This window comes from Bacillus sp. 165 (assembly GCF_017742235.1).
In the GTDB taxonomy this organism is placed as follows: Bacteria; Bacillota; Bacilli; order Bacillales; family Bacillaceae_G; genus JAGHKQ01.
The window spans coordinates 519,045-576,715 of sequence record NZ_JAGHKQ010000001.1; the positions used below are offsets into that span (position 1 = coordinate 519,045).

65 protein-coding genes and 1 other annotated feature (2 of these 66 cut by a window edge) are annotated in these 57,671 nt (G+C 37.5%); of the genes, 22 read left to right on the plus strand and 43 right to left on the minus strand.

Features of this window, described 5'->3' with window-relative positions:
- The 3 genes from cysK to J7Q84_RS02685 form a co-directional block, all read right to left on the minus strand.
- A protein-coding gene (cysK, locus tag J7Q84_RS02675) for a cysteine synthase A (protein WP_209092836.1) crosses the window boundary here: on the minus strand, positions 1-411 show its beginning. The gene continues 507 nt to the left of window position 1, outside the view; the window shows 411 of its 918 coding nt (coding positions 1-411); it begins with the start codon at positions 409-411; the stop codon falls past the left edge of the window.
- Positions 412-485: 74 nt separating this feature from the next.
- Positions 486-1,691: an MFS transporter gene (locus J7Q84_RS02680; protein ID WP_209092837.1), complete on the minus strand. Its 1,206-nt coding sequence runs from the start codon at positions 1,689-1,691 to the stop codon at positions 486-488.
- Positions 1,692-1,848: 157 nt separating this feature from the next.
- Complete coding sequence (locus tag J7Q84_RS02685) at positions 1,849-2,367, minus strand: DUF6886 family protein (RefSeq protein WP_209092838.1); 519 nt, start codon at positions 2,365-2,367, stop codon at positions 1,849-1,851.
- 194 nt (positions 2,368-2,561) lie between these two features.
- On the opposite strand from J7Q84_RS02685, the gene J7Q84_RS02690 reads away from it, so the two are divergent.
- A complete protein-coding gene (locus J7Q84_RS02690; RefSeq protein WP_209092839.1) occupies positions 2,562-3,668 on the plus strand; it encodes an AI-2E family transporter in 1,107 nt (368 codons plus the stop codon).
- 102 nt (positions 3,669-3,770) lie between these two features.
- Here the strand turns inward: J7Q84_RS02690 and J7Q84_RS02695 are convergent, their stop codons facing one another.
- The 3 genes from J7Q84_RS02695 to J7Q84_RS02705 form a co-directional block, all read right to left on the minus strand.
- Positions 3,771-4,574 (minus strand): DUF817 domain-containing protein, encoded by an 804-nt coding sequence (locus J7Q84_RS02695; RefSeq protein WP_209092840.1) that lies wholly within the window; start codon positions 4,572-4,574, stop codon positions 3,771-3,773.
- A 114-nt stretch (positions 4,575-4,688) separates the two neighbouring features.
- Positions 4,689-4,829 (minus strand): hypothetical protein, encoded by a 141-nt coding sequence (locus J7Q84_RS02700; RefSeq protein ID WP_209092841.1) that lies wholly within the window; start codon positions 4,827-4,829, stop codon positions 4,689-4,691.
- 98 nt (positions 4,830-4,927) lie between these two features.
- Positions 4,928-5,650 (minus strand): MOSC domain-containing protein, encoded by a 723-nt coding sequence (locus tag J7Q84_RS02705; RefSeq protein ID WP_209092842.1) that lies wholly within the window; start codon positions 5,648-5,650, stop codon positions 4,928-4,930.
- Positions 5,651-5,824: 174 nt separating this feature from the next.
- Between J7Q84_RS02705 and J7Q84_RS18500 the strand changes: the two genes are divergently transcribed.
- Positions 5,825-5,956: a hypothetical protein gene (locus J7Q84_RS18500; RefSeq protein ID WP_280635546.1), complete on the plus strand. Its 132-nt coding sequence runs from the start codon at positions 5,825-5,827 to the stop codon at positions 5,954-5,956.
- A 229-nt stretch (positions 5,957-6,185) separates the two neighbouring features.
- Positions 6,186-6,338: a hypothetical protein gene (locus J7Q84_RS02710; protein WP_209092843.1), complete on the plus strand. Its 153-nt coding sequence runs from the start codon at positions 6,186-6,188 to the stop codon at positions 6,336-6,338.
- 185 nt (positions 6,339-6,523) lie between these two features.
- Here the strand turns inward: J7Q84_RS02710 and J7Q84_RS02715 are convergent, their stop codons facing one another.
- The 4 genes from J7Q84_RS02715 to J7Q84_RS02730 all read right to left on the minus strand — a co-directional run bounded on the left by J7Q84_RS02715 (position 6,524) and on the right by J7Q84_RS02730 (position 9,208).
- Complete coding sequence (locus J7Q84_RS02715) at positions 6,524-6,664, minus strand: YrzI family small protein (RefSeq protein WP_209092844.1); 141 nt, start codon at positions 6,662-6,664, stop codon at positions 6,524-6,526.
- Positions 6,665-6,712: 48 nt separating this feature from the next.
- The gene (locus tag J7Q84_RS02720; RefSeq protein ID WP_209092845.1) at positions 6,713-6,853 is read right to left on the minus strand and encodes a YrzI family small protein; all 141 of its coding nucleotides are present in this window, start codon (positions 6,851-6,853) and stop codon (positions 6,713-6,715) included.
- 107 nt (positions 6,854-6,960) lie between these two features.
- Positions 6,961-7,101: a YrzI family small protein gene (locus J7Q84_RS02725; protein WP_209092846.1), complete on the minus strand. Its 141-nt coding sequence runs from the start codon at positions 7,099-7,101 to the stop codon at positions 6,961-6,963.
- A 604-nt stretch (positions 7,102-7,705) separates the two neighbouring features.
- Positions 7,706-9,208 (minus strand): L-lactate permease, encoded by a 1,503-nt coding sequence (locus J7Q84_RS02730; protein ID WP_209092847.1) that lies wholly within the window; start codon positions 9,206-9,208, stop codon positions 7,706-7,708.
- A 216-nt stretch (positions 9,209-9,424) separates the two neighbouring features.
- On the opposite strand from J7Q84_RS02730, the gene J7Q84_RS02735 reads away from it, so the two are divergent.
- Positions 9,425-10,006, plus strand: coding sequence for a hypothetical protein (locus tag J7Q84_RS02735; protein ID WP_209092848.1), 582 nt, complete (start codon positions 9,425-9,427; stop codon positions 10,004-10,006).
- Between the two features lie 809 nt (positions 10,007-10,815).
- Positions 10,816-12,276: a sodium/proline symporter PutP gene (putP, locus tag J7Q84_RS02740; protein ID WP_209092849.1), complete on the plus strand. Its 1,461-nt coding sequence runs from the start codon at positions 10,816-10,818 to the stop codon at positions 12,274-12,276.
- A gap of 327 nt (positions 12,277-12,603) precedes the next feature.
- On the opposite strand, the gene J7Q84_RS02745 is transcribed toward putP, so the two are convergent.
- Positions 12,604-13,791: an RtcB family protein gene (locus tag J7Q84_RS02745; protein ID WP_209092850.1), complete on the minus strand. Its 1,188-nt coding sequence runs from the start codon at positions 13,789-13,791 to the stop codon at positions 12,604-12,606.
- Positions 13,792-13,844: 53 nt separating this feature from the next.
- The gene (locus J7Q84_RS02750) at positions 13,845-14,327 is read right to left on the minus strand and encodes a PD-(D/E)XK nuclease family protein (protein ID WP_209092851.1); all 483 of its coding nucleotides are present in this window, start codon (positions 14,325-14,327) and stop codon (positions 13,845-13,847) included.
- Between the two features lie 258 nt (positions 14,328-14,585).
- Between J7Q84_RS02750 and J7Q84_RS02755 the strand changes: the two genes are divergently transcribed.
- Positions 14,586-14,981: an Ig-like domain-containing protein gene (locus J7Q84_RS02755; RefSeq protein WP_209092852.1), complete on the plus strand. Its 396-nt coding sequence runs from the start codon at positions 14,586-14,588 to the stop codon at positions 14,979-14,981.
- A 92-nt stretch (positions 14,982-15,073) separates the two neighbouring features.
- Here J7Q84_RS02755 and J7Q84_RS02760 read toward each other — a convergent pair whose 3' ends face one another.
- A complete protein-coding gene (locus J7Q84_RS02760; RefSeq protein ID WP_209092853.1) occupies positions 15,074-15,982 on the minus strand; it encodes a DMT family transporter in 909 nt (302 codons plus the stop codon).
- A 145-nt stretch (positions 15,983-16,127) separates the two neighbouring features.
- Between J7Q84_RS02760 and J7Q84_RS02765 the strand changes: the two genes are divergently transcribed.
- The 4 genes from J7Q84_RS02765 to J7Q84_RS02780 all read left to right on the plus strand — a co-directional run bounded on the left by J7Q84_RS02765 (position 16,128) and on the right by J7Q84_RS02780 (position 20,288).
- On the plus strand, positions 16,128-16,859 hold the full coding sequence (locus tag J7Q84_RS02765) for an alpha/beta hydrolase (RefSeq protein WP_209092854.1): 732 nt from the start codon (positions 16,128-16,130) through the stop codon (positions 16,857-16,859).
- Between the two features lie 97 nt (positions 16,860-16,956).
- On the plus strand, positions 16,957-17,472 hold the full coding sequence (locus J7Q84_RS02770) for a YjcG family protein (protein WP_209092855.1): 516 nt from the start codon (positions 16,957-16,959) through the stop codon (positions 17,470-17,472).
- A gap of 4 nt (positions 17,473-17,476) precedes the next feature.
- Positions 17,477-17,899 (plus strand): GNAT family N-acetyltransferase, encoded by a 423-nt coding sequence (locus tag J7Q84_RS02775; RefSeq protein ID WP_209092856.1) that lies wholly within the window; start codon positions 17,477-17,479, stop codon positions 17,897-17,899.
- 103 nt (positions 17,900-18,002) lie between these two features.
- Entirely contained in the window at positions 18,003-20,288 is a 2,286-nt protein-coding gene (locus J7Q84_RS02780) for an ATP-dependent helicase (RefSeq protein WP_209092857.1), read from the plus strand.
- Between the two features lie 36 nt (positions 20,289-20,324).
- On the opposite strand, the gene J7Q84_RS02785 is transcribed toward J7Q84_RS02780, so the two are convergent.
- Positions 20,325-20,486 carry a cytochrome C oxidase subunit III gene (locus J7Q84_RS02785; RefSeq protein WP_209092858.1) on the minus strand — a complete coding sequence of 54 codons (162 nt, stop codon included), beginning with the start codon at positions 20,484-20,486 and terminating at the stop codon, positions 20,325-20,327.
- A 73-nt stretch (positions 20,487-20,559) separates the two neighbouring features.
- Positions 20,560-20,916: a DUF1360 domain-containing protein gene (locus J7Q84_RS02790; protein WP_209092859.1), complete on the minus strand. Its 357-nt coding sequence runs from the start codon at positions 20,914-20,916 to the stop codon at positions 20,560-20,562.
- A gap of 171 nt (positions 20,917-21,087) precedes the next feature.
- Between J7Q84_RS02790 and J7Q84_RS02795 the strand changes: the two genes are divergently transcribed.
- Entirely contained in the window at positions 21,088-21,612 is a 525-nt protein-coding gene (locus tag J7Q84_RS02795; protein WP_209092860.1) for a CotY/CotZ family spore coat protein, read from the plus strand.
- A 63-nt stretch (positions 21,613-21,675) separates the two neighbouring features.
- Here the strand turns inward: J7Q84_RS02795 and J7Q84_RS02800 are convergent, their stop codons facing one another.
- From J7Q84_RS02800 to mgtE, 6 genes are all read right to left on the minus strand, one after another.
- On the minus strand, positions 21,676-22,242 hold the full coding sequence (locus tag J7Q84_RS02800; protein WP_209092861.1) for a CotO family spore coat protein: 567 nt from the start codon (positions 22,240-22,242) through the stop codon (positions 21,676-21,678).
- Between the two features lie 255 nt (positions 22,243-22,497).
- The gene (locus J7Q84_RS02805) at positions 22,498-22,950 is read right to left on the minus strand and encodes a spore coat protein (protein ID WP_209092862.1); all 453 of its coding nucleotides are present in this window, start codon (positions 22,948-22,950) and stop codon (positions 22,498-22,500) included.
- A 120-nt stretch (positions 22,951-23,070) separates the two neighbouring features.
- Positions 23,071-23,316 carry a hypothetical protein gene (locus J7Q84_RS02810; protein WP_209092863.1) on the minus strand — a complete coding sequence of 82 codons (246 nt, stop codon included), beginning with the start codon at positions 23,314-23,316 and terminating at the stop codon, positions 23,071-23,073.
- Positions 23,317-23,375: 59 nt separating this feature from the next.
- A complete protein-coding gene (locus tag J7Q84_RS02815) occupies positions 23,376-23,558 on the minus strand; it encodes a hypothetical protein (RefSeq protein ID WP_209092864.1) in 183 nt (60 codons plus the stop codon).
- Between the two features lie 165 nt (positions 23,559-23,723).
- Positions 23,724-24,500 carry an enoyl-ACP reductase FabI gene (gene fabI, locus J7Q84_RS02820; RefSeq protein WP_209092865.1) on the minus strand — a complete coding sequence of 259 codons (777 nt, stop codon included), beginning with the start codon at positions 24,498-24,500 and terminating at the stop codon, positions 23,724-23,726.
- A gap of 288 nt (positions 24,501-24,788) precedes the next feature.
- A complete protein-coding gene (gene mgtE / locus J7Q84_RS02825; protein ID WP_209092866.1) occupies positions 24,789-26,153 on the minus strand; it encodes a magnesium transporter in 1,365 nt (454 codons plus the stop codon).
- Between the two features lie 261 nt (positions 26,154-26,414).
- On the opposite strand from mgtE, the gene J7Q84_RS02830 reads away from it, so the two are divergent.
- A complete protein-coding gene (locus J7Q84_RS02830; protein WP_209092867.1) occupies positions 26,415-27,590 on the plus strand; it encodes an FtsW/RodA/SpoVE family cell cycle protein in 1,176 nt (391 codons plus the stop codon).
- 75 nt (positions 27,591-27,665) lie between these two features.
- Positions 27,666-28,409 carry a bis(5'-nucleosyl)-tetraphosphatase PrpE gene (prpE, locus tag J7Q84_RS02835; protein WP_209092868.1) on the plus strand — a complete coding sequence of 248 codons (744 nt, stop codon included), beginning with the start codon at positions 27,666-27,668 and terminating at the stop codon, positions 28,407-28,409.
- Positions 28,410-28,467: 58 nt separating this feature from the next.
- Here prpE and J7Q84_RS02840 read toward each other — a convergent pair whose 3' ends face one another.
- The 4 genes from J7Q84_RS02840 to J7Q84_RS02855 are packed head-to-tail and all read right to left on the minus strand — an operon-like array spanning position 28,468 to position 31,227.
- A complete protein-coding gene (locus J7Q84_RS02840) occupies positions 28,468-29,352 on the minus strand; it encodes an RluA family pseudouridine synthase (RefSeq protein WP_209092869.1) in 885 nt (294 codons plus the stop codon).
- 15 nt (positions 29,353-29,367) lie between these two features.
- On the minus strand, positions 29,368-30,165 hold the full coding sequence (locus J7Q84_RS02845) for an NAD kinase (protein WP_209092870.1): 798 nt from the start codon (positions 30,163-30,165) through the stop codon (positions 29,368-29,370).
- A 20-nt stretch (positions 30,166-30,185) separates the two neighbouring features.
- Positions 30,186-30,821, minus strand: a complete 636-nt coding sequence (yjbM, locus tag J7Q84_RS02850) for a GTP diphosphokinase (RefSeq protein WP_209092871.1) — start codon at positions 30,819-30,821, stop codon at positions 30,186-30,188.
- A gap of 34 nt (positions 30,822-30,855) precedes the next feature.
- Complete coding sequence (locus tag J7Q84_RS02855; protein WP_209092872.1) at positions 30,856-31,227, minus strand: UPF0738 family protein; 372 nt, start codon at positions 31,225-31,227, stop codon at positions 30,856-30,858.
- 151 nt (positions 31,228-31,378) lie between these two features.
- Here J7Q84_RS02855 and J7Q84_RS02860 point away from each other — a divergent pair, with 151 nt between their 5' ends.
- The 4 genes from J7Q84_RS02860 to J7Q84_RS02875 all read left to right on the plus strand — a co-directional run bounded on the left by J7Q84_RS02860 (position 31,379) and on the right by J7Q84_RS02875 (position 33,999).
- On the plus strand, positions 31,379-31,957 hold the full coding sequence (locus J7Q84_RS02860; protein ID WP_209092873.1) for a CYTH domain-containing protein: 579 nt from the start codon (positions 31,379-31,381) through the stop codon (positions 31,955-31,957).
- 126 nt (positions 31,958-32,083) lie between these two features.
- Entirely contained in the window at positions 32,084-32,482 is a 399-nt protein-coding gene (locus J7Q84_RS02865) for a globin domain-containing protein (protein ID WP_209092874.1), read from the plus strand.
- Position 32,483: 1 nt separating this feature from the next.
- Positions 32,484-33,344 (plus strand): ClpXP adapter SpxH family protein, encoded by an 861-nt coding sequence (locus J7Q84_RS02870; RefSeq protein WP_209092875.1) that lies wholly within the window; start codon positions 32,484-32,486, stop codon positions 33,342-33,344.
- A 475-nt stretch (positions 33,345-33,819) separates the two neighbouring features.
- Positions 33,820-33,999 carry a hypothetical protein gene (locus J7Q84_RS02875; RefSeq protein WP_209092876.1) on the plus strand — a complete coding sequence of 60 codons (180 nt, stop codon included), beginning with the start codon at positions 33,820-33,822 and terminating at the stop codon, positions 33,997-33,999.
- 37 nt (positions 34,000-34,036) lie between these two features.
- Here the strand turns inward: J7Q84_RS02875 and pepF are convergent, their stop codons facing one another.
- From pepF to mecA, 4 genes are all read right to left on the minus strand, one after another.
- Positions 34,037-35,857 carry an oligoendopeptidase F gene (gene pepF / locus J7Q84_RS02880; RefSeq protein ID WP_209092877.1) on the minus strand — a complete coding sequence of 607 codons (1,821 nt, stop codon included), beginning with the start codon at positions 35,855-35,857 and terminating at the stop codon, positions 34,037-34,039.
- 97 nt (positions 35,858-35,954) lie between these two features.
- Positions 35,955-37,109: a competence protein CoiA gene (locus tag J7Q84_RS02885; protein ID WP_209092878.1), complete on the minus strand. Its 1,155-nt coding sequence runs from the start codon at positions 37,107-37,109 to the stop codon at positions 35,955-35,957.
- A gap of 78 nt (positions 37,110-37,187) precedes the next feature.
- Positions 37,188-38,675 carry a cardiolipin synthase gene (gene cls, locus J7Q84_RS02890; protein WP_481747526.1) on the minus strand — a complete coding sequence of 496 codons (1,488 nt, stop codon included), beginning with the start codon at positions 38,673-38,675 and terminating at the stop codon, positions 37,188-37,190.
- Between the two features lie 364 nt (positions 38,676-39,039).
- On the minus strand, positions 39,040-39,711 hold the full coding sequence (gene mecA / locus J7Q84_RS02895; RefSeq protein ID WP_209092880.1) for an adaptor protein MecA: 672 nt from the start codon (positions 39,709-39,711) through the stop codon (positions 39,040-39,042).
- 416 nt (positions 39,712-40,127) lie between these two features.
- Between mecA and J7Q84_RS02900 the strand changes: the two genes are divergently transcribed.
- On the plus strand, positions 40,128-40,802 hold the full coding sequence (locus tag J7Q84_RS02900; protein WP_209092881.1) for a TerC family protein: 675 nt from the start codon (positions 40,128-40,130) through the stop codon (positions 40,800-40,802).
- A gap of 109 nt (positions 40,803-40,911) precedes the next feature.
- On the opposite strand, the gene spxA is transcribed toward J7Q84_RS02900, so the two are convergent.
- A complete protein-coding gene (spxA, locus tag J7Q84_RS02905) occupies positions 40,912-41,307 on the minus strand; it encodes a transcriptional regulator SpxA (protein ID WP_209093103.1) in 396 nt (131 codons plus the stop codon).
- Positions 41,308-41,666: 359 nt separating this feature from the next.
- Between spxA and J7Q84_RS02910 the strand changes: the two genes are divergently transcribed.
- On the plus strand, positions 41,667-41,870 hold the full coding sequence (locus J7Q84_RS02910; protein WP_209092882.1) for a hypothetical protein: 204 nt from the start codon (positions 41,667-41,669) through the stop codon (positions 41,868-41,870).
- A gap of 173 nt (positions 41,871-42,043) precedes the next feature.
- Here the strand turns inward: J7Q84_RS02910 and J7Q84_RS18665 are convergent, their stop codons facing one another.
- From J7Q84_RS18665 to J7Q84_RS02935, 5 genes are all read right to left on the minus strand, one after another.
- On the minus strand, positions 42,044-42,979 hold the full coding sequence (locus J7Q84_RS18665; RefSeq protein WP_209092883.1) for an ABC transporter ATP-binding protein: 936 nt from the start codon (positions 42,977-42,979) through the stop codon (positions 42,044-42,046).
- The gene (locus J7Q84_RS02920; RefSeq protein WP_209092884.1) at positions 42,972-44,015 is read right to left on the minus strand and encodes an ABC transporter ATP-binding protein; all 1,044 of its coding nucleotides are present in this window, start codon (positions 44,013-44,015) and stop codon (positions 42,972-42,974) included. The genes J7Q84_RS18665 and J7Q84_RS02920 overlap by 8 nt, the downstream gene beginning before the upstream one ends.
- Before the next feature lie 23 nt (positions 44,016-44,038).
- Positions 44,039-45,058 (minus strand): oligopeptide ABC transporter permease, encoded by a 1,020-nt coding sequence (gene opp3C, locus J7Q84_RS02925; RefSeq protein ID WP_209092885.1) that lies wholly within the window; start codon positions 45,056-45,058, stop codon positions 44,039-44,041.
- Complete coding sequence (opp3b, locus tag J7Q84_RS02930; protein ID WP_209092886.1) at positions 45,058-45,987, minus strand: oligopeptide ABC transporter permease; 930 nt, start codon at positions 45,985-45,987, stop codon at positions 45,058-45,060. Before opp3b ends, opp3C begins: the two co-directional genes overlap by 1 nt.
- A 150-nt stretch (positions 45,988-46,137) precedes the next feature.
- Positions 46,138-47,781 carry a peptide ABC transporter substrate-binding protein gene (locus J7Q84_RS02935; protein WP_209092887.1) on the minus strand — a complete coding sequence of 548 codons (1,644 nt, stop codon included), beginning with the start codon at positions 47,779-47,781 and terminating at the stop codon, positions 46,138-46,140.
- A 347-nt stretch (positions 47,782-48,128) separates the two neighbouring features.
- On the opposite strand from J7Q84_RS02935, the gene J7Q84_RS02940 reads away from it, so the two are divergent.
- Together J7Q84_RS02940 and trpS are read left to right on the plus strand one after the other, a co-directional pair.
- A complete protein-coding gene (locus J7Q84_RS02940) occupies positions 48,129-48,512 on the plus strand; it encodes a DUF3899 domain-containing protein (RefSeq protein ID WP_247739032.1) in 384 nt (127 codons plus the stop codon).
- 49 nt (positions 48,513-48,561) lie between these two features.
- Positions 48,562-48,772: a binding site (T-box leader), on the plus strand.
- A gap of 126 nt (positions 48,773-48,898) precedes the next feature.
- On the plus strand, positions 48,899-49,888 hold the full coding sequence (gene trpS / locus J7Q84_RS02945) for a tryptophan--tRNA ligase (protein WP_209092888.1): 990 nt from the start codon (positions 48,899-48,901) through the stop codon (positions 49,886-49,888).
- A 245-nt stretch (positions 49,889-50,133) separates the two neighbouring features.
- Here trpS and J7Q84_RS02950 read toward each other — a convergent pair whose 3' ends face one another.
- The 7 genes from J7Q84_RS02950 to J7Q84_RS02980 all read right to left on the minus strand — a co-directional run bounded on the left by J7Q84_RS02950 (position 50,134) and on the right by J7Q84_RS02980 (position 56,495).
- A complete protein-coding gene (locus J7Q84_RS02950) occupies positions 50,134-50,883 on the minus strand; it encodes a YjbA family protein (protein WP_209092889.1) in 750 nt (249 codons plus the stop codon).
- 290 nt (positions 50,884-51,173) lie between these two features.
- On the minus strand, positions 51,174-51,962 hold the full coding sequence (locus J7Q84_RS02955; protein ID WP_209092890.1) for a DUF2268 domain-containing putative Zn-dependent protease: 789 nt from the start codon (positions 51,960-51,962) through the stop codon (positions 51,174-51,176).
- A gap of 196 nt (positions 51,963-52,158) precedes the next feature.
- Positions 52,159-53,400: a beta-ketoacyl-ACP synthase II gene (fabF, locus tag J7Q84_RS02960; RefSeq protein WP_209092891.1), complete on the minus strand. Its 1,242-nt coding sequence runs from the start codon at positions 53,398-53,400 to the stop codon at positions 52,159-52,161.
- 31 nt (positions 53,401-53,431) lie between these two features.
- Complete coding sequence (locus tag J7Q84_RS02965; protein ID WP_209092892.1) at positions 53,432-54,364, minus strand: beta-ketoacyl-ACP synthase III; 933 nt, start codon at positions 54,362-54,364, stop codon at positions 53,432-53,434.
- 232 nt (positions 54,365-54,596) lie between these two features.
- Positions 54,597-54,788: a ComZ family protein gene (locus tag J7Q84_RS02970; protein ID WP_209092893.1), complete on the minus strand. Its 192-nt coding sequence runs from the start codon at positions 54,786-54,788 to the stop codon at positions 54,597-54,599.
- A gap of 71 nt (positions 54,789-54,859) precedes the next feature.
- On the minus strand, positions 54,860-55,735 hold the full coding sequence (locus tag J7Q84_RS02975) for an NAD-dependent epimerase/dehydratase family protein (RefSeq protein WP_209092894.1): 876 nt from the start codon (positions 55,733-55,735) through the stop codon (positions 54,860-54,862).
- A gap of 28 nt (positions 55,736-55,763) precedes the next feature.
- Positions 55,764-56,495, minus strand: a complete 732-nt coding sequence (locus tag J7Q84_RS02980; RefSeq protein WP_209092895.1) for an alpha/beta hydrolase — start codon at positions 56,493-56,495, stop codon at positions 55,764-55,766.
- 186 nt (positions 56,496-56,681) lie between these two features.
- Here J7Q84_RS02980 and J7Q84_RS02985 point away from each other — a divergent pair, with 186 nt between their 5' ends.
- Positions 56,682-56,864, plus strand: coding sequence for a YjzD family protein (locus J7Q84_RS02985; protein ID WP_209092896.1), 183 nt, complete (start codon positions 56,682-56,684; stop codon positions 56,862-56,864).
- A 27-nt stretch (positions 56,865-56,891) separates the two neighbouring features.
- Here the strand turns inward: J7Q84_RS02985 and clpB are convergent, their stop codons facing one another.
- On the minus strand, positions 56,892-57,671 hold the 3' end of the coding sequence (gene clpB, locus J7Q84_RS02990) for an ATP-dependent chaperone ClpB (RefSeq protein ID WP_209092897.1). Its footprint extends 1,836 nt past the window's final position; only the last 780 of its 2,616 coding nucleotides appear in the window; its start codon lies beyond the right edge, outside the window — the gene reads right to left on this strand; its stop codon occupies positions 56,892-56,894.

Sequence of the window (57,671 nt, forward strand, 5' to 3'; positions counted from 1 at the left end):
TGGAATCTGCTTGTGCAGTTCCATTGCTTTTGCGATAGCACCCGGCATCCGCTCTGCAGCAGGTGTCAATACTACTTCTGCTCCATATGCTTTTAAAAGATTGATACGTTCTTTTGACATATTGTCCGGCATAATCAGAATCGCTTTATACCCTTTAGCTGCAGCATTCATAGCTAAGCCGATACCTGTGTTTCCACTTGTCGGTTCAATAATTGTATCTCCTGGGCTGATCATTCCTTGTTCCTCAGCCATTCTGATTAAGTTATAAGCTGCACGGTCCTTTACACTGCGGGACGGATTGAACATTTCTAATTTAACGAACACATCTGCCGCACCGGCCGGAACGATTTTTTGCAACTGTACAACTGGAGTATTACCGATCAATTGTGTCATATTTTCGTATACAGTCATTTCTTCCACCTACTTCTTTTTTATCATTATAACAACACCGCTCAGGAAACTGAACGGTGTTGCATTTTTCTTTATTATTTTACACGGTCATTCGGTAAAAGCCATGATGTAACCCCTAAAAGAGGCAGGAAGCTACAAAATACCATGATAAATTGTAAGCTGTAGATATCAGCTAGCTTCCCAAGAATAACTGCCCCAAGTGCACCCATTCCAAATGCTAGACCGACAATTAATCCAGACACCATTCCTACTTTTCCTGGGAGCAGCTCCTGTGCGTATACCACGATAACACTGAAGCTGCTGGAGCTAATAAAACCAATACAAATAAATAGCGGTACAACCCATATGAGTGAAACATGCGGTAAAAACAGCGCTAATGGTGCCGAACCAAGCAAAGAGAACGCGATGATATTCTTTTTCCCGAAGCGATCCGCCAATGGCCCGCCGCAGAAGGTTCCAAGTACCCCGGCAATCATAAATGCAAATACGTAAAACTGTGCGTTTTTTATCGATAAACCATAATGATCAATTAAATAAAACTGATAAAAGTTGCTGATTCCGGCACCATACCAAGAACGAGCAAATGTAATAAAAATAAGAAGAACGATAGCAAATTTCACTTTACTGCTGATTGCTTCAGTTCCGCCGGCTTGCGCAGCTCGTTTTTTTACACGCGCCATTCTGCCAGCAAGCTCTGCTTTGTACCAGGTAGAAACATAGAGTAATAACAAAATTCCGATTCCTGCAAGAATGGTAAACCAAGCCGCACCCATTTGGCCGAGAGGAACAAAAATAAGTGCTGTAAAAATAGGAGCAAGCGAGTTTCCCGTATTTCCGCCTACTTGGTAAATCGCTTGTGACAATCCTCGTTTGGAACCTGCAGCCATATAAGCAACCCTGGCACCTTCCGGATGAAAAACAGCGGATCCGAGTCCAATAAATAAAACGGACAGCACTACAACATAAAAATTCGGAGCGAATGCTAATCCAAGCATCCCAAGTAAGCTTGAGAACATCCCCATCGGTAACAAAAATGGTGATGGCTTCTTATCCGAATATGTTCCGAATACTGGCTGCATAATGGACGATGTCATGTTCAGTGCAAAGGCAATCCATCCTACTTGCGTATAAGAAAGATTCATAGATCTCTCTAAAATCGGAAAAATTGCCGGTACGACTGCCTGCATCGAGTCATTTAATAAATGACCCAAGCTGATGGCGAATAAAATGCGGTATACCGTCGGTGCGGCCATAGTGTTTTGTTTCGCAGCTGCCTGCATTTTTCTTCGTCCCTTCTTTAATAGTTAACAATATAAAATAAAAATCCGTTTTCTGATGTACTTTTCAAACAATTAATATTGTATACCTGGTTTTCATCTTTTTCCAGCTATATATACTGACAAAATAGGATATGTTGAAGGTGCTTCAGCCCGTCCCTTATTTAAGCTGTTTACTTGCATTTCGCAGCCGAATCATGGAAAACCCTACAGTAGAATTTAAAATTGCTTCCCGTAATCTCCAAAGGCTTGGTGTAATCCTCAATTCCACATTAGATTTTGCCAAACTGTACAATAAATCTCCTACTGGTTTGACAGATAAAGGCACGACTGCTGCGCTAGAAACATAATAGCCGGCATTTTCATCTATGCACTCAAATGTATGTGACGGTAATTCATAGACATATAGCTTTGTTTCTCGAATGTTCTTCAGCCAACTGCTTTCTACAGCAATAATTCGCTCTGCAAATGTCTGACTAAAAAACCGTTCTCTATCTTCTATACTTGTTTCTAAGGCAGGCCAATATGCAATCCGTGGACAATCCCTCGGAAAATAATAATGCGGAGCATGCTCCTCATCAATCCCCCAGACATATGCTTTTTCATCTGTATTCATTTTTGTAATACGCGGTTCAACATATGTAATATCAGGGGTTTCACTAAAATGAAACAGTTTCATATATGTATTCCTCTTCTCTATATAAAGTTAATCCATTCTTTATTTTATTTCTGTTTCCTTCCTAACTAATAAGATAAAACTCTTAGCTCTTTAAAATCTATGTTTAATATTTCGTTAAAAATGTAATTAAAGGTTTTTTCTACCATCTAGGTTCATTTATAATAGTAGAAAAACTAGGAATCGAAGGTGATACTATGCCTCAATCAAGATGGTTTCGATTTGGCTACGGCATTTTGCTTATTTTTCTTATTATATGGGTAGGAACTAAGATTAGCTTTGTTTTTCAGCCGGTATTCGTACTCGTTCAAACTCTCTTTTTTCCGTTTTTATTAGCAGGTGTGCTCTTTTATGTGCTTAGGCCGTTAGTTCTTTATTTAGAATCAAAAAAGCTGCCGCGTGCCGTTTCCATTTTACTCATTTACATAGCAGCAGGGGGAATAGTCACATTGCTTGTGTACTTATTAGGACCTATTTTGCAACGCCAAGTGAACAGCTTAGTGCAAAACTCTCCAGCTATTATTGAATCAGTTCGGCAAAAGATCTTTGAATTGCAGCAAAACCCTTGGTTCAACCGCTTTCCAAAAGGAACAAATATGAATCTAGAAACGATTTTCGACAACGTTTCGAGTCAGTTATCCAATACCTTATCCATTATAGGGATGAACATTGTAAATTTTATTGCGTTCATCGCAAACATTATTACAATCTTTGTTACCGTTCCGTTCATTCTCTTTTATATGCTGAAGGAAGGCGAGAAAGCCCCTCAACAAATTTTACGCTTGCTTGCTCCGATGCAACGAAAAAACGGCAAAAAGATACTTGGCGATTTAGACATTGCACTTAGCTCATATATTCAAGGACAGGTTCTTGTGAGCGTTTGTGTGGGGATTATGCTGTATATCGGATACCTAATTATCGGCATCGATTATTCTCTTATTTTAGCAATTGTTGCTATGTTTACAAACGTAATTCCGTTTCTAGGCCCTGTTATTGCCATCATTCCGGCATTGGTTGTTGCGATGCTTGATTCACCGTTTATGATTGTAAAAGTACTGATAGTCATGGTTATTGCCCAGCAGATTGAAGGAAACATTATTTCCCCGCAAATTATGAGAAAACAGTTGGCTATTCATCCGTTAACCATCATTTCTCTATTGCTTGTGGCTGGCAGCCTTGGCGGTGTACTTGGTCTAATTTTAGCAGTACCAGTGTATGCGGTAGTAAAAGTCATCGTACAGCACATCTACCGTTTATGGAGATTGCGCAGAAAACAAGAAACAAAAGAAAATATTCTTCCGTAAGAAAAGATCCTCTCACTTCCGACTGTGGGAGGATCTTTTCTTTAACTTAGTTTTTCAGTTCAGCTTCTTCCATTCTAGGTTTTCTTCTATCGATGAGGCACCTTATGCCCTTGTAATAGTGTGCTTCCCGCCATATGTGCTCTCCCTTTTATCTATTGGCCTTTCTTTCACATAAGCTACTAAAATAAAGCTGACGATTACCAGCAAAAACCACGAACTGATTTTGCCCATATGAACAACTTCCCACTGCATCGATTGATTTGGATATTGCCAAGCTCCAAAAAATGTAGCAATATTTTCGGCAATCCAGATAAAAAATCCAATTAAGAAAAAAGATACAATCAGCGGCATTCGATAACGATACTTTCCAATTTGAAATGAAACCGTGCATGTAAAATAAACAACGAATAACAGGAAAACTAAGACCCAGCGAAAGTCATATACATAATGATGTGTAAAGAAATTTGCATAAATGCAAATGCCTACTATCAATGAGATAAGTAAATTCGGGTAGTTTATCAAGAAGAGCTGCATCCTTTTCCATGCTTGACACATATAACTGGCTACGCTCGCATACATAAACCCGCTATAGAGCGGGACTCCCAAACACTTCGCATAAGCTTCCTCGGGATAAGACCATGACCCTGCATGCACTTTAAATATCTCTAAACCAAGACCTATTATATGAAATAAACAAATCACCTTCAATTCCTGCTTCGTTTCATATCCAGTCAGCAGAAGCAGGAATTGAAGGAGAATACACGCTAATAAGATAAAATCATATCTGGGCAAGTAAGGAATAGAAATTACCTTTGAGAGAGCAAGGGTGCCAAAAATAAACACCGGAAACAAACAAGACAAAGCTTGCTGATATGCAAACCTCCATAGCTGACGAATAAAAAACAAAGTATCTCCTCCTACATAGAAAAGTACTTCCAATATCCGGTAGCCATAGGAATTAATGAAAGCAAGACATGCGTAATTAATCCTATGAAAAAAGAAATATCAGCTAATTTCCATTCAAGCAGCATAGCAATAATTATAGACAAGCAACCCTTCTTGTATAATAGTTACAACCATTTTGGTCAGCTTTTTCATTCGTTCACTCCCTTTAGCACTGCTTGCATTTAGGCTAAAATAACCTATTCTAGTTCTCTTCACCCAAATTTTAACATACCCCTATGAATATTCTTAAAAATATTTACACTAACTCTTATCGACATCCTAAAATAAGGATGCTCTATAGAACACCCTTATACTTACTCTAATACTCTAACCTGATCTCCGACTTTAATTTTCCCGGTTTGAACAACAGATGCATACACACCGAAGTTATTACTTCTTTTCCTTGCAACGGTTTTCAACAATGAACGATCTAGAGAATACGTGTCTGGGTCTATGTTAATCATATCGCAGCGCTCACAATAGCCTTGGATTTGCAGCACGGCTTCACCGAATTGGAGGCGTTTCCCGAACCATGTTTCTTCCAAAAATGGACTATCTTCATATAAAGAAAGCACTAAGTTGGCTCGGAACCTCCGATGGTCAATCTCTTCTCCCCACATAGAAGCAAGCTTTTGTAATGAAGGTTCGGTAACAAGTAAAATATGTTCTTCCCAAATCCCTCCCATTTGCACACAATCTGCCTCGTATTGAATCGTTTCAATTTTTCGCCCTGATTCTTTTTCTATTTCTTGCAGCAGCTCGCTATCGTTCCAAAGGTAGACCTTTCCCTCCGGTGTTTTTACTTCCACTTGTGGAAATATACGTTCAGTTTCTTCTCCTTTGAAAGCTGGAGCATATCCGACCATAGCTGAAAATTGTGAGGCAGTGATAAATTTTCCCGGTTTTGTTTTATCCAGATATGCATGACTGCGATCTCCATATACTCCATATCGTTCGATTGTTGTTGTCTGCACATTTTCACCGCGCATTGATTTTACCGGATGGCGTATAATTTCCTTGATTTCTCCCACTATCATGTTAAAACACCTCTTTCTTTATGTACTATTTATATACTCACCTTTTAACAAAATAAAAACAAATATTACCGTTTTTCTATAATTCCATAACTTTTCATGAACATACCCATAACACCGCAAAGAATTCATTATAATGAAGCGTACTATCGAAGTAATGAAGAAAGGATGACAGTAGTGAATGCATTTGAAATTAAGAAACTAGAATTTGAAACCATGAAAACTGACTACGAAAATTTGCTGCAAAAACTGGATCCAAAAGCAATCGAGCTTGTCAATATTCTATTTAATGAAGAAAATTATATATAAAGCGAAATTATGGAACGTTATTCATTCACAGCTCAAACGTTGTGATTCTCTTACGACAGAATTGTGACCCCATTTATTTAGAGCGGAATGAAGTAGCCGAAATATTGTCTCACATTGATATGCTGTATGCTGAGCAGCAAAGAGTACTGCAAAACTAAAGTAAATTGACTGATATTGTTGCACTCCTTTTGGAAATACTATAAAGGAAATTACGTTGGGAGGAATACATATGGCTTATATTGTACGAAACAAAGCGTTTACATTTGAGGACAATCGTATTGATGACGAACGAAAATTTCAAACAAGAGAAGCGGCTGAAGATGCATTACAAAAAATGAAAGGCATTTTACCGCTTGAGGAGTTTGAAATTATAGAGGTGTAATGTTAAAAATTGAGCACGGATATTGCTCCGTGCTCCTGCATATTCAAGTCAATGTTATACATACTTTCCTTGATTGCTCTCTACCCCTTATTCTTAACTAAGCAGAATCCTTCTCTACAATCCAAATCATAATTTTACTTCTTCTTACCATCATCTTCATCCTCCTTTAATTATTTTTTATAGCATTATATAGTGCGATAGACTGAGCACTGACGATCAAGCAGTGTATTTTGTAATTGTTCCATGTTTATTCGATTCGCTATCTCTGCTTTTGAATTTTTCTTTTTTTGCATAGTAATAGCAAAAAATAAGAATATGAATCTCATATTTGTACATCTCCTTCCTTTGTATGTTTTAAATAACATTTTACTTTTTTACAATGAGCGATAAACTGAACACTGGCGATCGAGCATTTCCTCCCCCAGCTTTTGTACCTGTGCGTTGCGCTCAATATCCTCATCCGATACATGGCGTTTCTGAATCGTAATGGTGAAAAATAAAAATGTGAATGTCATGATGTTTCACTCCTTTCCGATTGGCGACTAATCGTAATCTCCCACTAAAACCATTTCATTGTTTATAAATATCATCTTGTTCATTCTCCTTCTCCTATTCTTACTACTTAAAGCGGCAAATAAAGTGAGCACTGACGATCTAACACTTCATCCATAAGTTTTTTTCTATTGACATTGTGGTCAATGTCCGCTTTCGACATGTGACGCTTTTGAATAGTGATTGTAAAAAATAAGACTGTGAACTTCATGATCAGCTCCTCCTCTCCTCTTTTTAAAATGTTCATTCTTCCTCTTAAAAAGGCACAAAAAAACCACAGGCTGAATTACTCCTGTGGTCATAAAAGGACACAAAAAAACCACAAGAGCTTTTCCTGTGGAAGGCATAAAAAATCCACAGGGAACCATTCGTCCTGCGGTAGAGTTTACTTGTTAAAAGTAAGCTGTTTCCGTTTTTCCGTTATTGCGGCCGAATAGTTTGATTGTTCGTATGAAATTATTCCTGTTTCTTTTACATTTGGTTTCATAATCATTTTATCCGACCTCCTTTTGGAAAATTATTCTTTCACAGTTAATTATATCCATTTATAATGGGTTTGTAAACTAAAAATCCAAAAAATGGGTTTACAAATTCCAACAGTCATTACTTAGCAAATGACGAAAAAATCATGTTTGTAAAATACCTATAATAATGCAATGAAACTGTAATATTTGTTGCTGATTTGTTTTGTGGTTTCTAATCGAAAATAGATACAATAAAGATATTCCCTTACTACGTTTTCTACCCTACACGAAAAAGCACATCTGACCAAGATGTGCTTTTCCTATGTCCCCTATAAATAATACGTCTATTACTCAAGAAAACAGTTGCATAGCAATAACTGTTTCCAACACCACGATAACAACTCCTCCCAAAATAAGGAGGGTCGTTTTTTTTAACAACTCGCTTTCTCTATGTGGAATGCCGCATAAAAGGGAACCAAGTGTAATCCTTGAAGGACACGCGATAGTTGAGATGGAAGAACTTGTGTTTTGGCTCATAGCTATAAGGGCTTTCGGCAAATTCACATGTTGAGCCGTTTGAAGCTGCAATTGAATGAACATCGCATTTGACCCGGCATTACTTCCAGTTAAAAACCCGCCCATTGCACCTATGAACGGAGCAATTACCATAAACAGCGTACCAAATGTACTTCCCGCCGCTGCAGCTAATGCTTGATGCATGCCGCTATTTCCCATGATTTCAGAAACAGAAATAAACATGGTTGTTGTAACCGCAAAGGGAATCCATTGTCTTATCGTGCTATACAGCGATTCTCTCACAATACTGCCGGGTATACGGAACAGAAAAATAGTAAATAAACAAGTAATGGACAGCCAAAAACCCGGAGAGTACAGTAACGCTAATGTATATGTATAACGCGGCAAATCAATCACTGCATACTCTTGTAAACTATGCTTCAACATCGGATTAAGACGAGAGAATAATATACATGCCGTTAAAAATAGATAAGGGCTTAACATTTTTAAGATAGAACCGTTTGAGTCAGAAAGACGCGTGGCGGCATTTTGTGAAAATGCTTTCTTTGGTTGGCGCTTTGCTTGAATAACCATCAACCCAAATCCCGTGGTCAAAATTGCACTTAATATCCCAGACAGTTCTACACTGACATAACGATTAAAGAAATAAATAGAGATAGAGAATAATAGAAAGAAGCTGATAAGTTCCTTTCTTTTTTCTTTAATCGCACTCCATCCCCCTGTGATAAACAAGGCTGCTCCCATAAAATAAAGAAAGATCGGTATCGATAAAATCGCAGTTCCAGTGCCCAATGCTGTAAGAGACATATGAATTAAATGCGAACCGATGATAGTGCCTGTTGCCAAAGCTCCCCAAGCACTTGCAAGCAACCCGATAAACGAAAGCAAAGCTGCTTGCAGAGGGGGATAGCCAATTGATAGAAAAATAGGTGCTGTAACCATAAATCCGATACCGAATCCACTTGCTGACTCTATAAGCGGACAGAGTCCAAAACACAGCAAGAAGGTTTGCAGTAATCTATCATGTGTTGTTTGAGAAATAAATGCCGCAATTGATTGAATGACACCCATCTTATTCATTAAGTGAAACAAAAAAATACCAAAAAACAATACATATCCGACAATAAAGCAAATAAGGGCACCTTTTATAGTAGAATGATAAATTTGATTTGCTTGAAGATAATATGGAGGGTATAAAAGCACAACTAGAAGACACATAATATAAGACAATATGGCAGATTTCATAGATGAGAGCTTACAAACAAATAAAAAAATAAAAATACTTAATATTGGACTTAATGCAAGTATAGTTTTCACTTGTTCCTCCTTAATTTTATTTAAGTAGCTTCATAAAAAAACGCCCTTTATTATATAACAGTTATTTTGTATTATAACAGAAATGTGACACTAATTTTATTTTTAATTATTATCTTTAAAGATTTTTTAATCTTATTTAAATGTTTCGACTGTATAATGAAAACCTAAACTATCTTTAAAAGAAAAATCTAATAATTGGAGTTAGGAGAATGCTGTATGCTTGCAAATTGGGTTAAAAATCAAAAAGAGAGAAAGTTGATTTATATTGCAATTGTAGCTTCTTTAGTTATTCTTGCATTTGGCTTTTGGACAATAGCACACCGAGGCTCATTAACAGCAAACTTACCGACACACTTTAAAAACGAAACAAATCACTTGCACCATCCACTGAAAGACTTCAATCCTCTGAAAGCATATGCTAAAAATAAAGGCTCACTGGGGCGTATTGGTGTTTTTGCTGCATTTGCGTTGTTTCCTCTTTATTTTTTAATACGTTCAAAGAAATTAAAATTAACCAAAGAAATGAAAACTTTACTTTCAAAAGCTTTGAAGTGGGTAAAGTTGGTTCATGTACCTATTTCCCTTATTGCATTTGCATTAATTACTGTACATTCTATTATCATGGCCTTTTATGAATGGAAAACGAATGCAGTATATCTATCCGGTGTCATTTCCTATATTTTATTCTTACCTTTAGGAATATTGGGTTTTTTACGGTATAAGCGCAAGGATAAAAATCTACACTATTATTTGTCATTTGCCTTTATTCTTTTTATGCTGCTCCATACGTTTATCTAATAGAAATTTGGTAACTATTTTATCGTTTCAGATGCTTGGAGTACTACATCTGAAACGATAACCGTATATAAAACGAGGATGATAATTAATAGACTAGTTTTATACTAATTTTATTTTTCTACCTCGGTGAAGTGATGCAAACGAACGGTAAAATCTCTTTCGCAATGTCAAGCGCCTTGTCGTTTGTCGTTTTGCTGATATACTTGCTCAGTTCGTCGATATATTCCAAAACCCACCGATTTCTCCTCTTACTTCGCCGATATACTCACTACAAAGTAAAAAAGTCCTCTACATGCTTATAGCAATAGTTGGCTACCGTGGTACCACCTCTATTGGAGTGTATACTTCACCTATTTGAGTACAATCCTACCCCGTGTCGCCTACTGAACCTCTGCTCTGGTAGTTCCATTCCGTATAACCCGGCTCTCTGAAGTGTCTATAATATTTACTCTTCTTCATCTTTGCTTATATATTGAAAAGTTGTTATCACTCTATGTCGATAGATTTTCATTTTCATGCATTATTTGGAATTTAAATACCGATTTATATAAGTTCAATTTAGTTTTATGATATAATTAGTCTGATATTCCTATATATGTATTTACTTGATGAGTCTTCATGCCGAAAAGTCAAATGCGTTTTATATAATTACCATTAAAAAATACTACTATTCTTCTATTTACAATACCTTTCAATTATTTATATTTTAGAAAAATTGGTATTTATATATAGATTTTCAATTTTTTAAATGATAAATTAATAAGGTAAACAATATGCAAATATGCATAACAGGAAGGGGACATCTAGGAATGAACGCACAAATACTTTTCTCGGTTACTGTGTACATGATAGGCATGCTCGTCATCGGTTATTTTGCCTATAAACGTACAGCAAACCTCTCGGATTACATGTTAGGGGGACGCGGTTTAGGGGCTGCTGTAACAGCTCTAAGTGCAGGAGCTGCCGATATGAGCGGTTGGCTGCTTATGGGTTTGCCAGGTGCGATGTATGCTTCTGGATTAAGCAGCGGTTGGATTGTTATCGGTTTAACTCTAGGAGCGTATGCAAACTGGCTTTACGTTGCGCCTCGCTTGCGTACGTATTCAGAAATAGCTGGCAACTCCATTACCATTCCACAGTTCTTAGAGAACCGCTTTAACGATACTTCTCATATGTTACGTTTAGTATCTGGAATTGTAATCATGGTCTTCTTTACATTCTATGTATCTTCAGGTATGGTATCAGGAGCTGTCTTGTTTAATAATACATTTAATATGGACTATCATCTTGGACTTTGGATTGTAACTCTTGTTGTTATAGCCTATACATTATTCGGAGGGTTCTTAGCTGTAAGCTGGACAGATTTTGTACAAGGATTGATTATGTTTATCGCTTTGATTCTAGTACCTGTTGTTACCATTATGCATGTAGGCGGCTTAGATTCCGCATTTACTGAAATCAAATCTATTGATCCAGCTCTTCTTAATATTTTCAAAGGGACCTCATTATTGGGGATTATTTCTCTTTTCGCATGGGGACTTGGATACTTTGGACAACCTCACATTATCGTTCGCTTTATGGCTATTTCATCTGTAAAAGAAATAAAAAAAGCGCGCCGTATTGGCATGGGTTGGATGATTTTCTCTATTATCGGAGCCATGTTTACAGGTTTGATTGGTATCGCCTACTATTCTAAAAATGGTTTAAGTCTTTCTGATCCTGAAACAGTATTTATCCAATTGGGAGAAATCTTATTCCATCCTATCATCACCGGGTTCTTATTAGCAGCCATTCTAGCTGCGGTTATGAGTACAATCTCTTCCCAGCTTCTTGTAACAGCAAGCGCCATTACAGAAGACGTATATCGAACATTCTTCCGCCGCTCTGCTTCTGATAAGGAATTGGTACTAATTGGCCGATTATCTGTTCTTATCGTATCGTTAGTTGCGATTCTGCTCGCTTACAAACAAAACGATACTATTCTCTCATTAGTAGGGTATGCATGGGCTGGATTCGGTTCTGCTTTCGGTCCAGTGGTCCTATTAAGTCTATATTGGAAACGCATGACAAAATGGGGCGCTCTTGCTGGTATGATTACAGGAGCTGTAACAGTTATTCTATGGACACAATTTGATTTGTTAAAGGAAAACCTTTATGAAATGGTGCCAGGATTTGCTGCTGCTTGGCTTGCTATTATTATCGTAAGCTTGCTCACAGCACCATCTAAAGCTGTACAAGACCAATTTGAAGAATTTAAAAAATCAGCATAAAAACTGAGCACGGGATACCACCCGTGCTCAGTTTTTTTACAGGCTGTGGAGAAAGTCTCTCCAGAGCCTGTTTTTGTGTCTGAGCTTCTGTTCATCTGTCCAAATGCATGCCTATCTCACAGCCACCTATCAAAACATGAACAAAATCGGTCTACACCTCACCAAAAAGGGGCTTGTATAGACCGATTCTGTCTCTTCTTTTATGGTTGGGTAGTACTTTTCTTATACACAATACCAGATTTCTGTCAGAGATTGAGAAAGCCAAAGGTTTTTTCAACACTCTGAGCTACGTAGTTAGGTAGCTGCTCCATTTTTTCGAATTAATTTTTAGTTTGCTTTGAAATTGTAAAGCGGCTTAATAACATTAGCAATTTCGATTGTGTCTTTTGTATTTTCAACAATCTCACTCATTGTTTTATAAACCATTGGACTCTCATCAAGCGTATTAGCGGAGACAGAAGTAGTCCATACACCTCTCATTGTTTCCTCAAAATCCTCTACTTTGAGAGTTTCCTTTGCTTTAGAACGGCTTAGGATTCGTCCAGCTCCATGTGGTCCAGAGAAGTTCCAATCAGGGTTTCCTTTACCAAAAGCAATAAGGCTCCCGTCTCTCATATTGATAGGGATAACAACTCTCTCATCTTTTTGTGCAGAGATTGCCCCTTTGCGCATAATCATATTGTCCATATCAATGTAGTTATGAATGGTTGAGAATTGATCTACAATATGAAAACCCATTTGCTTCACAATTTCTTCTATCATCGCCTTGCGGTTATATGAAGCATAAACCTGAGCAATCTTCATGTCGTTCATGTAATCATTGAATCCATGCCCATCTAAATATGCTAGTTGCTTAGAAATCTTTGGAGTTTTCACACCACGCAATGCCGCATGAATTTCCCTCTCTCTTCCCACTGCTTTTAGTTCCTCGATAATCTTTTCCTTTGTGGATCTCATATCCATAAGTCTCTCATAAGCAAGGTTTTGATAGTGCTCAGCGACTTGCTTGCCAAGATTACGGCTGCCGCTATGGATAACGATATAGACACGACCATTAGTATCTTCATTTAACTCAATGAAATGATTTCCACCACCGAGTGTACCGATACTTTTTCTTGCTCGATCTACATTGATAGGCGCTCGTACTTCATCAAAAGAAATATTGTTAACAAAACGATGCTCTGTACCACGAATCGCAAAACCGCTTGGTACATACTTGCGAATCATGTCATCTAGCTGATCGAAGTTAATATCATCTTTCGTTTCAGAAAGAATAGCTACTTCCATGCCACAACCAATATCGACTCCAACCAAATTTGGCACAATCTTGTCTGTAATTGTCATTGTTGTGCCAATAGTGCAACCAGCACCTGCATGTGTGTCAGGCATAATCCGAATCTGACTTCCTTGTGTAAATTCCTGATTGCATAATTCAATAATTTGAGCCATAGCAGTTTGTTCTACATTGTCTGTAAATACCTTTGCTGAGTTATATTTCCCTGTTAATTCCAGCATCTAGCTACCTCCCCCTTAATCAGCCTTTGCTATCTTCAAAAATCAGAAGTTCCCTAATTGGAAGCTTCACCTTCATTAAAATATAAATCCTGCCACTCTTCCTCTGAAACTGGAAGATGGCATGTATTTCGAAAGTCACAATAGTGACACATAATATCTAATGTAGTTCCTTCTCTTGCCGGTAACTCCCGACGATTCGAATACTCAATGACCTTCTTAATCTCGGAGATAACTTGATTCATAAGTTCTCCATTGTATTTCACCACAAAATACTTAGACTCCTGTGTGTCTTTGTTTTCATAGTAAACTAGCCCTTTCCGAATACCCATTAGATAAAAGTAGAGTTGCAACTGCATCTCATGCTCTTTTTTAGGCTTGGTCTTAGGTACCTTTTCGTAGTTCTTATTCTTAATTGACTTCAGTTCTACGATAAGGATATGATTAGCAGGACCTCGATAGACCTCCTTATTACCATCCTTCGGATCATACGAGACAAGTTCCTCTGCATCTTCTTCTTCCTGAAAAAAACTGAGCACGGGCTACCACCCGTGCTCAGTTTTTTAAAAGTGAATTTTTCTGTACTGTTCCTACAGCCATAATGAATTTATGGATTGTTATAAAAAATGGCTCAAATCATATTTGTTTTACAAAGAAGCCTGCCCTCTTTGCAATTCAAAGCTTTTTTAAAGATTTTCGTTTTAAAATTAATAATTTCTTTATGTTCCATTCAACTTCTACTAACACTTTTCCGATATGATTGAACTTACAAATATAATCGGGAAGGAGCATTTTCGATGATTAGAAAGCATAAAGAGCATGTATGGAACACCGCTTTATCTTCTCACACTGCGTTATTTATTGATCCTCTGCTTGAGAAAACAAAAATACGAAAACCACTTACCCCGGTACCTGTGAACGTTATAAGCATCCATGTAAATAAACCAAAGCTGAAAATGAAAATCGGACAAGCTGAAAGTATTACATTTAGTATTATTCCCGTAAACGCAACAAATAAAAAAGTACATTGGGTTGTCAGCAATCCCGATGTTGTTCATTTAGAAATTGAAAACGGCAAAGCCGCAGTAAAAGGAAAGCGGGCAGGACGAACTATTATTGTAGTGACTACTGAAGACGGAAAATACCGCGATTTATGTGAAATTACAGTACATAATTTTTTAAATGGCAGGTAAATCCTAGTCTAATAGCAGTACTATCAGCAGGAGGCTTTTTCCTGCTGATAGTATTCTCCAATTAGCGCTCACTCTCTCGGCTTACTCTATCTTTACGCCCCTTCTCTTACAACCTCAGTGTACGGAGTTTTCTTTTGCTGCTGTATTAAAAAGAAAAATACTCCTGCTAGCACAAGCATTCCTCCAATAATTTGCCAGCCAACTAGACGTTCTCCTAATAACAAGATAGCCAGTATAGTCGCTCCTACAGGTTCCCCTAAAATACTCATAGAAATAGTTGTAGCATTTACAAAGTTTAACAGCCAATTATTAATGACATGCGCCAATGTCGGTACGGTAGCCAATAATAGAAAAATCCCCCATTCTCGGGAGTCATACCCTGTAAATGCTGTTCCTGCAGCCAGATTATATACAGTTAACACCATGGATGCAAATAAAAATACACAAAAGCTGTAAATCCAGTGTGATACTTTTTTGACTGTACTTTGCCCAATTAATAAGTAGCCCACAACGGCAATGACGCTCAAAAAGGAAAGAATATCACCAAGAATGGCCTTGCTGTTTAAAGCAAAATCCCCCCAACCAATCATCATTGCTCCTATTATAGCAATTCCCATCGTCATTAGAGCTGAAGCTGTTGTGCGTTCCTTAAACACAAAAAAACCGCCGATCAAGGACACGATTGGCTGCAATGCAAGAATAATTGTAGAACTGGCGACTGTCGTCAACTTCAAAGACCCGAACCAAAGTACAAAGTGCAATGCCAAAAAGAAACCCGAAAAAAATAATAAATACCAATCTTTCTTACCTATCTTTTTAAAATCGTCCCGTTTTCTCCATACAATTGGCACCAATAAGAGACTTGCCAGCCACATGCGATACATACTTAAAATCGAAGCGGGTGCATGTGACCATTTCACAAAAATAGCTGAAAAAGATATAGCAATAATAGCAATGACTAGCGGCAATCCAATTGATGGTTTTTCTTCCTTCTGTTTCATGTTCCCTACGTCCTTTCTGTTTCCTGCCACTATTATAATACTCCATAAATATTCTATCATTGTAGACTTTGCGATTCTATATTTTTGTTGTTCTTATGTTAATATAGAAAAGAACGTTTCAACAATTTTCACAGGGGAGATTATCATGACACAAACTTTAGGACTTATTCAAGAACTCTCACTTTACAGCACCTCGTTGCAGGAAGAGATAACCTTACTTGTCTACTTGCCTACAAGCTATACACCTTTACTGAAGCACACTCTTGTCATAGCACAAGATGGCAAAGACTACTTCCAATTTGGGAAAGCAGGAAAAGTCATTGAGCAGCTCCAAAAAGAAGGAACAATCGAACGTACTATCATAGTCGGTATTCCTTATAAAAACGTAGAGGACCGAAAAGAAAAATATCATCCTAATGGTTCACAAAATGAGGCATATATCCGTTTCTTAGCCCATGAGCTTGTTCCATACCTTGATGAGCATTTTTCAACATATCAAGTTGGAAGCGGCCGTGTTCTTCTCGGTGATTCTCTCGGAGGAACTGTATCCCTCATGACAGCACTAATGTATCCGCATACATTCGGCAAGGTGATCATGCAATCACCATTTGTAAATGACACTGTGCTCAATAGAGTGAAATCCTTTACTCAGTCTCATTTACTGGAACTGTATCATATCATTGGAACGCAGGAAACACATGTAAAAACAACGGATGGAAAAATTCGCGATTTTGTACAACCGAATGCTGATTTAAATCATCTGCTTACCAAAAAAGGATTCCCTTATATATACAAGGAATTTGATGGTGACCATACTTGGAAGCATTGGCAAAAAGACTTACCATCTGCCTTTACAAATATGTTACAGCTTAAATAACACCTCCTTATATTCTGAATTATTTGATATAATAAAAAAAGGATGTACCTTTTCTAAATATCATATATATTGGCTTATAATAAAGGGGGACTTTCTCATGAAATTCGGAATCGTTATATTTCCGTCAAAATCTATTCAAGATACAGCAAACTCTTATCGTATGCGTTATGATTCTCACTACGCACTTGTTCCGCCTCATATCACACTAAAGCCTGCATTTGAAGCGGATGAAAATGAAATAAATCAAATCGTTAATGAATTGAATGAAATTGCAAACAAGGTACCCCCTTTCACACTGCGGGTCCGAAATGTGAATTCCTTCTATCCAGTAAATAATGTAATTTATTTTAAAGTCGAAAAATCAGATGAATTAACATCATTAAATGAAAAAATGCACTCAGGTTATTTTTCTCAAGAGAGAGAATATGCGTTCGTTCCTCATATTACAATTGGTCAAAAAATGTCAGACGATGAACATTCTGATGTATTAGGTCGCCTAAAAATGATGGATTTTAACCACGAACAAACAGTTGACCGCTTCCATTTGCTTTATCAATTAGACAACGGAGCATGGACAGTATACGAAACATTCCATTTAGGAAAGGAACAATAAAACATTGAATATTGCAATAGTAGAAAACGAAAAGCAACTGCAGGATGCTTTTTCCGTCCGTAAACAAGTATTTGTGGATGAACAAAAGGTATCAGCAGCAGAAGAATACGATGAACATGATCCTACCGCAACACATGTTGTGTTATATGATAACGGAGTGCCGGTTGGTGCAGGACGGATGAGAGAGCTTGACGGCTACGGAAAAATGGAGCGCATTTGTGTTCTTTCTTCTCACCGCAAATGCGGAGCCGGAAGACTAATCATGGATGCATTGGAACATACAGCTGCTGAGCAAGGACTGAAAAAAGCAAAGCTTCATGCACAAACTCAAGCTGAATCTTTTTACAAAAAGCTTGGATATGATACTGTATCTGATGTGTTCATGGAAGCTGACATTCCTCATGTTGTCATGAAAAAACCATTATAAAAAGAAGACGAGAACAAAAGATGTTCTCGTCTTCTTTTTTTCCTTTCTGATATTTGGTAAGATGAAGATTGCTGATATTGAACGTGTGGCAGGAGGTTAGCTTATGGACATTGCACGGTATAACCAAAAAGAAATCAACTTGTTATATTATCCAAGAGAACATTATCAAACACTCTATGAAGCTAGTCTTCGTGGTGAAGTAAGCTGTATTAACTGTGGCGAACAGGTGAGATTATATTTGGGCATTCAAAAAAAACCTTATCTTTACCATACCTTACAAAAAGAAACCTATGAATGCGATGCAGCAGCTCATGCAAGGAAGCAAGAAAAAAAACAGGAGCTTGTTGCAATTGGTACACAATATGTTGAACAAAATGGTTTTCGTATTCCAAAAGAACGCAGCATTTCTGAAGAGCAGACATTCTCGTCACTATGGAAAGACTCACAACCAATCAAAAGTATTCCAGAGTTTCAAGAAAGAACCGAAATCGAAAGCTACTCAATTTTAAACGAAGAAAACTTTCCTCTTGATTCTGCCCAATATGAAGCTGTTACACATATTGACGGCCCTCTTCTCATTTTAGCAGGGGCTGGCAGCGGAAAAACACGTGTATTGACTGCGCGTACTGCTTACATGATTCATGAGAGGAAAATAGACGCAAAGTCTATTATGCTTGTAACCTTTACTACAAAGGCAGCACAAGAAATGAAAGAACGCTTGCAGCGTTTTTCTACCCTGTCAGCAAAAGAACTGAAGTCTCTTGTTGTTGGTACATTTCACAGCATTTTCTATAAAATGCTCCTGCACCACGATTCCGAACGCTGGTCCCCAAACTCTTTGCTGAAATATGAATGGCAAATGGACCGTATTCTAAAAGAAGCTGGTGCAGAAATCGGCATTGATGAAAAAGAATTTGCATACGATCAAGCTCTTCAGCAAATCAGCTACTGGAAAAATACATTAACAGACGAAAGCACTATTATCCCAAGCAGTCCTTGGGAAGATAAGGCGTTGTATTTATATCGGCGATACGAGCAGCTGAAACAGGAACGCAAATTATTCGACTTTGATGATATGCTGTATGGTTGCTATGAGCTATTACAAAACAATGAGGAGCTATTACAACGCTACCAAAACCGCTTCCATTATTTTTTAATTGATGAATTTCAAGATATAAACAAAGTACAGTATGAAATTATGAAAATGCTGTCTAATCATACCAATAATATTTGCGTAGTTGGAGACGATGATCAATCCATTTATGCCTTCCGTGGCAGCGATCCTTCCTTTATACTAAACTTTGATAATGACTACAAAGATGCGGCCATTGTGACATTAAATCAAAACTACCGTTCTTCTCACAGCATCGTAACTACTGCTAACAAAGTAATACGAATAAATAAAAACCGAAGAGCCAAAAAAATGAAAGCCCAATTTCACTCTTATTCCCTTCCATCCTTTTTCTTCCCTTATGATGAAGAGGAAGAAGCAACAATGATTGTGACGGATTTGAAAGAGCGAATCGAAAATGGCGCCAATCCATCTGACTTCGCTGTTTTGTATAGAACCCATTCAGCAGCACGTGCTATGTTTGAACGCCTTTCGCAATCTCATCTACCTTTTATTATGGAGAAGGATTCTGAGTCATTTTATCAACGGCGCATCGTCCGAAGCATGCTTGCATATTTGCGTTTAAGCCTAAATGAAGATGATGTGAAAGCGATGAACGATTTAATTGTATCGCTGTTCTTAAAGCAATCTGTCCTGCAAGACTTGAAAGCCATCAGTATATTAGAGGATTGTTCACTTGTCCAAGCTTTAACAAAACTGAAGAATATCCACCCTTTCCAGCAAAAGAAGCTGCAAAAGATTGTACCGTTGTTTAAAACGTTAAAGGATGCCTCTCCCCTCGTCGCTATAGGAATAATAGAAAAAGAAATGGGATTTTCTGATTTTATAAAAAAGCGCGGCAGTGAAGGCAATACAATGGAAAAAGGATCTGACGATATTCGGGACTTAAAAGTGGCCGCGAAAAAGTTCACCACAGTTCTTGCCTTTATATCTCATGCAGATCATATGATTGCTATGAATGAAGAAATGAAAAAATTAAGTAAAACATATGACAATGCTATTCAATTATTAACCATTCATCGATCGAAAGGATTAGAATATAAGCATGTGTATGTACTTGGAGCAGTCGACGGGTGTTTACCCCATGATTATTCATTAGAGGCATATCGAGACGGGAATAGTGCACCGCTTGAAGAAGAACGACGTTTAACGTATGTGGCTATGACTCGTGCCAAAGAGTCCCTGAATGTTTCTGTACCGCAAACACGCCGGGGCCGAACAGCATATCCGTCACGCTTTATTAAACCCCTTTTCTAACACGAAAAACCAGAGCCCACAAAACAGCTCTGGTTTTTATTTTTTCTGTTCTTCATCATTCTGCATAGTCATTTTCTTTTTCTTTTTGTTGCAGCCACAATCAGGTTTTTTAATATAGCCTTGATCATATAATTGCTGTTGCATTTGATAATATTGCCATTGATTGAGAGGTTGTTGGCCCATAGGACGTTTCTGCATCTTTACTTCGCTCCTCTGCTATTTCTAGATTCTTATTATCATATGAATCTACACGGAGAACGTGCCCCTATTTTTATTCATCCTTCAGCTTGCTAACGATCACTTCAATAACCGCAGCAATACCTGCAACTGCCAATAACAACAACAATGGTTCAGCCACTTTCGGTATATAGTAATAAATTATAAGCAAAAATGCTGTACTCCATATCCCTGTACACCAATAGCAGCTTAACAGCTCCCCGATGAATTTTTGTATTCCTCTTCCTTTAATTCGAATATAAGTAACTGCTTCTCCATCCTCCTCTATAACTTGTTTTTCTTCAATGAAGGGTACTCGTATAAACTTTGTGATTTTATCAAATACAAGAAGACGCGTCAGCCTAAAGCTTGCAAAGGCAAAAATAACCAGAAGGAACCAGCTCGTAAACATCTCCCCTCACTCCCTTCATATTCCTAATCAAGCAGCTATCCTATACAGCTGTTTATCCCTCATCAGTACATGCCCATTTACGAAAAAATAGGATAACATCAGTAACCGATTGTATCTCGTTTCAATATCTTAATAGTGTAAAACAAAACTTAATGATAAGGAGTGAAATTCATGAGTTGTAATGATAAAAAAGGTAAATTTGACTCTCACTGTGTATGTGACGTGGTTAAATTTATTAACGAACTACAAGACGCTGTAACTGATACTTGCCCAACTGGCTGTGATACACCATTTTTAGGAGCTAATACAGCCGCCCCTTTCGCTAATACTCGTCCTTTCGTTCTATATACAAAATCAGGAGACTTATTCTTACCATCTAACTGCTTTAAATTCGCTGGGGACTTCTTCACAATTTCTCCATTCCTACGAGTGGAAAGTGTAGACGATTGCTGTGCAGTCCTTAGAGTCTTAACTCCAGTAGCTGAAGATCATGATGACGATTGTCATTCAAGAGGCTCCAAACATTCCTTGCAAGAAGAAGCAAGAGAATTGATTTGTGCATTTACAAATGGTCTTCATAATGGTCACAAAACTATACCTGTAAACCTAGAAGCATCGAACTCCTGTATAACAGTAGACCTCAATTGCTTCTGTGCTATTCAATGCTTACGCGACACTCGTGTAAGAGGAGTATAACTCCATCGTAAACTAAAAAACTATATGGGTGGTAGACTGTGATCTACCACCTTTTTCAATTTTCTACAAACCAATAATTTGGATAGACTTTATATCTTCGAACTGAACCTTAAACTCCCTTATCTTTGTCATACTTCTCATAATTACATATCCCTCCTCATAAGAGAGAATATAGCCGATATAAGTATCTTGACCAGTCTGAACTTTACATTTTGCCCTCGGTATATAATGAGGTCTGTTAACTAAAAATGCCACCTTCTCTTCCAATGTCATGTCCTTGAAGGATTTATTACTCCAAGAGTTGCTTCTTTTTGACACTTCCTCTTGTTCTATTTCCTCCTCTCCATCTTCTGCTATCGCTTCTATTTCTTCCGTTTCCATTGTTTCTTCTGCTTCTTCAGTTATCAGGTCTTCTTCTGTAAGAGCTGCTTCCAACCCTTCCTGAGATTCTTCTTGGTTTGCTTCTGCCTCTTGCTCTTCAATTGCTGCTTGTTGTTTCACAGGTTCTTCTCTACGAGGCTTTCTTTTTACAATAAAAACATCCTGTACATCCACCCTTGGCTCTGCCATAGAAGGCTGAACAATATACAGCAATGGTTGATTTTTGAGTTCAGTTGACTTTTGAGACATTTTACTTCCTCCCTTTTTCCAAAGGATTCTCTGTTAAATGTATATTCAATGTTTGCGAAATTTAACTCACTTTTTTTAGCCTTGAAAAAGACTTAAAAGAAAACAAGCCCACACTCCATTATTAGGAAGGGGTGATAAAGCATTAGTTCGTTTATTTATGTAAGAACATACACGAAATAGATTCCAAAAAGCATTCACCCTAAGGATGAATGCAAAGAAGAGAATTAACGCGTAGATTGTTTGGAGTGAGAGGAATTAAACAGCAGAAAGAACGTCAACTTGAATAAGAAGTGCTAATAAAACTTGCAGTAATAACTGAATAGAAACTGCCACGTCAGTATCAACTGTTGAAACAGTAACACTTCTAGAATTTTTAATGATGATGTTTTGACGGTTTGACTGTACGATTTTTGTATTTTGAAGAAGGTCGTGTGTGAAATCCTCAGCGTGAGCATCACTGCTAAGAACTGCAATATTAATTACAATCGCAATCGCAATCTGTAAGGCTGCTTGTAACGCTACAGCTACCTGCGTTTCTGTAGTAGAGACATTAATATCTAAGGAATCAGAAATATAAATTTTTTCTCTAGAGAATTGCCCTTCTACTACATTTTGTGCTGCTTGTTGTTCGATTGTTGCATCATCATTGAAAAATGCAGAAATAGGATGTTCCGCATTTGTATTTAAAGCTTGCCATCTTAAACCCATGATTTTCCCCCTTTCCATTTCATAATATTATTAAATGCGCTTGTACTAAAAACGTATAGACAAACTCATTACTGGGACAGCCCGTTTTTCTAAATCTCCACTCTAGCTTGCAGCCGTTTGTTAGTTTCTTTTCTTTTTCTTAGTCTCTGTTTCTTTATTTTTAGTGCTTTCTACAAAACTATTAACTTGCTTCTCCAACTGTTGAAACATATCTTTCAATTCTTTTTTTTGCTCTTCTGTCAAGGTCTTTTTTATTTCATCTGTTTTGATATTATGCTTTAGCATCATGCTTTTTACAATGAAACTTGCAATTGCACTCGTAGCTTGAACGTCCTCTGGTTTGTTTTTGTCTTGTTCTTGCGACAATCTCTTCACCTCCTGACTTTATCCTGAATACGATATCTAATCACTTTTTCCACGTCGTTTTACTTTCCTGCTGTCCCTGCCTCCTTAGCCTTGTTCATTTGCTCATTAATCGTTTGAAGCATAGTTTGAAACAGTTGTTTTTTCTTTTCTGTCATAGTAAATTTAGGAGTTTTAGTAGCTAAGTATTTATTTAAAACTCCCTTTAAAATCTGTGTGGAAAGCTCATAGTTTGAATCGCCCATATTCGCCACCTCCTTGTCTATAGTACGACGCAGTACAATATATTCATACAAGCTTACAAATGTATAATTCATTGTCCTACAAACGTCAAAATAGGCGGGAAAGAGCTACTATGTGTAAAAAGAGCAAAACAAAAAGCCGAGACTTTTGTCTCAGCTTTTTGTTGGTTATCCTAAAATATGATATCCGGAATCCACATGAAGATTCTCACCTGTCATTCCGCGAGATAAATCACTAAATAAGAAGACAGCCGAATCGCCTACCTCTTCTTGTGTTACATTGCGGCGAAGCGGTGCTTTTTCTTCGATTTCTTTAAGAATGCTATTGAAATCTCCTACACCCTTTGCAGACAATGTACGGATTGGACCTGCAGAAATAGAATTCACGCGAATATTTAATTGTCCTAAGTCATTTGCTAAATATCGAACGCTTGCATCTAATGCGGCTTTCGCTACACCCATCAAGTTATAGTTTTTCACCACTCGTTCGCCGCCAAGGTATGTTAAGGTCACAATGCTTCCGCCTTCTGTCATAACCTCTTTAGCAGCTTTTGCGACTGCAGTTAAAGAGTACGCACTGATGTCTAAAGAAAGCGCAAAGCCTTCACGGGATGTTTCTACAAACCCGCCTTTTAAATCTTCTTTATTAGCAAATGCGATACAGTGTGCAATACCATGAATCGTACCCGCTTTTTCTTTGATTGTTTGGAAGCAGCTTTCAATATCTGCATCATTAGTTACGTCACAAGGTAAAACTAATGCTTCCTGTCCTTCTAATGTGTCCGCAAGATCACGAACGTTCTTCTCTAAACGCTCACCTGCATATGTGAAAATTAAATTCGCACCTGCATTATGCAGAGAACGCGCGATACCCCAAGCAATGCTTCGTTGATTAGCTACGCCCATAACTACAATATTTTTCCCTTTTAAATTGAGAAGATCCATTATTTCATCCTCCTATAATCAAACTAACACTAGTTATTAGTACCTGATACTATTCGTAGTGTATCATACTTTTCTAGTTGTGAAAACGAAAAAAATACTTCGTATTCATTCATTTCCATATTTTTTCTTTATACTCCTCTATTTTCTAAGAAAAACCGACACAACATACTTATTACAATCCATGTTTAGAAAATTTCTCTGTAAAATGTGTATAAGAGATACAACTGCGTTCATACAGGATAATTTCTTAGCTATAAAAAAACAGAACGGTATAGTTCGTTCTGTTCTCTACTTAATTAAATACTCCATAAACATATTCGCCATGCCAAAGTATACTAAAATGCTAATCATGTCGTTTACGGTTGTAATAAATGGTCCCGAGGCCACTGCTGGGTCAATTTTCAGCTTTTGCATAATAAGAGGAACAACCGCTCCTGCTAGTGTGGCAAATATTAAAGTCACTAAAATGGAAACACCAACTAGCATTCCTAAAACCAAATTATGATACCAAAATGAGATGATTCCTGTTACAAGCAAGCCGCATGCTGCTCCTGTGATTAAACCCGTCCCTGCTTCACGAAGCATGAGCTTCCACTTGCTCTCATCTTCAAATTCACCCGTCGCAATTCCACGCACCGCAACTGCGAGAGCTTGTGTTCCCGTATTCCCAGCCATTCCTGCAATAAGAGGAATGAATACAGCTAAAATAGCTACTTTATGAATGGTTTCTTCAAATTTGCCAATTAAAGTAGCTGTCATCATACCAAGAAACAGCAAAATGATAAGCCAAGGCAGACGTTGCTTTGCTGCAGTAAAGGGATTGCGGGAAACTGTATCCACATCAGAAATCGCAGCGAATTTAGAATAGTCGTCCGATGCTTCTTCATCTAATACATCCATTACATCATCAACTGTAATAATACCCAGCAAATGGTTTTGAAAGTCGACGACCGGCATTGCCAAAAAATTATAATCCTTCATCATACGCGCTACTTCTTCCTGATCTTGCGCCACAGATACAGAAATAATTCTGTCGTTCATTACCTCTCCGATAACAGCTTCATCATCTCTTATAATCAAGTCTCTAAGAGACAGTACTCCAACCAAATGCTTCTCCTCATCCACTATATAAATGTAATAGATAGTTTCTGCATCAGGAGCTTCTCTTTTCAAAATTTTCATAGCGGATTGAACAGTTTCATTCGCACCGATAGCAACAAATTCTGTTGTCATAATACTTCCGGCTGTGTATTCTTCATAATGAAGCAACTCTTTAATCTCTGTTGCAGCTTCCGGATTCATAATAGACAGGTAACTAGCAACCTCATCTTTTCGCAGCTCATTCAATACATCTACCGCGTCGTCTGCATACATATGTCCTAACATATCCGCGACAAACGCAGGATTCATTTCCGCAACATACGGTGCAATTTCATCCATTTCCAAATTCTCAAAAATAGCGGCCGTTTCTTCTGGAGACATATATTGATAAATACGCATGCGGATCTCTTCTGATTGCTTCACAAAAAACTGAGCTTGGTCATATGGAAGAAGTTCTAAAAACTCCTGTCGAAACATATCAATATCTTCCCGTATTAGAGCTTGTTCCAGCATATCTTCAGCCAACACTTCTCTGTCTAATACTTCAGGCATTTTACTGCCTCCTTTCATAATGAAAATATTTCATTCCGCAATCCAAACGCAAAGGGTTCCGTAGGATTCACCTTGTCCGAATTCACCTCGACCTTTATAATAGTAACAAAACTCTCATAAAATGTCGTCACTTGTTTCGTTATGTCACACATACTAGGTGTTTGCAAAGTGTAGAAAATTCGTTAAGATGGTAATGGAGCTTTTTTTCTCATATTATACGTATTTTTGCATATGCCCTCTTGTAATAGAAAGGATTGAACAATGGAAAAAGAAAGAACGTCACAGTATCAAATAGATTTTACTTTATTAGGAATTTTGTTATTATTGGCCATTACAAGCTGTTTGGCCATTTCAACTGCTCAAGCCCACCCTGACTTTCCTGAAAAATTAAAAGCAATTAACTTCGTAGCTCAACAAGTCAAATGGTATATTGTCGGCTTGATTGCAATTGCAGGAACAATGGTTATCGACTTTGATCGATACAAACAGATTTCTTGGTATTTATACGGGTTTGCAATGATTTTATTATTAGGACTTGAATTAGGTATCCCAAAATCCTTAGTATTAACTATTAAGGGAGCAACTGCCTGGTATCAAATTCCTGGTCTTGGTAACTTTCAGCCATCTGAAATTATGAAGCTGTTCATCATTATTGTGTTAAGTCGAATTATTGTAAATCATAATGAAAAATATCACATCCGTACACCAAGAGAAGATTTACTTTTACTTGCCAAAATATTTGGCGCAAGTTTGCCTCCTCTTCTTTTAATTGCAAAAGAACCTGATTTAGGAAACACGATGGTAATGACAGCAATTATTGCTTCCATCATTTTAGTATCAGGCATTCGCTGGCGTTTTATTTTAGGGCTTACCGGCATCGCTGTCACAGCCGGCTCTATCCTTGTTTATATTTATTTTGCTCATACTGCTTTCTTTAAGGCCCATATTTTAAAAGAATATCAATTGGACCGTTTCTATGGGTGGCTGGCACCGTATGAATACGAAACACAAGGTTATCAATTACGCCAAGCGATTTTAGCTACCGGCTCAGGAGAACTATACGGAAAAGGCTTTAAAAACAGCGAAGTATATTTCCCTGAACCTCATACAGACTTTATTTTTACAAATATAGCAGAGCAGTATGGATTCATTGGGGGCAGTATTGTTATTTCTCTATTTTTCTTACTCATTTACCGTATGATTCATATTGCACTTGAAAGTAATGATCCTTTTGGAAGTTATTTATGTGCAGGTGTAATCGGAATGATTACCTTCCAGGTATTCCAAAATATCGGAATGACAATCGGTATTCTGCCAATCACAGGGATTACCTTGCCATTTCTCAGCTATGGAGGAAGCGCACTCTTAACCTATATGATCGCCATTGGTTTTGTACTGAATGTGCGCTCACGCACAAAAAAATTCATGTTTGATTAAATCTATCCTGCTTTGGATAGATTTTTTCTTTATACAATCGCAAAAACTAAAGTAAAGAAAAAAGAAGGTGATAAGATGAAACTAGACATAATCGGCGATATTCACGGATGTTATGAAGAATTCAAAGCTTTAACCATCCATCTCGGATATAAATGGGACGATGATGTGCCTAAACACCCTGAAGGGCGTCAACTTGCGTTTGTCGGAGACTTAACAGACCGGGGACCCTTCTCATTAAAGGTCGCAGCACTTGTTCATGAGCTTGTCATTCATCAAAAAGCAGCATACTATTCACCGGGGAATCATTGCAATAAGCTATATCGTTTCTTTTTAGGACGTAATGTACAAAAGACACATGGATTAGAAACGACGGTTGCAGAATATGAAGCACTTCCCCCAAAGGAACAGAAGAGTATTCGCGCCAAGTTTATAGAACTGTATGAGAACTCTCCGCTTTATCATGTATTGGATAAAGGCAATCTTATTGTATGTCATGCTGGCATTCGGGGAGATTATATAGGAAAGGTGAATAACAAAGTAAAAACCTTTGTATTGTATGGAGATATAACAGGAGAAGCACACCCAGACGGCTCTCCTGTACGAAGAGATTGGGCAAAGCAATATAAAGGCAAGGCTTGGATCGTATATGGCCACACACCCGTTAGTGAGCCGCGATTTATAAACCGAACAGTCAATATTGATACAGGTGCTGTATTCGGAGGAAAGCTGACCGCCCTTCGTTATCCAGAGATGGACACCGTTTCTGTTTCTTCCTCTATGCCGTTAGTGGAAGAAAAGTTTCGCACATTCGAAGGATAAGCTATTCTGCATACAGCATATCTTTTCCTAAAAAATGAGCATTCCTCTGCGGGAATGCTCATTTTTGCAATATTTGTGCCATATCATCTGGAAGCTCTGCTGTAAAAGTATATTCTTGTTCATAAACAGGATGATAAAAAGTCAACGTTGTACTATGCAATGCTTGTCTCTTTATCTCTTCTTTTATCCCCCCATATAAATCATCACCGAGCAGCGGATGTCCTAGATAAGCCATATGAACACGAATTTGATGAGTGCGTCCTGTTTCTAATTGCAAAGAAACATGCGTTATCTCTTTTTTCCTCTCTAGTACGCGAAAATGAGTCACAGCATGCTGCCCATCCTCTCTTACCGTACGCTCAATAATACTGTCTGCCTTTCGTCCAATCGGTGCATCGATTATTCCTTCATTCGACTTCAATACACCGTGAATAACCGCTTCATATGTTCGTTGAATAGATTTTTCCTGCTGTTGCTTAGACAACAGATGATGTATAAATCGATTTTTAGCTACTAGCATCAGTCCTGATGTGTCCCGATCAAGCCTTGTGACAATATGGACAGTGACAGGCAGGTTTTGTTGATCATAATGATACAACAGCGCATTTGCAACCGAACCGGTCGGATGCTCACGAGAGGGAATAGTCGATATATATGGATCTTTATTTATAACAAGAACATAATCATCTTCATATACAATCTGTAAAGGAATAGCTTCCCCCTTCATTTCTGGGCTCCGTTCTTCAGGAGGAAAAGCAATACGCAACTCTTCCCCTGCTTTAAGGATATGCCTCACTGTTACAGGAGATCGATTGACCTCAATGCTCCCTCCATGAAACTTTATATCCGTAAGCGCAGCCTTCGAAATTCCCTTCGTCCGCAAAAACTCTCTTACTAGCGTCCCTTCCTCTTCTCGTTTTATATCCCACTTTAAGATAAACAATCCACATGACCCTTTCTATTTATCCGCAACAAAGGAATCCCGAACACGATTCCAAAACGGAAACGGACGGAATCGGACAAATCGTACTTTTTGATTTGCCACACGAAATTGAATGGATTTTACATCTTTATGCAACACTGTTAAATGGTCAATTGAAATTTGAAAATTCGTGGCTTTAACCGGTTTTAACACACAAGTATGATGCTTCGGTAAAATAAGAGGAGAGCCGACAGTACGAAAGACGCGATTATTGATGGATGCCATCTCCGTTAATTGAATAGCTTCGATAGCTGGGTGTAAAATTGCACCACCTAATGCTTTATTGTAGGCCGTACTCCCCGAAGGAGTAGCCACACAAAGCCCATCTCCCCGAAACCTCTCAAAATGCTCTCCACGAATCTCCACATCTAAAACTAAAGTACCTTCTAAACTTTTTACGGTACATTCATTTAAAGCCAAGTACAGTGATTCTTTCCCTCCGTTTAAGAAACGAATAATCACTTCTAATAGCGGATACTCCACTACTTGAAACGGCGTTTTGGCAATGGCAATTACAAGCTTTTCTACTTCATCCGGACGCCAATCCGCATAAAATCCAAGGTGCCCCGTATGTACACCTACAAAAGCCGTACTCTCTAATCGATGAGCATAACGATGGAACGCATGTAACAACGTTCCATCTCCTCCTACTGAAATAACTATTTCCGGTTCTTTCTCATCATCTTGAAAGCCAAAATCAAGGAGATATTCCCTTATCGTAGCAACAATTGCATTTGAATCTTTATCTCCCTTTGACATAATTGCAAATCTCATCGCTAACACCCTTTAAACATTTATTCTGAATCCTGTGTTTCTGTCTTACGTAAAAAGACTTTTTGGGCTTCTTGAATTTCGATACGAATAGAAGACATTTCTTCATCTAGTAAGTAAGCGGCTTCCGCAGCACGCTGCAACCTGATTTTAATATCTGCAGGAAATCGCCCTCTATATTTATAATTTAAGGAATGCTCAATTGTAGCCCAAAAATTCATGGCAAGCGTCCGAATTTGGATTTCAACGAGCACCTTCATTTCTCCTTGTATGGTTTGAACTGGATATCGAACGACCACATGATAGGAACGGTAGCCGCTGTCTTTTTTCTGCGTTACATAGTCTCTCTCTTCTACAATTTCAAAATCATTTCGCTTCCGCAAAAGCGCGACAACCATTTTAATATCTTCCACAAATTGACACATCATTCGAAGTCCAGCTATATCCTGCATTTCCTCTCTTAGCTTATCCAGCGGAACATTTCTTTTTTCGGCCTTATCGATAATACTTGGTACAGATTTTACTCGTCCTGTAACAAACTCGATAGGTGAATGTTCAGAATGCATTTCGAATTGCGAACGCATCCCCCTTAATTTCACCTTTAATTCCCCTACCGCTTGATGATAGGGTGCCAAAAATTCTTCCCAATTTCGATTCATTATACCACCATCCACAAAGAGTTATTGCCGCAGTTTACAGAAAGATTTCTTCTACCTTTCTCACTAGCTCTTCTCCATAATTTGAATTGCCTTCAATATTATGAATCAGATAGTCGAGTTCCTCTTTTAGATTTTCCAGCTCTAATTGCCACTCGTCTGCTTGCACTAATATCTTTGTATCAGCTTCTACAGCTTCTTTTACTTTGCTCCACACTATGTGCGGGATGCTTACATATACGAATTCGTCATCATTTTCTAAAATGTATAAAAAAGATAATTCATCTGAATCCACTAACACATGATTGCGTGCACGAAGCTGCTGAAGCGAAAACTCCGGTTGGTCTGCACATAAAATAAGAGCTTGATCCTGTTTGTGTACGCTCTTAACATAAATCTTTTTTTGCATTTTATAATTCCTCCACCTAAATCTCATTATATATAGTATTTACTTTGCTTTATTAATTGTAACATAAGATACCGGGTAAAATTAAATCATTGCTTCAAAATCCTGCAAAAGACATAATAGAAACAGCATATAGACAAAAGGAGTGGCATTGATGAAACAAGAAATTGAAATTGAATTAAAAAACATAGTAACCAAACAAGAATTTGAAACACTCGTAAATGCTTTTAACATCCATTCTTTTTCCACACAAGTCAATCATTATTTCGAAACACCATCTTTTTCCCTGAAAGATAAAGGTGCAGCACTTCGCATTCGATTCAAAAATGATGCCTATACCCTTACATTAAAACAGCCTGCTAAAGTCGGATTGCTCGAAACACACCAATCCTTAACAAAAGAAGACGCAACCAGGATGATACAGACAGGAAAGATTGTACCGGGCGGAATATTAAACTTATTACACTCGCTATCTGTTCTCCCAGATGAACTGCAATATCTTGGTGAACTGACAACAAACAGAGCAGAAATCATATATAAAGGCGGCATTCTTATGTTCGATCACAGCTTCTACTTCGATACTGATGATTATGAACTCGAATATGAGGTAAAAGACGAGCAAGAGGGAAGAAAGCAATTTTTGGAACTGCTGCAAAGTCATCATATTCCTGTTCGTCATACAGAGAATAAAATTAAACGGTTTTTCCTTGAAAAGCAAAAACGGTCAAAATAAGTATAAGTCGGCTCGTTTCAATACTAAATATAGAGTTCCTTCTCTGCTCAAGTCTCTTTGTTTGCGCTTCTTTTTGACCATTGCTAAAATAAATTTACACTGAAATGTAAGAAAAGGAGCCTTAATATGAACGAAGATACGTTAACACCTTATGAAGCAATCGGCAAAGAAAAAGGTTTAACAACACTGGTGGATACGTTTTACTCGTACGTCGGTAAACATCCCGACCTTGCCCCTATATTCCCTGACGATCTAACAGAAACAGCTCGTAAGCAAAAACAGTTTTTAACTCAATATCTCGGGGGACCCGATTTATACACGAGAGAGCATGGTCATCCTATGCTTAGGGCACGGCACCTTCCTTTTGAAATTACACCAAAGCGTGCTAAAGCATGGCTTGCCTGTATGCATCAAGCTATGGACGATGTTGGATTAGAAGGACCCGTTCGGGAATTTATTTTTGACCGTCTGCGGTTGACAGCCCAACATATGACGAATACACCGGACACAGAAACGGGTGGTTGAAATGAATAGCTTAAACAAAATTACTCCTCTTCGTTTTCAAAAATGTATTCGAAAACCGATAGAAGCGTATTTGTTTATTGATCCATTATGTAAAGACTGTTGGGCAATCGAGCCTATTATTCAAAAGCTAATGTTAGAATATGGAAAATATTTTACACTTCGGCATATCCTGACCGGGAAAATACAGCCGAATACGTCACACAAATGGAATAAGCCTGCTAATATTCGATTTGTGTGGGAAAAGTCTGTCCCTAAGTATAAATTTGCATGTGAAAAAACCATAAACATTAAGCATTCTCCGTCGCCATACACTGCTTCTATTGCTATTAAAGCTGCAGAGCTGCAAGGTCGAAAAGCAGGTTCGAAATTTTTGCGTAAATTTCAAGAAGCTTTGTTCTTAAAGCAGACAGAAGAGATAGAAGAAGAGCTATTGCTGAAATGTGCACAAAAAAGCGGGATTGATTTAGAAGAATTTCAAAAAGATATACATTCTGCAAGCGCAACTAAAGCGTTTCAATGTGATTTAAAATTCAGCACTGAAATGCATATTACAGAAATTCCCTCTCTTGTTTTCTTTCATGCCAACTCGGATGAAGAAGGAGTGAAAATTTCAGGTATTTACTCTTATGATGTATACGTGCAAGTGTTAAAAGATATTATAAAAAAAGAATTAAATCCAGAGCCGCTACCGAATTTCGATTCATTTCTGCGCATGTATGATTTTTTCTCTACACAGGAAATTGCAATTATTTACAGCATATCTTACGCAGAAGCGGAGCGGGAACTCAAAAAACTGATGCTTAGAGGAAGGGTAATACCGATTCCAACAGACACAGAAATATACTGGAGATATCTTCCCTAATCATCGTAAACAAATTTATTCAACGCCTTCCCAGAACTGCCCTTCTCTTATTTGTTCTGGGAAAAACTATTACTCAGAAACAAGTCATGAGAACTTATACATTCTTATCTATAAAAAAAGACCTGGCGGGAAACCAGGTCTTTTCGACGTCCTGTTCAGACATCAAAGGGGATGGGAGAAATTTTCACGTTCAAACAAAGGGGTATATGTTTGTTTGTGAATCAATTCACATCTATTATATTATATTGTTCGACACTGATTGACAATATATCCGATTGTAGTTTCACAAATTTGTCAAAAGTTGAATTGTAAACACTCTTATAGATTCACATAGTTTCATTTTAATTTTTTATATAAATATATGCACAACACCTTTGACAGAGCTTGTTTGCACCATTTCATACAATTCCTAAATTCTAAACCTGCTTTTGTATGAATAAAATAAAACCAAGCATCTTCATTTTTAGGGGGTATTATGAACGGGTATAAACTATTGATTAGCATAATCCTTATCGCCGTTTCTTTTATTCTATATATTTTGTCTCTTCTTGAAGTATTTCCGCTTCTTCTCGCTGTACCGCTTCTTTTTTTTACTACTTTTATTACTGTGATTATGTTTAACAATCATAAACGGTTTAAGGGCTTTCGCTCATAAAAAAGACATCCTCCTTAGGATGTCTTTTTTATCTATCTTACTTTTCGAATAGCAGCTCTTCTAATTCATTAAGCTTTTCTTCAAATACTTGAAGCGCTTCATTTATCGGTTCTGGAGAAGTCATGTCTACTCCAGCTTTTTTCAACACTTCAATCGGATAATCTGAGCTTCCAGACTTTAAAAACTCCAGATAACGCTCTATAGCCGGCTTGCCTTCCTCTAATATTTGTTTAGATAATGCCGCTGCTGCACTAAATCCAGTTGCGTATTGATACACATAGTAATTGTAATAGAAATGTGGAATACGAGACCACTCCAGACCAATCTCTTCGTCAATTACAAGTTCTGTTCCAAAGTATTTTTTATTCAAATCATAATACAAGGACGTTAACAAATCAGGAGTCAAAGCCTCTCCCTCTTGTACTTTTTTATGAATGAGATGTTCGAACTCTGCAAACATCGTTTGACGAAATACTGTTCCACGGAATGCCTCTAAATAATGATTGAGCAAGTACAATCGTTTTTTCTTATCATCAGTAGTTTGCAGTAAATAATCATTTAATAACGCCTCGTTGCATGTAGAAGCTACTTCCGCTACAAATATAGAATAATCTCCATATACATAAGGCTGCGTTTTACGAGTATAGTAACTGTGTACTGAATGGCCAAACTCATGAGCCAATGTAAATAAATTATTTACATTATCATGCCAGTTCATGAGAATATACGGATTAGTACCGTAAGCACCTGAAGAATATGCTCCGCTTCGCTTCCCTTTATTCTCATGTACATCTACCCAGCGATCCTCATAGGCTTCTTTTAAAATGGATACATACTCCTCTCCAAGAACAGCAAGGGACTTCAACAAAATATCCTGTGCTTCTTTATATGAAACCTCGATTTTAGCTTCTTGTACAAGTGGTGTATACAAATCATACATATGAAGTTCCTGAAGGCCCAATGCACGCTTACGAATATTAACGTATCTATGCAACAAATGAAGGTTATCATTTACAGTATTCACAAGTTGATCATACACCGCTTCAGGGATATTGTTATTACTAAGTGCAGCTTGACGAGCAGAATCATACTTACGAACACGGGCGTAGAAATTATTTTTCTTTACCGCTCCGCTTAATGTGCTTGCAAATGTATTTTTGTATTGTGCGTATGTGTCATATACTGCTTTAAACGCATCACGACGAACTCGCTGGTCTTCACTTTCTAAAAACTGAATATAACGACCATGCGTTACCTCTACTTCTTCTCCCTGTTCATCTTCAATAGACGGGAATTTTAAGTCTGCATTGTTAAGCATTCCAAATGTGTTGCTTGATGCGCTGAGTACTTCAGAAGCTTGCGCAAGAAGCGCTTCCTCCTCAGCCGATAATACGTGTGGACGCTGGCTTGTAATTTCCTTCAACGCATGCTCATACACTTTTAACTCTTCATTTTCTTGTAAAAACGCCTGCAGCTTGTCCTCTGGAATTGCTAAAATTTCCGGTACAATATATGCCATAAGACTGGATGCCTGCGTATACAAGTTAGTAGCACGATCATTGTAAGCTTGATAGAATGAATTCGTTGTATCTTGATCATAACGCATATGGGCATATGTATATAATCTACCTAAACGTAAGGATACCTCATCCTGATATTTAAGCACGGTAAGCAGGTCATTAGATGAATTATCAAGTTTGCCTTTAAATTCACTTAGCTTTGGAAGCATTTCTTTGACTTGCATAAATTCCTTGTCCCATTCCTCATCCGTTGCAAATATATCTTCTAAGCGCCATGTTGCTTCGTTATCAATTTCATTTCGTTCCGGCAGCTTCTTTACTGTTTTTTGTTCAGCCATGTATATTCCTCCTATCGTTTCATCACACTCTTTAACAATTCTATTCATCCGTAAAGATTCCTTCTTTCGCCCTGTTTATTATATCCTGATTCTCCAATCATGTTACAACAAACAGCTCTAGAGCTTTTTGTATCATCTCTTCCTCCTGTAAAACAGCCTCTTCTGCTGTTTTCAGCACTGTGCAATTGCGGATCTTTTTGTACTTTTGCACCCCTACATGTTTAATCATTCCAATAGACACTAAAAATTGTAAATACTCTTCTACAGCCTGTTTTCCACTCGTTTTCACATAGGGAAGGGTACGTTCCTTCATATGCTTTTTTAATGCATTATACACTTGCTGTAATGAAAAATACTCGCCTTTCTTAAGCGGCCCGATTACATCAAGTAAAATATAAGTTTGCCATATGATAGCCGGAGTTTGTATGGATAAAAGTGAAGGAAGAGGAATACCCGCCTCAGGAGGATAGAGCGATGGTGGAATATGATGAGTATACAGCTTTTGTAAAAACGTATAGTACCCTCGTTGAAAAATTTGTAAAGAATGAGTACGCCATCTAATCTTTTTTTGCATCCATTCTCGTTTTAGTACCTGCTGATTCATAGAGTTCGGTTGAAACAGCTGAGAAAATTGTGAAGTTTTTAATGGGTAAACAAAGCTGTGGGAAAAAGCCACTGTAGGTGAAAATGGAATGAGAGGGGTACACTTTGTAAAAGTACACAGCCGAGGACAAAAATAAAATAGAGCATTTTGATATGAGAACATAGCTTGAAATGAAGAGAGCCTAATCCAATGAGCAGAATAGCGTTTATATTGGTTCCCTCCCAATATCCAAACCACGTTAACACCTTGTTTTTGATAGGATTCTGTTCGTTTCATAAACTGCTCTTTCGTTATGAGAGAACATTGAAACTCAACAGCTGTCCTGCTTTCTTCCATAAACAAGTCTGGTCGTCGACAAATAGAAGGCAAATATTTTTCCAACTCTACTGTGTAGCCTTGTTGCTGCAGCCATAGATAAAGCATTGCTTTTCCTTGCATATGATACAGTGATTCATGAGTAAACTGGCAGGTATTCAAATGAACATGTGCAAAATGAGGCTGCTTTTTCTCTCCAATTTTAAGGCGTACACACTGCTGACAGCTCGGACATATGAATTGTTCCTGTTTGCGCAAAGCAACCAGTTCATCTCTTGCACGATGATCTAACACATTAATACATTCACCTCTTGCAGTAACCGCAACTAACAATAGCAAAACCTCCTTTCTTTATATTATTCTCCCTTCTTTTCTTCCGCTCCTGCCGGAAACACATGCAGTTCCAAGGCATTATAATAAAGGAGATAATAAACGGTATGTTGACTCCACTATTCGCATAACCAGCCTGCGATTCTTAAAAGTTTCCATATGAATCTCGCTTGCTACCTTTAAATCCTCTTCATAATCTTGTACAAGCTTCACAATGCTTGGTGTATCATATAAAAATGCGTTGACTTCAAAATTCAAGTGAAAGCTCCGCAAATCCATGTTAGCTGTTCCTATCGAAGCTAGATCCTTATCTACAATCACAATTTTACTGTGTAAAAATCCTCTTTCGTATTCATATATTTTCGCCCCTGCCTCTAATAGTTCTAGAAAATAGGATCGAGATGCATAAAATACAGTCCGTTTATCCGGTTTGCTTGGAACAAGCAGACGGACGTCAATTCCACCTAGTGCAGCGACCTTTAAGGCTGAAAGAATGTTATCATCAGGAATAAAGTACGGAGTTGCAATCCAAATCGACTTGCGTGCAGAAGAAATCATCGCAAAATATAGATTTTTAATCGTATCCCATTTATTATCTGGTCCGCCTGCAACAAGCTGTACACCACCGAATTTTTCACCTGCTACTTGCTCTGGCTCTAAATAAGAAGGATTCATAATAACTTCGCCTGTCATATAAAACCAATCTTGTAAAAAGATTAGCTGTAAGCTTTGTACAGCCTCACCGCCACGCAAATACAGATGTGTGTCACGCCAAAACCCAAAATACTCATTTTCTCCAAGATATTCATCACCAATGTTCAAGCCTCCGACAAAACCTTCATTTCCGTCAACCACAATAATTTTCCGATGATTGCGATAGTTAATTTTATCATTCAAAATTGGAATACGCACCGGGAAGAATGGGATGACCCGTACACCTGCTTCCTTCAATTCTTCCACATATCGTTTTGATAGCTTCCAGCTGCCTACAGCATCGTATAAAAAACGAACCTCCACTCCTTCAAGAGATTTACGAATAAGAATATCCTTAATTTCTGTCCCGATTTTATCATGTCTCACTATATAATATTCCATATGAATATGCCGCACTGCTTTATTTAACGTTTCTTTGATGGCGGAAAATGTTTCCTCGCCATTTGTCAAAACCTTTGTTTCGGTATGAAAAGAAATATTTAGTGCGCCAAGCTTTTGTGCCAAGCGGAAAAGAAGTTCTTGATGCTTTTTAACTGATATTTTGCTATCATTCCTCTCTTCGTCTCCTTTATGCTGCGAAAAAGCCTGTTCATCAAGCGATGCTTTCTTTTGAAACATTCGTTTTCTCTTGAAATTTTGTCCAAACAACAGATAAGCAAAAAATCCAAATACCGGAAAAATGCCTAGCACGATTAGCCAGGTCAACGTTTTGGTTGGATGACGGTTTTCCAAGAATATAACAAAACCAATTAAAAATGCTGACAACGTAAACAAAACGCTGAATATACCAAAAATAGAACTATGTTCAAGGTGAAATAACCCTGTATAAAATGTTGTATCCGTAAGGAAACGCAAGCCAAGAAAAACAGTAAAAATAATAAAAATCAAAAAAAATAATTTTAAGATATTTTTCAAAATATGGCCTCCTTTCCATTTCCCTCCACCTATATTATAAAACACAATATAAGCATAGCATATAAATTTACAGATATAATTCTTGTCCTTATTTACATTTTTTCCATTGATACTGTTAATATTTAATTTAAAGAAAAAGGAGGACGAAAATTCGTCCATCCCATTTTAAAATAAGAATATAAATCAAAAATCATGGCCTATTGTTCTCTTGCAAATAAAGTAAGGACTTATCAATTTATTAAAAATTCTTATTATTTCCGATGTTATGGATATAAAAAATCGATTTCTGCTTACAGAAATCGATTTATGGCAAGAGTGGGAAGTTTGCGCTAATGGTATGCAACGCTTGATCGGAAATAATTTCTTTTCCATATTCTTGTATACGATGAACAGTCACAGCAGACTCTTCTCCATATTCCAAAACCATACTTAAAATGCTATCTATTTCATCTTCTGCATGTAACTCTTCATCAAATTCTACATATAAATAATATCGGCCTTCAAATACATATAATTGATTGAGGGTATCTATGAGTTCCAATCGATGACTTAAAGATATTATATCTTCGAAATCTTGAAATTTTACTACAAATCCAAGTGTACCGTCGCTGCTTAAGTAATATAAGTCTTCATCTTCCAAATGTTGCTCCAATAAAGATTCAAAACGTTCATCTAGAGGAATATCAATCACCTTATCCAAGCCGATTGGAAGTTCTAATTTTTGACCGTCTTTTGATAGCTGCGCTTTCGTAACAATGACCTCAATACCTTTATCCAAAGCCTGCACTTGAATCCAAAGTGGACCATCGATAAAAAACTCATCTTGATAACGAACTTCATCCATCATTTCCCAAAAAAGCTGTTCGCTTTTCTCACGATTGTACCAAATTTCCTCCCGGTCAAATCCACGCTCTTCTATATCTACATAAGATATATAAAACTTAACTGTATTATCATTAATTCTTTCCATATCCAAAGCATTCTCTCCCTTCTTATCTAATGGATAGTACTGAAGGGACTATTACCCCCTAAAACACGATATATCATCAACTGCTACGAATGAGGGCTTTTTGTCTGTCTCTTCGATAGACAGTCGCGATTCCTCTTTGCCACAAACAAAAAGGAGAATTGTATAGTTCTACACATCATATCAAAACTACTCAAAAGAATCTAGAAAATCTTGTACTCTCATTTTATGATAAAAAAGGTCAAAATGGAAATAAAAACACGTGAATAATGAAAAACAGTTATACACCTAGTTAAGGTAAATCCCCTCTCGAAAAAGAGGCTTTCCATTATCCTTTTCTTGACAGGCTGTACATCTTCCCTTATATTGATTAAGTAATTATGAACAGGGAAAGAGATATATAGTTTGCAAACGGGGGATACGATATGGATTTAGAATTCCTTACTCAAATATTAGTTATTATTGGAATTGATATAGTTCTTGGTGGAGACAATGCTATCGTCATTGCTTTAGCAAGCCGCAATTTGGCGGAATCACAGCGTAATAAAGCTATTTTACTTGGAACTGGTTTAGCGATTGCCATTCGTATCTTATTAACAATTGTTGCCGTATACTTACTAGAAATTCCATTTTTACAACTGGTAGGCGGTCTTTTGCTTATTATGATTGCTTATAACCTCCTTTCAGATGATGGAGATGATCTCTCCAACATTAAAGCTAGTTCAACTCTAATGTCTGCAGTTCGTACTATTGTATTTGCTGATATTGTAATGGGCTTTGATAATGTGTTGGCAATTGCCGGAGCAGCTCATGGAAATATAATATTGGTTGTATTAGGGCTTTTAGTTTCTGTACCAGTCATCATTTGGGGAAGTAAATTGATTTTAACATTTATGGAGAAATTTCCGTTGCTTGTATACGTTGGTGCAGGTATTTTAGCATATACTGCCGGAAGTATGATTATCCACGAAAAACGGCTTGAGAATTTTTTCACTCAAAACAGTTTCCTTGCAACCCTTATTCCTATTATAACAGTTGTGCTCGTACTTATTGCAGGATATATTATGAATCAAATTAAATTAAAAAAAGCTCATAACTGATATTAAAAGGGATATGCTTCCAAGGCATATCCCTTTTAATATGTATAACATATTCCAAAGCTGCTGATAAACAATAAAGCTCCGGCACTCAATCATCCGGAGCTTTATTTTAGTTTACAAGACGCTGCGCTTCACGCAGTTGAAACGTTCTTACTGTACGAGGTAAGAAACGACGAATTTCATCTTCGTTATATCCTACCTGTAGTCTCTTTTCATCAATAATGATTGGACGACGCAGGATACCTGGATAATCACGAATTACCTTATATAAATCTTGTAACGGTAATGATTCTACATTTATGTCTAATTCCTGAAAGATCTTAGAACGAGTTGAAATAATTTCATCCGTTCCGCTTTCTGTCATACGTAAAATTTCTTTAATTTCCTCAATAGTTAAAGGCTCTGAAAAAATGTTTCTTTCTTGATATGGAATATGATTTTCTTCCAACCAAAGCTTTGCCTTTCTACATGACGTACAGCTCGGTGAACTGTATAAGGTTACCATCATTTACCCACTCTCCCCCAATAACTGAGTATGAACGCGTAAATACCATTTGAAGAATGATTACCATTCAACGTATATTAGCGTAGTATAAACTCTTTTTTAATAAATAATTACTTTTAATAAGTAACTTCTATAACCATTATACAATATATTTACTCAGAAATATACATTAATTTCTTTACAAAAATTTAAAAAAGTTATACAAAAATTATACAACATAAAAACACTTTAAATTCTTTGTGTTAAATTGTCGGAAAATATTTATTTTTATTTACTCTTATTTAACTTTCTTATAATTTGGCATACAATATTTAAGAAGGAATAAATTTCTATACGTACATAGTAAGGGAGATGAGCAGATGATAGATTATTTGATTGATTTAGTTATTGTAGCTGTATTAGTTATTGGCATTACAGCTACGGTAGGAGTAATTACAAATAGCATTGGTGAAAATCTGTTTGGCGGCAAAAAGAAAACAAAGTTCATAGATAAAAGCGAAAGAATGCAATCCGGGTGGAACAATGTAGGAGGAAAAGGAATTTACAAGAAAAAAACCTACTAAAATTGCAGAGTGAATGTACAACTTCAACTCCACTCTTCCTTTTTCCTTCTATCTAAACATGCACCTATTCAACAAAACACGTCAAACTAAGCTTAATTACTTATGAAATACTTTTCTGTTCTTAATTAACTAATTCAAAAGACCTTACAGAATATCCTGTAAGGTCTTTAAAATTAGTTATATATTTCCTTATATTTCTTATACTCTGCTTCTGAGCATAATACCCAGTGTCCTGGACGGATTTCACGCATAACTGGCTCTTCGCTGCCATAATTATGTTGTGAAGAGTCATATACTGTACGTCTGCGGTTACGCTCATAATCTGGATCCGGAAGCGGAATAGCAGATAATAGAGACTGTGTATACGGATGAATTGGGTATTCATACAATTCATCACTGTCCGCCAATTCTACAATTTTACCATGATACATAACACCGATACGATCACTGATATATTTTACCATGGATAAATCATGCGCAATAAATAAATATGTTAAGCCTTTTTCACGTTGCAGCTTTTTCAATAAGTTTACAACCTGAGCTTGGATGGATACATCCAATGCAGAGATTGGCTCGTCGGCAATGATAAACTCTGGCTCTACTGCCAATGCACGTGCAATACCGATACGTTGTCTTTGACCACCTGAGAATTCATGCGGATAACGGCTTGCATGCTCTTTATTTAAACCTACTGTTTCAAGAAGCTCATATACTTTTCTCATACGTTCTTCTTTACTTTTAGCAAGGCCGTGGATATCAATACCTTCTGCGATGATATCCGAAACCGTCATACGCGGGTTTAATGAAGCGTATGGATCTTGGAAAATCATTTGCATTTTACGATTGAATTTCTTTAAGTCTTTTTTCGATTTTTTACCATGAACACTTTCGCCATCAAATAAAACTTCTCCGGCTGTTGCATCATATAAACGGATAATCGTACGTCCTGTTGTAGATTTACCAGAACCTGATTCTCCTACAAGACCGAACGTTTCTCCTTTGTAAATATCAAAAGTTACGTCATCGATGGCCTTTACTACGCCGCCGCCTACATTAAAGTACTGCTTTACATTTTTAATCTCAACAAGCTTTTCCTTTTGATTAGCCACGGAATTCACCTGCTTTCATTTGACGAATACGTTTTTGTACAAGCTCAGGCGGCTCTACTTTTGGTGCATCTTCATGCAATAACCAAGTTGCCGCGTAATGAGTATCGCTCACCTTGAACATTGGTGGAGTCATCTCAAAATCGATTTTTAATGCACGAGGGTTACGTGCAGCAAATGCGTCACCCTTTGGAGGTTTAATTAAGTCAGGCGGTGAACCTGGAATTGCATATAAATCAGCTTCTTCACTGTCTAAGCTTGGCATAGAAGCAAGTAATCCCCATGTGTATGGGTGCTGCGGGTTATAGAAAATCTCATCCACTGTTCCAATTTCTACGATTTGTCCCGCATACATAACAGCTACACGATCTGCTACGTTTGCAACTACTCCTAAATCATGCGTGATAAAGATAATTCCAGCTTCTGTTTTTTGCTGAATGTCTTTCATCAGCTCCAAAATTTGAGCTTGAATTGTAACGTCCAACGCTGTTGTCGGCTCATCTGCGATTAAGAGCTTCGGATTACAAGCAAGAGCCATCGCAATAACTACACGCTGTCTCATACCGCCAGAGAACTGATGCGGATATTGTTTTAAACGAGCCTCAGGATTCGGAATTCCTACAAGCTCCAATAACTCGGTTGCTACTTTACGAGCATCAGCTTTACTCATTTTTTGGTGCTTGATTAACCCTTCCATAATTTGGTTTCCGACTGTCATTGTAGGGTTTAAAGACGTCATAGGATCTTGGAAAATCATTGCAATGTCTTTTCCGCGCACGTCTTGCATTTCTTTCTCTGATAATTTTGTAAGATCACGACCATCAAAACGGATTTCACCCTGCTTTATACGTCCTGGAGGGTTTGGAATAAGCCCCATCAGCGCTTTAGATGTAACCGATTTACCAGAACCAGATTCACCCACAATCGCTAATGTCTCACCCTTTTTCAAATTAAAGTTAACTCCGCGCACTGCATGAACTTCCCCGCCATGCGTATCGAAGGAGACATATAAATCCTTTACTTCTAATAAGTTTTCCATTCTTTTCTCTCCTTTCTATCTTACTACTTACGCATTTTTGGATCTAGTGCGTCACGTAAACCATCTGCTAATAAGTTAAAGCTTAAAATCAGTAAACTGATTACAAATGCAGGAATGAACATCATATGCGGATACGTTTGAATAGATTTATATCCATCATTAACAAGTGATCCTAGGGATGCGAACGGAGGACGAATACCTAAGCCGATAAAGCTTAAGAATGATTCCGCGAAAATCGCACCAGGAATTGTGAACATCGCCATTACAATAATTGGACCCATAACGTTTGGAAGTAAGTGTTTCAAAATTAATTTACCATTAGAAGCACCTAATGTACGAGATGCCAATACATACTCTTGGTTTTTTAATTTCAAGACTTGTCCACGTACGATACGTGACATGTTAATCCACCCAGTTGCCACCAAAGCAAGGGAAATAGATAATATTCCAGGCTCTAATAAGATTACGAGCAAAATAACAATAATCAAATATGGTATACCTACTAACACTTCCACTATACGCTGCATGATAGTATCTATACGGCCGCCGTAAAATGCTGAAACACTTCCGTACGTTACACCGATGATCATATCAACTACTGCAGCTAACAAACCGATATAAATAGATACTCGAGTACCTTCCCACGTTCTTGTCCATTGATCGCGGCCAAGGTCATCTGTACCAAACCAGAAATATTCTTTGATATTACGCTTAGCATATTGGTCTACCCCATATTGATCTTTACCGTCAAATGGTAAAAATTCAATATGCTCCAATACCGGAATTTTTGGAGGTAACTTCGCAAAATTCAAGTCCTGATCTTTGTAAGAATATTTGTTCATAGATGGACCAAATATTGCAAAAAGTGCGATCATAACAATGATAATCAACCCTAAAGTTGCCCCTTTGTTTTTGAATAAACGTCTTCTAACATCCTGCCAATACGTTAAGCTGGGACGAGCGATTAGTTCGTTGTCTATTTCAGCTAAGTTAGCAGGCTGAAACAACTCAGGTGAAATTTTTCGATTTTCTAATTTATTCATTATTTCTTCCCTCCCGCTACACGAATACGCGGATCAACTACTCCGTATAGTAAATCAACAACAAAAATTACAAGGATAAATAACGCACTGTAGAAAATAGTTGTACCCATAATAACTGTATAGTCATTGACTGTAATAGATTGTACGAACTGTTCCCCTAGACCTGGAACTGAGAAAATTCGCTCAATTACCAGTGTACCAGTCATTAAGTTAACTGCCATTGGTCCTAAAATTGTAATTACCGGAATGAGTGCGTTACGCAACGCATGTTTAACAATGATTCCAATTTGAGAAACACCTTTTGCTTTTGCAGTTAAGATATAATCAGAAGATAGTACCTCCAGCATTTCTGTACGCGTAAAACGTGCTATTGTAGCCGTTACCCCCACTGATAATGCAATTGTCGGCATGATTGTATACTCGAAGCCTTTCCAGAACGCTACAGGCAACCAGCCTAATTTTACACCTACGTAAAATTGTAAAAGTGCAGCAAATACAAATGACGGTACGGAAATACCAATTACGGAAATTCCGGTTGCTGAGTAGTCTACCCAAGAGTTATTTCTCAAGGCTGCAACAATACCAAGCAATAAACCGAGCGTAGTTCCTAAAATAAGTGCTTGAAAACCTAATTGCGCTGATGGTCCAATACGTGTGGTAATCATTTCTGTAACAGGGCGGTTATCATATTTAAAAGATATGCCTAAATCACCTTGCACTAAATTTTTCATGTAATTAAAATACTGCACTGGTACAGGGTCATTTAGTCCATATTTTTCATATATGACTGTTTTTTGCTCAGGTGTTAATTTTTCTTGGTTAGTTAATGGAGAACCCGGCATTAATTTCATTAAAAAGAATGTAAATGTTGCAATTAAAAATAACGTAATAATCATGTAGCCGAAACGCTGAAGAGTATAACGTCCCACACTAGCACCTCCCTAATAATTTAGCCTTTTCTTTTATTTAACGAAATGTTCTGCAAATTCAAGTACAAATGAACAGAACATTCCGTCAATGAGTAAAAGAAGAGTACATGCCGTACATGCATATACTCTCTTGAACTACCGTGCGTTCCCTTATTTCTTGATGTATGCCCACTTGAAGCTGTAGTCGCCACCAAAGCTGTGCTCTAAAATACCTTTTACATAATCTTTTTGTACATATGCAATACCGCGTTGGTATAGAGGTGCGATAGCAGCATCATCAAATAAGATTTTTTCAGCTTCTAGCATATTATCCCAACGAGCTTGTAAATCAGACATATCTGTTTTTGCTTTTTCAATCAACTCATCATATTTAGCATTAGAATATGCCATTTGGTTATGAGAACCGTCAGTTACAAACATATCTAAGAATGTCATTGGATCTGGATAATCTGGACCCCAACCAGCAAAGGACATACCATAGTCGCCTTTAGACTCTAAATCTAGTTTTTGAGCAAATGGTTGTTGCTTGATTGTTACAGTTAAACCAGGAAGGTTTTTCTCCATTTGTTCTTTTAAATATTCGCCAATTTTTTTAGCGCTTTCACTATCATAGTTTAGCAATTCTAGTTGAATTGTGTCAACACCTAGTTCTTTTTTACCAGCTTCCCATAATTTCTGAGCTTCTTTGACATCAGTTTTCGCTAATTTTCCGTTTTCTTCACGGAAATCCTTTTTATCAGGACCTTGTACAAATTTTTGAGGAACTAAACCGTATGCTCCCACAGAACCGTTATTTAAAATTACGTTCGCCATGCCTTCTTTATCATAAGACATAGAAATTGCTTTACGGATGTTCACGTTAGCCAAGTTCTTGTCTTTTTGATTTAAGCGAATAAAGAACAAAGTTGGTTCTTCCATAGTTTTGAAGTCAGGAGAAGACTTATATTTGTCTACAAACTCTGCACTCAAACCAGCACGGTCTACTTCACCTGTGTCATATAAGTTAACAGCTGTTGCTACGTCTTTTACAATGCTGTAGTTAATTTCTTCAAGCTTTACAGTTTTATTATCCCAGTAACTTTCATTTTTCTTTAACTGGAAGCTTTGCTCATGCTTCCATTCGCTTAATACGAACGGGCCGTTATAGATTGTTGTATTTGCTTCTAGACCAAACTTATCGCCTTGTTCTGTTACGAATTTTTCATTTAACGGGTAGAACGTAGGGAATGAAGTTAAGCTTAAGAAGTATGGAACCGGAGTTTCAAGTTCTACTTCCAATGTATAGTCGTCGATTGCTTTGATTCCAAGCTGATCTACTGGTACTTCTTTATTGTTAATTTTTTGAGCGTTTTTCACATCAAACATGATGTATGCATATTCTGCTGCTGTTGCAGGATCTACTGCACGCTTCCAAGAATATACAAAGTCTTTTGCCGTTACAGGGTCACCATTAGACCACTTAGCGTCTTTGCGAAGCTTGAATGTATACTTTTTGCCATCTTCACTTGCTTCATAAGATTCAGCTACAGCTGGAACAGGCTTGTCCCCTTTACCAAGAGTGTATAATCCTTCCATTACGTTGTTCATTACGTTAAATGATACAGCGTCTGTTGCTAAAGTAGAATCCATAGATGGAATCTCAGAGGACTCTAATAAATTTAATACTTGTTTCACATTTCCTTTTGATGCTTCTTTGTCTTTTGTTGCAGTAGTTTCTTTGTCTCCACCACAAGCTGCTAAAAATGAACTGGTTGCTAATGTCAAAGCCATAAGGCCCGTTAGCTTTTTCTTCATGTTTTGCGACCTCCCTGTATATCTATATTTGGCAACAAATTTTAAGAAGTGCTTCTTAAATATTCTGACAATTGGCGATATATATCGTTTTTTGTCGTTTTGTTGCTACACTTTCATTATACATATATTCCGACAATTGTGAATATACTTTTTGTATTTTTTTATTAAAATTTTTAAAGAATAATTTATTTTGTGTATTTTTCGTGAATAAATATTGTTATATCAAAGTATATTTCTTCTTAATTTATATTTAAATATTATTTACTTTCAGCATCTTGCAGTCTATTGTCACATTATTAAGTTATTGTATAATATCTATATCTTAACTTGGCGGAGGTTGAAGGTTTTTGCAAAATAAAAAAAAGCTAACACTAGTCATTTCAGGAAGTTCAGCACTCATTTCAGGAATAATAGCTGTATTTAATGGTGCCGATAATTTTTTATTACATTTCGTAAACTCACTATTTTACTTCGCATTATTATTTATTCTGGTCGGCGGCTTTATGTTTGTGCTAGGGCAAGGCTTTTTTAACATAACCCGCTATGCTTTTCGAAGATTATTTAAATCAGCTAATAAAAAAGCAGAAGACTTGATTGAAGAAGAAAAATCTGAAGCAGATCAACGTGACATTATATATCGAACATACTCATTTAACTTAACATATCCTATCTTGATAAGCGGTTTGATTTTAGCTTTCATTTCAACTATTCTCAGTTTTCTTATAAGCTGACTTGCATCTTTTTGACGATTTGTTATAATGTTATCTAAACTAAAATGATATTTATGCGATGATAAAGAAGAGTACGTATTGATGCGCTCTCAGAGAGCTTGTGGTTGGTGCAAACAAGCAGCTGCATAATACGGAATGGACTTTTGAGCACCAAACTGAACTAATAGTAGGCTTTGGCGTTTCGTCCGGCGTTACGGACTTAAGTGATTTCGCTCTGTGCGAAATAATTAGGGTGGCAACGCGGTCCATTCGTCCCTTGTTTTACGGGGATGAATGGACTTTTTTTATACCATTGAGAAAGCAGGAGCCTCATCTACTTCCTCTGCGTACAGAATTAGACAGACCATATCTGCTTTCTTATTTTATTTTTATTGGAGGGAATGAATATGTCAGTTATTTTTTCCGGTATTCAACCGAGCGGTATTATTACAATTGGAAATTATATTGGAGCAATGAAACAATTTGTAGAACTTCAAAATGAGCACGAATGCTACTTTTGCGTAGTGAATCAACACGCAATTACTGTACCTCAAGATCCAATACAACTAAGAAAGAACATCCGCAGCCTAGCAGCCTTATATTTGGCGTGTGGTATTGACCCCGAAAAGGCAACTCTCTTTGTTCAATCAGAAGTACCTGCACATGGACAGCTTGGATGGATTCTACAATGCATTGCCTACGTTGGCGAATTAGAACGAATGACTCAATATAAGGATAAATCAAAAGGAAAAGAGTCTGTTGCAGCAGGACTATTAACCTATCCCCCTCTTATGGCTGCAGATATTCTTCTATATAGCACTGATATTGTTCCTGTAGGGGATGATCAAAAACAGCATATTGAGTTAACACGCGACTTAGCAGAGCGCTTCAACAAACGCTACCGCGAATTGTTTACAATCCCAGACATTTATATGCCGAAAGTTGGGGCAAGAATTATGTCTTTAACAGAGCCAACAAAAAAAATGAGTAAATCTGACCCTAATCCAAAGTCCGTAATCAGTATTTTGGACGATCCGAAAACCATTGAAAAGAAAATCAAAAGTGCTGTAACAGACTCAGAAGGAATTGTAAAATATGATAAAGAAAATAAACCTGGTGTCTCAAATTTATTGACAATTTACTCATCGTTCTCTGGCCGCTCTATTACAGAATTAGAAGCCCAATATGAAGGAAAAGGATACGGAGAGTTTAAAGCAGATGTTGCTCAAGTAGTGGTAGAAGCCCTAAAGCCAATCCAAGAAAAATACAGTGAATTACTGACTTCTCCTGAGCTAGACGACATTTTAGATCAGGGTGCAGCAAAAGCAAACTATGTTGCCATGAAGATGCTTCGCAAAGTAGAAAATGCAATGGGATTAAGCCGTAAAAGAAGATAAGGGAATACTAAAAGTTTTCGTTATAAATCCTGCTTGAAGATAGTTTGTGATTAGCAAACTATCTTCAAGCAGAATTCCTACAAATCATCACAAATTATTATATTTCAAAATTAATATAACTTCCAAACACATGCGTCGCAGGTACAATTAAAAAAACGAGCACAAGTCAATGTGCTCGTTTTTTAGTGTTGTGTAATAAAAGACTAGTCTTCCTCCTGCTTTGTCCGAAGACATATCCATATTCTTTAATTTACTTTAGGTTCTTTTTCTAATTCCCATAGCTTTTCAAAGAAGGGCTGTCCCTTTACAAGACGTTCACACAACTGTTCATGCTTGTCACTCCAGCCGTATTTTGCTTCTTCAAATAAACGATTCCATACTTCTTCGAATTCTAAATCTTGAACATTTTGATATGATGCTGGATCCCACTCTGTGTACCAATATCGGATTTCCGCTGCGTTCTTAGTCGTATGTAATTGGTCTAATGCCATAAAGAGAAGCTGCTTAAGCTGTCTTTCTTTTCGTGTCAGGCCGCTCATCATGTATGGAGATGGGGATAAAATATGGTGCTCTTTTTTGACATCTTGCGGATAAGAAAAATCGTACCTGTGCACTTCTGCATTTTCAATCATTTCATACACCATTTGTTCCTGTCTAGGAATGAGTCGGCTTTTGCGTATCGGTATATTATAGCCTATTGAATCCACGGCCAGAATACCCTTTCCATCCGATACAACAAAACAGTAATCAAGCTGCAGCCGCTCATGATTTTTGCGCACATATGCCTTTTGATACACTTCTTCTAGCAATTTCGCAGGCAATTCCATGAGTTCATTCTCGATGTAATGAAATAAAGCAGATTCTACTTTTACAAGAGGTACTTGATCCAATAGTTCCACACTGTCGTCCTTGCGCCATTCGTAAAAATGACAAACATTATATCCATTTTCCTCACCTTCAAACCAGTTTACCCATACATCATGCAGATACAACATAACTACCCCTCACTTCACAACTGTTTGTAAATATCAGTATGGTCAGCGCTTCAAAAAATTATTCCAATACAGGTAATATATTCATATTGCTGCATCTATATTTTGTGAATTTTCTATATATTTTACAGATTTTTGATTAAATATTACGTAAATTATAACGAGATATAAAACAAGCTGTTCTCCTACAGTACAATCATATGCTATACTTCTTTCTCCTATACTACTCATATTATAAGGTCTTATTACTATGTATAACTATGAGACCAAGTTGCTCATCATAGTTAACTAACCTACTGCTCAAAAGAGGATGCAAGAGTTAAAATGTCTTCAGCTGACATAGTCAGCAACTCTCTGCTGTTCAAACCAGAATTTGCAATACAATCCTGCACGACATGGTACCCTACACAATAACCGAGCATACTAGGATATAGATTTCCCCCATTCAACAACTTTTCATGTTGTTTCGTACCCCTCTTTACATTGACATTATCACGAAGATGCCTGCGCCATAACCATAAAGCTTCCTGCTTCGTATAATAGGAAACCCAAACAGCATGCAAGGCTTCCGAATACCACTCTGCAACCGCTACCTCTGCCAGCCCTTCCATAATGATAGTGTCTAACAGCGTACACTCTTCCTCTTTTTTTTGCAATGCATGCAAACGGGTCACGTGATGATATTCATGAGTTAAAACTGCTTTTATTTCTTCGATCTTGTTATGGCTTGAAACAAATAGAAAAATACAATTAGGAAAGGCCAAGCCGCTCTTCCCACCGTATTCTCTCTGTATTGTGCGATTATAACGATCTGAGGGGAAAATGAAGATGGGAACATCAGGTCCACGAAGCCATTTACGAATATGCTTTAACTCTGTTTGTATCTCATTCCATATATTATTCTCTTGCAGATGCTCAACTTCCTCTTTCCCTCCGGAAACTGGCCGATACATGCCGGATTTGTGTAAATATTCATACAGTTCCTCTGTTTCAAATGGCAGAAGTGTTTTTAAACGCTTGCATATTATCAAAGGTGTTTCATACTGTTCAAGCAGCCATTTATCCGTTCGAACGACCCCCACACGTCTCCCCTCCTTACACCTTTTAAATATTAATATGTGAAATCAGGAAAGAAGGTCCTCCTTTCGTGCACTTTTAAACACATCTTCTACTTTTATAAAAAGCAGCTTCTTAATCACTAATAAAATACTTCTGTGTGTCTCTTTCCTATTTGTTTTCATAAAAAAAACGTGCAGGCTTTTGCCCTGCACGTTTTTTTTACGCTTCGTATTTTTTGAACACTAATGCTGCGTTATGACCGCCAAAACCTAATGAATTGCTTAGTACTGCACGGACATTTTGCTGCCTTGCAGCGTTCGGAACATAATCTAAATCACACTCAGGATCTGGTGTTTCATAGTTGATTGTTGGGGGAATAATTCCGTCTGTTATAGCTTTAACAGAGAAAATAGCCTCTACTGCTCCTGCTGCGCCTAACAAATGGCCTGTCATAGATTTTGTAGAGCTGATTGCTATCTTGTATGCATGCTCCCCGAATACTTCTTTAATCGCCATTGTTTCATACTTTTCATTAGCCTCAGTACTCGTCCCATGAGCATTGATATAATCTACTTCATCCGGCTGCAATCCTGCATCTTCTAAAGCCTGACGCATTGCACGAACACCGCCTTCGCCTCCTGGAGCTGGAAGCGTGATATGGAATGCATCTCCTGTAGCCCCATATCCCACAATTTCTGCATAAATCTTTGCCCCACGTGCCAAAGCATGCTCTAATTCTTCTAATATTAAAATACCTGCACCTTCTCCCATAACAAAACCACTTCGGTTTTTGTCGAATGGACGGCATGCTGTCGCTGGATCTTCATTAAAAGAAAGAGCTTTTGCAGAACTGAAGCCTGCAAACGCCATTTGTGATAATGGTGCTTCTGCTCCTCCCGTAACCATAGCATCTGCATCTCCACGTTGAATAACCTTGAATGCATCTCCAATGGAGTTGGCTCCAGATGCACATGCAGTTACTGTGCAAGAGTTGATTCCTTTTGCTCCCAATGCGATGGAAACTTGTCCAGCAGCCATATCAGGAATCATCATCGGAACAAAGAAAGGACTTACACGGCGAGGTCCTTTTTCTTTAAAAACTGTAAATTGCTCCTCGAACGTTTCCATACCGCCAATCCCTGATCCTACCCAAACTCCAATACGGGCAGCATTTTCATCATTAATTGTCAAGTTTGCATCGTTTACCGCCATTTTTGCTGCTGCTACAGCATATTGCGTAAAACGATCCATTTTTCTCGCTTCTTTTTTATCAACATATTGTCCAATGTCAAAATCTTTCAGCTCTGCTGCAACCTTTGCTGGAAAATCATCCGGATTTAAACGTGTTAAACGACCGATTCCTGAGATACCGTTAATCACGCTATTCCAAGCTGTCTCTACATCATTTCCTACTGGAGTTACTGCACCTAAACCTGTCACGACTACTCGCCTTTTGTTCATACTTAAGACACTCCTTTATAAATAAAAATAATTATTTTCCCCAACGAAGAGCAACTGCCCCCCAAGTTAAACCTCCGCCAAATCCTACCATAATAACAACATCCCCATCATTAATACGGCCATTTTTTCTTTCCTCTACTAGAGCAATCGGAATAGAGGAAGCGGAAGTATTTCCAAATTTCTTAATCGTTGTGCTCATCTTATCTTCTGGAAGCTCCAAACGTTGTCGTGAGGATTCCATAATGCGGATATTCGCCTGATGCGGTACTAGGAAGTCTACCTCTTCCTTCGTTAAACCTGCTTTTTCCAACACTCGCATACAAGAATCTCCCATTTGACGCACGGCAAATTTGAATACTTCTCTTCCATTCATAATAACATATTCATCTTTGTATAAGTGCATACCCCCAGTACCGTCTGCCCCTAGTTCAAAGGATAAAATCCCTTTATCCTCAGACACAGGACCCATTACTGCTGCTCCCGCTCCATCGCCGAATAGAACTGCCGTATTACGATCAGACCAGTCAGTAATTTTTGAAAGCTTGTCACTGGCTACTACTAATACATATTTATAGGCTTCTGTTTGAATAAACTGGCTGCCTGTAATAATTCCATACATAAACCCTGCACAAGCCGCACTGATATCCATTGCCGCTGCATTCTTAGCACCGATTTTCTCTTGAAGCATACAAGAAACCGTTGGGAATGCACGATCTGGAGTAACTGTAGCAACTAAAATCAAATCGATTTGTTCTGGATGGATTCCAGCATCTTCAATGGCACGCTTTGCTGCTTCTATTGCCATATGAGATGTATCTATATCGTCACTGGCAATGCGGCGTTCCTCGATTCCCGTTCTTGTGCGAATCCACTCATCGTTTGTATCGACAATCTTTTCTAAGTCTTTATTTGTAACGACTTTCTCTGGCACATAGCTTCCGATTCCCAAAATGCCTGCCTTCACAGTTCATCCCTCCATTTTATATCAAATATTATGACTTGGTACTAATTTTAATCTATAAAGTTTTGTTTGTCCATATACCAATTTTCGAATCATTTTTTAAAGCTATGAGGGATTTCTAATGTGACTTTTACTAAATAACGCTATACAGATTGATTTGATTTTCTTATACATCAAAAAATAAGGAGACCGTACATGCGTATATAAAAAACCGGCAAAGCATGCCGGTTTTTTATCAATTCTGTTCTTGAAATGCTTCTTTTTTTCCTAGTTCATAAGCGTCATTCATTACCTTCATCAGCAACTCCATTACAGGTTGCACTTTTTCCATATCTAGTTCTATCCCGCTTTGCTCTAAAAGCTCCTTAGCTTCAGGTAAATGACTTAGTGCAATTTGTAAAAATTGCATGCTGCGCTGTTGATTCATGGATCTCTTCCTTTCTTTGTTACATATCCACTATTATAACGCGCAATAAACCACTCATTCAACCATTGCTGTTAGGTATTATACAAGTGCTGATACTTTTTAATATGAGCTTCTTGCTCAATAAGTCCCTCTTTTAAAGTAAACTGCGGGCGATATGCATACCGCAACGCTGTATGTTTTTCACTTGGTTTTGGAGTTAGAAAGCCCTCAGTTTCTCCCTTGAGCAGTTCAATCCCTTTTTTCCACTGCTCCGATTGTCCGCTTTCTATAAAATATATTTCGCTTGTTTCTTGCTTTCCCATTTCATACAAACATTGTGCCACATCACTTACATAAATGCTGTCTTCGCTTGTTTCGTTGCTCTCAATATTTAAATCCTGATTCAAAATATGTGAAAGGATAAGCTGATGATATGTCATAAAAGAAGGCTGCCATGGCCCATATACAACAGGAACTTGCAATACTGCATATGAAATTTGATGGTGCGTAAGCGAAGCTTCTCTTTTATAAAAAAAATTCCCGTTTTCTGTTGAAATATGATTTTCCTTCTTTCCCTTCATGGTATGAAGGTGTACAGCAGAAGCCTCAATTGAAGATAAAAACACTAACCTTTTTTTATAATGAGCGCAATATCGAATTACCTCTTTAAATGTTTTTTCCTCTTCTCGTTCAGAAGGAAAAGAAGGTTGATTTGGTTCATATAAACAAAAAAAGACCGTATCTATATCGTCAGGCTGCATCTGTTGAAACACATTTTTTTCCTGTAACGAATAATAAGAAAAATATGCATTTCTCCCTATAAGAAACAGTTTTTCTTCGTTTATGCGGCTTAGCTTGCTCAATGGCTCCTGATCGATTCCAACTACATCTACCTCTTCGTCTAGCAACTTTAAAAGCAAATGATACCCAACAAATGACCAAACTCCAACTACAGCAGCTCCTTTCACCTGTTATCCCTCCGTTCAAAATAGCCTTTTATAAATCTTTTTCATACAGTTTGTAAAATTGACAAATAGAATTCCCGATTCCGTACTTTGCTTCCTGTATATAAAAAGAACTTGAAACGAGCCCCCCTTCTCGTTCTCGCTTCCTCTCATATTCTCGGTACAGAGCTTTGAATTCTTTTCTTTCATGGATAGCAATCCAAACCTTTACAGGTACTGCAGAAGGATAATGATGAAATGACTGCTTTTCAATCAAAGCTCCTATACTGGTTTCATCTGCTTCATATGCTATTTTCAGTTCACGTATAAGTCTTTTATAAAAAAATTTGCGCTCTTTTTCTAATTCAACATGTTTCTTTAAGTCTAAGCATGGGTTGATCATAGCAATTGAACGTATGACCGAAAGCTCAGCTGCTAACTGTATAGCCAGCAAAGCACCCATCCCTTCTGCTATAATATGGATATTTTCATTTAATATTTCTTTTCTCATCACATCATAATATAAACGTTTGGCAAGACGAATTGCCTTTTTAGATCCCCAATGACGACCATAAAAATTAGAGGAAAAAATTGTGTATCCTTTGCTCCTTAAATGCTCCAACAATCTTGATTTACCTGCATGCTGCATCCATAAACTCGTACTTTTGTCCACAAAATGATTGGTATCTCCTAAAAGTAAAATTCCAAACCCATTCGGTTTTTCGGGCAAATGAATGACACACGGTTCTCCTTCTAGCAAAAAGAATCGTTCTCTTATACACATAATGCCCCCGCCTTGATGAAAAACTAATTTATATGCTTTTTATTAATGTATGATATAAGCGGAAAAATGAACTGAAAAACAAGAAAATATTTTCTTTATTCAAATTTAACTTATAAGGTTAGTCTTATGTTTCTTACGAAAGTGTGATAAAATGAGGAAGGATTTTAGAAATAGGAGTGTGAAAATATGCGTGTTGTTTGGACTTTAATTTGGTCATTTTTACTTTCTCAAATGATGGCTTACGTTATCAGTTCTATGACTGGCACTACATATGACTTTATGCAAGCTACTATCATGTCAGTAGTTATTGCTGTAGGTGTTATGCTAGTTGCAGCAGTTATCCCAAATGAGCCTGTAGAACATCATTAAAAAAGAGTCCGTTAATACGGACTCTTTTTATATTGGCTGCTTTACTTGGACAATAAGCTCACCTTCTTCTTCATCGATTGTCACTGCACAATGATCTTTAACGGTTCCTTCAATAAGTGCACGTGCAAGCTTTGTTTCAATTTGCCTTTGCACATAACGCTTTAATGGGCGCGCGCCGTACAGCGGATCGAACCCGGCATCTGCTATAAAGCTTTTTGCTTTTTCTGTCAATGTCAATGTGATATGCCGATCATGCAAACGTCTCTGTAATTCTTTTATAATCTTATCAACAATCTCCTTAATTTCTGCTGTTGTGAGCGGTTTAAATAATATAATTTCATCAACACGATTCAAAAACTCTGGACGGAAGTGTTGACGAAGCTGTCCTAAAACAACCTCTCTTGTCTCTTCTTTTATTTCACCTTCATTGTTTAAACCTTCTAATAAATAGGCAGAACCAATATTGGAGGTCATAATAATTACTGTATTTTTAAAATCCACTGTTCGTCCCTGTGAATCTGTTACGCGACCATCATCTAACATTTGCAATAAGATATTAAATACTTCTGGGTGTGCTTTTTCAATTTCATCCAATAACACTACAGAATACGGCTTTCGTCTAACAGCTTCTGTTAATTGTCCGCCTTCTTCATATCCTACATAGCCCGGCGGTGCTCCAATCAAACGCGATACAGCATGTTTCTCCATGTATTCAGACATATCGATACGTATTATTTGTTCTTCACTATCAAACAACGATTGCGCCAGCGTTTTAGCTAATTCTGTTTTCCCAACCCCAGTGGGCCC

Coding starts and splice junctions, on each gene's coding strand:
- J7Q84_RS02900 (WP_209092881.1), top strand. CDS start 40,128: ATGGATTTAGAATTCCTTACTCAAATATTAGTTATTATTGGAATTGAT.
- prpE (WP_209092868.1), top strand. CDS start 27,666: ATGAAACTAGACATAATCGGCGATATTCACGGATGTTATGAAGAATTC.
- J7Q84_RS02875 (WP_209092876.1), top strand. CDS start 33,820: ATGAACGGGTATAAACTATTGATTAGCATAATCCTTATCGCCGTTTCT.
- J7Q84_RS02725 (WP_209092846.1), bottom strand. CDS start 7,101: ATGAAGTTCACAGTCTTATTTTTTACAATCACTATTCAAAAGCGTCAC.
- J7Q84_RS02920 (WP_209092884.1), bottom strand. CDS start 44,015: ATGGAAAACTTATTAGAAGTAAAGGATTTATATGTCTCCTTCGATACG.
- yjbM (WP_209092871.1), bottom strand. CDS start 30,821: ATGAATCGAAATTGGGAAGAATTTTTGGCACCCTATCATCAAGCGGTA.
- J7Q84_RS02910 (WP_209092882.1), top strand. CDS start 41,667: ATGATAGATTATTTGATTGATTTAGTTATTGTAGCTGTATTAGTTATT.
- putP (WP_209092849.1), top strand. CDS start 10,816: ATGAACGCACAAATACTTTTCTCGGTTACTGTGTACATGATAGGCATG.
- J7Q84_RS02720 (WP_209092845.1), bottom strand. CDS start 6,853: ATGACATTCACATTTTTATTTTTCACCATTACGATTCAGAAACGCCAT.
- fabI (WP_209092865.1), bottom strand. CDS start 24,500: ATGGATCTTCTCAATTTAAAAGGGAAAAATATTGTAGTTATGGGCGTA.
- J7Q84_RS02865 (WP_209092874.1), top strand. CDS start 32,084: ATGAACGAAGATACGTTAACACCTTATGAAGCAATCGGCAAAGAAAAA.
- fabF (WP_209092891.1), bottom strand. CDS start 53,400: ATGAACAAAAGGCGAGTAGTCGTGACAGGTTTAGGTGCAGTAACTCCA.
- spxA (WP_209093103.1), bottom strand. CDS start 41,307: ATGGTAACCTTATACAGTTCACCGAGCTGTACGTCATGTAGAAAGGCA.
- J7Q84_RS02690 (WP_209092839.1), top strand. CDS start 2,562: ATGCCTCAATCAAGATGGTTTCGATTTGGCTACGGCATTTTGCTTATT.
- J7Q84_RS02685 (WP_209092838.1), bottom strand. CDS start 2,367: ATGAAACTGTTTCATTTTAGTGAAACCCCTGATATTACATATGTTGAA.
- J7Q84_RS02950 (WP_209092889.1), bottom strand. CDS start 50,883: ATGTTGTATCTGCATGATGTATGGGTAAACTGGTTTGAAGGTGAGGAA.
- J7Q84_RS02985 (WP_209092896.1), top strand. CDS start 56,682: ATGCGTGTTGTTTGGACTTTAATTTGGTCATTTTTACTTTCTCAAATG.
- J7Q84_RS02830 (WP_209092867.1), top strand. CDS start 26,415: ATGGAAAAAGAAAGAACGTCACAGTATCAAATAGATTTTACTTTATTA.
- J7Q84_RS02815 (WP_209092864.1), bottom strand. CDS start 23,558: ATGGGCGATTCAAACTATGAGCTTTCCACACAGATTTTAAAGGGAGTT.
- J7Q84_RS02760 (WP_209092853.1), bottom strand. CDS start 15,982: ATGAAACAGAAGGAAGAAAAACCATCAATTGGATTGCCGCTAGTCATT.
- J7Q84_RS02715 (WP_209092844.1), bottom strand. CDS start 6,664: ATGAGATTCATATTCTTATTTTTTGCTATTACTATGCAAAAAAAGAAA.
- J7Q84_RS02745 (WP_209092850.1), bottom strand. CDS start 13,791: ATGCTGGAATTAACAGGGAAATATAACTCAGCAAAGGTATTTACAGAC.
- mgtE (WP_209092866.1), bottom strand. CDS start 26,153: ATGCCTGAAGTATTAGACAGAGAAGTGTTGGCTGAAGATATGCTGGAA.
- pepF (WP_209092877.1), bottom strand. CDS start 35,857: ATGGCTGAACAAAAAACAGTAAAGAAGCTGCCGGAACGAAATGAAATT.
- J7Q84_RS02805 (WP_209092862.1), bottom strand. CDS start 22,950: ATGGGTTTAAGATGGCAAGCTTTAAATACAAATGCGGAACATCCTATT.
- J7Q84_RS02790 (WP_209092859.1), bottom strand. CDS start 20,916: ATGTTTACGAGCTGGTTCCTTCTGGTTATTTTTGCCTTTGCAAGCTTT.
- J7Q84_RS02765 (WP_209092854.1), top strand. CDS start 16,128: ATGACACAAACTTTAGGACTTATTCAAGAACTCTCACTTTACAGCACC.
- J7Q84_RS02710 (WP_209092843.1), top strand. CDS start 6,186: ATGGCTTATATTGTACGAAACAAAGCGTTTACATTTGAGGACAATCGT.
- J7Q84_RS02845 (WP_209092870.1), bottom strand. CDS start 30,165: ATGAGATTTGCAATTATGTCAAAGGGAGATAAAGATTCAAATGCAATT.
- J7Q84_RS02795 (WP_209092860.1), top strand. CDS start 21,088: ATGAGTTGTAATGATAAAAAAGGTAAATTTGACTCTCACTGTGTATGT.
- J7Q84_RS02780 (WP_209092857.1), top strand. CDS start 18,003: ATGGACATTGCACGGTATAACCAAAAAGAAATCAACTTGTTATATTAT.
- J7Q84_RS02735 (WP_209092848.1), top strand. CDS start 9,425: ATGCTTGCAAATTGGGTTAAAAATCAAAAAGAGAGAAAGTTGATTTAT.
- J7Q84_RS02970 (WP_209092893.1), bottom strand. CDS start 54,788: ATGAATCAACAGCGCAGCATGCAATTTTTACAAATTGCACTAAGTCAT.
- J7Q84_RS02800 (WP_209092861.1), bottom strand. CDS start 22,242: ATGTCTCAAAAGTCAACTGAACTCAAAAATCAACCATTGCTGTATATT.
- trpS (WP_209092888.1), top strand. CDS start 48,899: ATGTCAGTTATTTTTTCCGGTATTCAACCGAGCGGTATTATTACAATT.
- J7Q84_RS02755 (WP_209092852.1), top strand. CDS start 14,586: ATGATTAGAAAGCATAAAGAGCATGTATGGAACACCGCTTTATCTTCT.
- J7Q84_RS02785 (WP_209092858.1), bottom strand. CDS start 20,486: ATGCAGAAACGTCCTATGGGCCAACAACCTCTCAATCAATGGCAATAT.
- J7Q84_RS02870 (WP_209092875.1), top strand. CDS start 32,484: ATGAATAGCTTAAACAAAATTACTCCTCTTCGTTTTCAAAAATGTATT.
- J7Q84_RS02980 (WP_209092895.1), bottom strand. CDS start 56,495: ATGTGTATAAGAGAACGATTCTTTTTGCTAGAAGGAGAACCGTGTGTC.
- J7Q84_RS02705 (WP_209092842.1), bottom strand. CDS start 5,650: ATGATAGTGGGAGAAATCAAGGAAATTATACGCCATCCGGTAAAATCA.
- J7Q84_RS02855 (WP_209092872.1), bottom strand. CDS start 31,227: ATGCAAAAAAAGATTTATGTTAAGAGCGTACACAAACAGGATCAAGCT.
- J7Q84_RS02860 (WP_209092873.1), top strand. CDS start 31,379: ATGAAACAAGAAATTGAAATTGAATTAAAAAACATAGTAACCAAACAA.
- opp3C (WP_209092885.1), bottom strand. CDS start 45,058: ATGAATAAATTAGAAAATCGAAAAATTTCACCTGAGTTGTTTCAGCCT.
- J7Q84_RS02680 (WP_209092837.1), bottom strand. CDS start 1,691: ATGCAGGCAGCTGCGAAACAAAACACTATGGCCGCACCGACGGTATAC.
- J7Q84_RS02770 (WP_209092855.1), top strand. CDS start 16,957: ATGAAATTCGGAATCGTTATATTTCCGTCAAAATCTATTCAAGATACA.
- J7Q84_RS02935 (WP_209092887.1), bottom strand. CDS start 47,781: ATGAAGAAAAAGCTAACGGGCCTTATGGCTTTGACATTAGCAACCAGT.